The organism is Nitrospira sp. ND1, assembly GCF_900170025.1.
GTDB lineage: Bacteria > Nitrospirota > Nitrospiria > Nitrospirales > Nitrospiraceae > Nitrospira_A.
Window position 1 is genome coordinate 2,402,583 of record NZ_FWEX01000006.1, and the last position, 56,611, is coordinate 2,459,193.

Here is a 56,611-nt window from a genome sequence, read left to right on the forward strand (position 1 = left end):
CATCAAGAAGACGGCAGGGACCGACGGGTACTTTCGTTACTCCCTCTCCGCCCTGGCGACGAATAGTTTTTCGGGCCCCTTGGGCGGTTGCGCCTCCGGCACCACCTGTGGAACGGGTGGAAGGAACGTCAATTTTTACGGCCACGTCACCCAATCGTTCGGCGGGTATGGCATCGTGACCGGCCAACGAATCGGTCTCTTCGGTGCCTACGGGACGGCACCGACGCTGGTCAATCCCACCTGTCCGACTTGCCAGGCCGTGGCGGGCAGCGGGCAACCGTTCAGTCGTCTGGGGGTGGATGTCAGCCTGACGTTGAATGGGGAATGGAACCTGTTCGGTGCCTGGATGTGGGGCAACGACAGCAAGAACATGTTCGTCTCCCAAGGCATTGCCGACGCGCAAAACGCCTCATGGAACGGCGCCTTTGTCGAACTCGACTATGCGCCGGCCCTGTTGCCTTTGTTCGATATGCCGGATTGGTTTTTTGCCTATCGGTACGATCTCATTCGAAACAATCGCCAGGGCGACCCGACCTTTGCGAAGAACTATAACAACGTCGATTCCCATACGCTGTTGGTCCGCTACTTCATTCATCATTCGACTAGGACCGACCTGGCCTTGCATGCCGAGTACAATAGCTACCGCACGACCGGAGTGGGAGCCAACGGCGGCGATCTCCTCGGCCAGACGATGTTGGTCGGGTTCGATTTTGCTTACTGAACGAGCCGGCAGAGGCACACTGGTAACGGAGGAGGGGAACCTTCATGCGATGGGGTAAGGCGGGATGGCTTTGGCTGTGTTTGGTATCGGTCGGTTGCGCGGCTGCGATTCCTCAGGCCGAGCCTCCCTGCTTCTCCTGCGACGACCAGCGGTTGGTGCGAATTGTGCCGCTGGCGAAGCTTCGGTCGAACGATCAGGGGAGGCGATTTCAGCATCCGGTGACTCTGACGCAAGCAGAGTGGGAGACACTCCTACGAGGTCTGATGGTGCGCAGCGTACACAGCCCTTTGCTCGGGCCGTCGTACCAGGGCGCCACGGAACCGTTGTTTCTCGATGAAGAGGTTCGCGCTCTGGGATCCTCGCTCCGGCAGGCGTTTCAACAGGCAACGGAGCAAGAGGCGGTCGTCTTCGCGACGGCGCGGGCGACGGATGAGGGCCCGGCGCAAGTGACGTCAGGAGCCTGGTTTGCCGAGGCCGGCCGAATCCATCTACGGTTGCCCAACTGCCGAATAGCCGTGACCATGCCGTCCATACGGAGGCAGATCTGGATCGATCCGCTATTTGCGCAGGCCGGAACATTCTATGAACTGGCGCCCGGGAAACACCAGGCCTTGGTGAGCAAGCCGTCCGGTGGCGGGGGGCTGTTTCGCCCCGATCCGGTGGAACTGGTGATCGACGATTCCGGACGCAGTGAGGCGGTGGTGCCGGCTGTACCGGAGGGAACGCCCACGGTTCCCTCGGCTTCCTCGTTGGAGGAACGGCTTGCCGTGCTCAAGCGCCTTCACGACCAGGGGTTGATCACGGGAGAGGAGTATCGCCTGAAGAAACAGCAGCTGTTGGATCGGTTGTGAAAGGGACGAGCTATCCCTCCGGGATTCGCGATTGAGCAAGCCGGAGAGAATTCTGATTTCCTCGCACCTCTTCGAGTAAGATGCCGGGGCATGAAGGCTCAGGCGAAGACATGGACCCTCCCCACGCAGGATGACTGGTCGACTCCGTTTGCCGAGGTGTTGCTGGAGCAGCTGGACCTGCGTCCCGGTCTGACGATTCTCGACATCGCTTCGGGGCACGGTATTCCGGCCTTCTATCTGGCGGAGCAGGTCGGAGAGACCGGCACCGTGATCGGTATCGATGCCAGTCGAAGCCAGGTCGCGAGTGCGCGCGCCATTCAGCGGGGCGAGTTGCCCTGGCTGCGATTCGACTGTCAGGACATGCGCGCCATACCTGCATCGTTCCCTACCTTTCAACGTATCACCGGCAATCTCTCCGTCATGTTCCTGCGCCCGAACCGCTTTGAGGCGATGCGCGGATTGATCGACCATCTGGCGCCGGGCGGTCAGGCGGTCCTGACGTTCCCTTCCCTCGGCACGTTCGACTCCATCTGGCGACGGATCGATCAGGAAATGGGCCGATACGGACTTGTCATCGAGCGGGAACGATTGGCAGCCCATGTGGCGGAGCGGCCATCGGCGGCAGAAGCGCGTGGATGGCTGGAGCGGCTTGAACTGGAGCGGATCGCCGTCGTCGAGCAGCCGTTGGAGGTTGTCAGCGGGTCCGGCCAACGGTTCCTCCAGCATCCGCTTCTCCGAGGCGGGTTCCTCGACGATGCCTATGAATGTTTCGACGATCAGCGGCTGGCGGAGGAGGTGATGACGCGCGTCTCACTGGATCTGGAGAGCATGACTCCGTTGATTGCGCAGCGATGCGCCGTCAGTGGTTGGAAGCGCAGCGTATCATAGTGTCGAAAAGCGGGAGGTTGATGTGAAGGTACGGATCAATCGAATGCTGACGGGACTCATGGGTCTTGCGCTGTTGTCGGGATGCAGCTCGTCCTTGCCTGCTCGATACATTCAGCAGGCGGAATCCGACGTCACGCTGACTTCCCTCATGAAGTCGCCGGGAGCCTATCACGGTAAGACAGTCATTCTGGGAGGGGTCGTGGTGGATCAGCAGCAGGACGGCCAGCGTTTGTGGCTCCATGTCAGAAATCGCCCGCTGGACAAGGACTACCGGCCTCATCGCCCGATCGTCAATGAAGGGCCGGAGGCAGGATACTACTGGATTTCGGTGCCGAACGCCGTGACATTGCCGCCCAGATGGAAGCAGTGGGCGCGGGTGACGGTGGTCGGGCGGGTCACGGATCCGAAGACGGCCGCGCCTTCAACCGAACCGGTGCTCAACTTGGTATTCATGCGAGGGTGGACCATGGGGCAGGCTCAGCAAGGCGGCGCGCGGGAGGAATCGGTGGGTGCGAACAATCTGCTTTCTGTGCCGGAGGGCCTTCACGGGGAGTGAGGGATCCCGCAGGCTTCGAGGCGTCGCCTCCACCTGCCGATGCCGGGGCCGATTCACCGTCCCCGGCCGACCGGCAGTGTTATTGCCGCCGCTCTTCCGCATAACGACTGTGGAGTTTGACCGGCGCAGCCCGCTTTCTTCGCATGCGAATGTTGAGCATTTCCACCGTGACGGAGAAGGCCATGGAGAAGTAGATATAGCCCTTCGGCACATGCACGTCGAACCCTTCGACCATCAAGGTCACGCCCACGAGAATCAGAAACGAGAGGGCCAGAATTTTGATCGTGGGGTGTTTATCCACAAAATCCCCGATGGCTTTGGCCGCCATCAACATCACCACCACGGCGAGAATGATTGCGATCGCCATGATCGAGACATGTTCGACCAGGCCGACCGCCGTAATCACCGAATCCAACGAAAAGACGATATCCAGGAGCGCGATCTGAACAAGCACCATCCCCAGGCTGGCAGCGGCGGCCGGGGTCTCGCCGCCCTCGATCCCCTCCAGGCTGTTGTGGATTTCGTGCGTGGCTTTGGCCATGAGGAACAGGCCGCCGCCGACTAGAATCAGATCCCGCCCGGACACGCCGTGGCCCAAGATCGTCACCCAGGGATGGGTGAGTCCCATGACCCAGGAAATGGAAAACAAGAGTCCCAGGCGCGCCATCATGGCCAGGCCCAGGCCCACTTGGCGTGCGACGGCGCGCTGATGCTCGGGGAGTCGTCCGACGAGGACGGAGAGAAAGATAATGTTGTCGATCCCCAGCACGATTTCCAGCGCGGTCAAAGTTCCCAGGGCGATCCATATTTCAGGATTGGCAAGCCAGTCCAACATCAGCGGCTCCATTCGTGAAAGAGAGGGCGAGCGGGTCGATCTGTCATGCGAGGATGTGTAGCATACGATACGTATCGAGGAAGTCTACCGTTCCAAGCGGGTCTACGCAATGAAAACCAGTCGATAGGCGGTGTTGGGTGAGCGAATGGATCGACCGCGGAGGTGGCTATGGGAACGGCCGTTCCTTCAGGAAGAATCGGAGCCGTCGGGGCTAGATCGGCTGTTCGGGACGGGAAGCGCGGTGTTGGAGCGTTTCGAGGAACAGCAGGTTCAGGTCCTGGGTCATCAGATTGACGTGGGTTTTGAGCAGGCCCAGCATCTCGCCGCGATGCCGCAGCTCGTTGATTCGATAGATCCCGCCTCTGCCGAAATACAGCCCGGTCAGACGTTGTTCTTTTTTCGAGCCCGGTTTGCCCAGACGGGTGCGCCAGGTCCCAATGATATTGTCTCGACGGCTCCGTTTGCCGTTCGGGCGGACCGGCCCGTTCAGATACCGCCAGACCGGCTGCGGGAACTGCCGACTGATGGTTCCGCCTTGCCACACGTCTGCCATGAGATTCCGCCCGTGCTTGAACTCATAGGCCTGGTCGCCGCCCAACGCGGCCACGCCGAACCCTAAGGCGGCCACGCTTCCGGATAGGTCGATCAGGCCGGAGAGAATCTCCGACCCCAGCAGCAGGAACGTTCCCGCAAAGACACCGGAAATGGAGTCGGCCAGAATGGCCATGATCGTCCGGCCCTGCTGAATGTCGTTGCGGACTTCCTCCAGCTGCGACGCCAGATCTTCGGTCCGCGCCTTCTCGCATTCCAATTCGGCGGCGATGCTGTTGGCCTCGAAGAGCGCGAGGAGCAGGCGATCGGACAATTCCTGTCGTACCGCGAGGGAGTGCAGTAACGCGCCTTCCATTCCCCCCGCCATCTCATCTTCCAGCAATTGGGATTTCACGAGGAGGTCATGGACGCCGATGATGGAGGCCATTTCCCTTGCCCGTGGTGAGAACCGTGAAGGAGTGACGGGTTCGCTGAGCGAAGATGTTGTGAGGCTGTCGATTCGATAGGTCGCGCCCGTGACCGGCAGGGTCACGACTTGAGTCGGCGGACTGGTCGTGGGGACGCAATGGCTTTCCGTGATGTCGTCATCGTCATCGGCTGTCCGGACATGAAGTCCGCCGGCGCAGCCCTGCATCAGCGTGAGCAGCAGGCAGCAAGCGAGGATGCCGGGATGGGTTCGATATGACTGAGCTGTGTTCGCTGGCACGGTAGCCATTCGCGTTATGAACGATGTCTGCCGAAAGGGATGTCGATCGAGCACGCACGCATGCAATCAGCACTGCGCCTGCTCCGCCCGGGATCCTCTGCGTTCCGGCAAGAGAACATGAGCCCTCGCGCGGATAGGTTCTCTTCCAGCCTGAAGGATGCAGATATCCTGTCATCGACGGTACCGGAGAAAAATGAAGCCAGCATGAAGGGCGGATGAACGGTCGATGAATCCGGCACCGGACCGGACGGCGCAGATCTCGATGGCGGCAGGACCGGGCAGGGCTGAGCGATGACGGAGCACGTCCGCAGATAAGAGCGTTTGGCATAGAGCTCTTAGCGTATGGCCGGAAATCGAGAGTGGGTCTCTACTCGCCGCTATACGCCATCAGCCATACGCTCTGACCCCCGAGGAGGCTGAACGAGAACAGCTTCGCCGGGCGAGAAGACCGGACGCCGGAGCAGGTATTCATGAATGGTCCGGGCTAGGTCGCCATGACCCTGTTAAGTGGTCGATCCCCGCTTCAGAAAGTCCGGGCGATCCCGGATAGCGACCATCTTCACCAGGTCGCGGATCGACAGGACTCCGACGACCTTCTCATGGTCCGTGACAGCCAGGTGGCGGATTCGTTTCGCGGACATCCGTTCACTGGCATCGCGGATGGTGCGATTGATGTCGATGTCGACCAACGGCGAATTCATGAGCGCGCCCACACGCAGGGTCAGCGGATCAAGCTGATAAGCCAGCAGTTTGCGCACCAGGTCGCCTTCGGTGATGATTCCCACGAGCTCCTCGGCTTCCATGACGAACAGCGCCCCGATGTGTTTATCCGCCATGCGTTGCGCCGCCTCGAGGGCCGTTTCGTCGCTGCCGATGGTTTCGATGGCAGTTTTCATCAAGACACTCAACGGCCGGTAGACATTCGTGAGCGCCTGCACCGGCCCGCCGTCTGCATCGACGAAGTGCCTCACCAGATCGCGTATCGAGATGATTCCGAGCACATCCGTGCCTTCGGTCACCACGAGGTGCCGCACGTTTTTACTTTGCATCAAATGACTGGCATCGACCATCGGACGAGTCGGCGCGATCGTGATGAGGGGACTGCTCATGATGTCCGCCATGCTGGTTCGAGAGGGAACGCGGCCCGGCGCCAGTACCTTGGCCACGAGATCGGTTTCGGTGACGATTCCCGCAATCCGACAATCGTTGTGCGGACGATCGAAGCATTCGATCAGCACAGAGCCGACGCTTCGCGTCCGCATTTTGGTGGCGACGGTCACGACGGAGGTATCCTGTGGGACGACCTCCAATTGGCGGTGCATATAGTCGCTGACGTGCTGGCCCGATACGGTCGTCATAGGAGCTCCTTTTCTTCAACATGAATTTCGGTGGCTGGCATCGCGAACGTGCACGATTGTCTCTCATCGGTCTCAATCGATCCAGGCATACGTCACGTCCCCCGACCGGGTTGCAGAGAGAGTCGAGCGCCCATTCGCCCGCGGACGAATTTCTGAAGTTCGTCTGCCAGGAGCAAGCCGATTGCCCCTACGGCCAACGGCCCGAAGATCCAGGCCGGGAGCGAGGCGGTGCCCAAGACCAGATGTCCGACCGGACTGTAGGTCATGATGAGCAGGATGGTCAGTTCGACGGCGACACCCACCAGGATCAAGGGATTGCTGAACCAGCCGAGCCGGAACGCCGCGATGCGATCGGAGCGGCAGGCAAAGACATTGGCGACCTGGGCCGCCACGATACCGGCAAAGGTGACGGTGGTTGCTTCCTTATACAAAGGGGAATTCCAGTCGAGCGCGGCTCCCCAGCTCCAGCCCTGGCTATATAAATAGAGAAAAAACCCTCCCATGGCAATGCCGGCTTCGATCAATCCCAAAAAACCGTAGGCTCTCAGGAGCACATCCCGGCTGAGGAGTCGTTCGGTGCGGGGTCGTGGGGGGTCGTCCATCACCCCGTCCTCCGGCGGTTCCGCGGCCAGTGCCAGTGCCGGCACCATGTCCGTTCCCAAATCGACGGCCAGAATTTGCGGGACCGTGAGAGCGAGCGGCATCGACGAGAGTCCGAATCCCAAATACGGTACGATCTCCGGGACGTTGCTGGCCAACACATAGGTCACGAACTTGCGAATATTGGTATAGACGGCCCGGCCCTCTTCGATGGCATGGACAATGGTGGCGAAATTGTCGTCGAGCAGAATCATGGAGGCCGTCTCTTTGGCCACGTCCGTTCCGGCAACACCCATGGCGATGCCGATGTCCGCGGTTTTCAAGGCCGGCGCGTCATTGACCCCGTCGCCCGTCACGGCGACCACTTCGCGCATTTCTTTGAGCGCCGTGACGATGCGCATTTTATGTCGGGGCGCCATGCGGGCGAAGATCGGATCCAGTTCGTCTGTCGTCGTCGGCGTGAGTAAGCGGCGTAGCTGGTCGTTGTTCATGGTGTCAATGTGGGCGCCTTCGATCACCGGTACAAAGCGGCTAGGCCCTGTCGGCGCCGAGTCGGGCGCAAGGCCGATCTTCTGCGCAATCGCCAGCGCCGTCAGGGGATGGTCTCCCGTAATCATCATGACGCGGACCCCGGCCCGCCGGCATTTTTTGATCGCGTCCGGTACTTCACGGTGTGGCGGGTCCATCATGGCGACGAGTCCGAGAAACGTCAGTCCCTGTTCTACCGTGTCGGCCTCCAATTGCTCCACGCCGCGTTCGACTTCTCGCATGGCCACGGCCAGCACCCGGTACGCCTGCTGAGCGAAGGCCTGACTCTGGGCCAGCACTTTTTTGCGGCAGTCGACGGTGAGCTCGGCGGGTGCCGCCGATCCCTGCTGCCTGGTGCACAACGGCAAGACCGATTCCGGCGCGCCTTTGGTGAAGGCGAGCAGCCGACCTTCGCTCCAGTGCAGCGTCGTCATCCGTTTGCGATCCGCATCGAAGGGGATTTCGCCCATTCGCCGGAGCGGCGGGCGGTGGAGGAGTCCGTGGTCCGCGGCAAACTCCAGCAGCGCCGTCTCAGTGGGATCGCCGGTGGTGCGGCTACGTCCGTCCGGGTGGCGCGTGCGCTTGGCGTTGTTGCAATGAACGATGGCGTCGAACAGGGGCCGCCAGCCTTCCGATTCGGGCGCGGTGATGAGGCGATTCCTGGTGAACAAACAGCCCTCTCGCGATTCGACGACGAGGTCGTCCACGTAGAGCCTGTCGAGCCGCATCCGGTTTTCCGTCAGTGTCCCGGTCTTGTCGGTGCAGATCACGGTGGTGCACCCCAGTGTCTCAACGGACGCGAGGTGTTTGATGAGCGCTTTGCGCGCGGCCATGCGTTGGCTGCCCATGGCGAGGGCCAGGGTGACGGTGGGCAGAAGCCCTTCGGGCACATTGGCGACGATGATGCCGATGCCGAAAATCGTGCTCGCCCAGAATCCCAATCCCATCCCGACGCCGATGGTGAAGAAGATCAGACCCATCAGCAGTGAGAGCCCGGCGACGACATGCGTCACCTTGACGATTTCCTGTTGGAGCGGGCTCAGCCCGGTTTGTACCGTTGTCGTCAGATGCGCGATTTTGCCGAATTCGGTGTTGAGGCCGGTGGCAAAGACCACGCCCTGGCCATGGCCGGAGAGGACCGTGGTTCCGGCGAAGGCCAGATTCGCAATGTCGAGCGGATGGCCGTCGGTGATGGGATCGGCCGACCGTCGTTGCGGTTTCGATTCGCCGGTGAGAGAGGAGTTATCGACGCGCATGCCGACGGCTGCGGTGAGTCTCGCATCGGCAGGAATCTGCTCACCCTCTTCCAGCACGAGCACATCGCCCGGTACCAGTTCGCTGCGGGCAATCTGTTGCTGTTGTCCGTCGCGAAGGACCCAGGCTTGGGCCGGCAGCATGCTGCGTAAAGCCTGAACCGCGCGTTCGGCCTTATACTCTTGCAGGAAGGCGAAAATGGCATTGATGAGAATCACGCCGAGGATGGCCCACCCTAGCGTCGCCATGCCTTCGCCGGAGTGGAGGGCATCGGCAACGAACGCCAGGCCTGCCGCCACCCACAGGAGCAGCGCCAGGAAATGCGTGAACTGACGCGCAAAGCGGCTGATGAGCGGCATCCCGCGCAATGCCTGCAGACTATTCGGCCCGTACCGGAGGGTTCGTCGCCGGACGTCGTCCGACGAGAGGCCCTGCGGGGTGGTGGCGAGCGCGCGATACACCTGGCTCGGAGCCAGGCGGCAGACTTCTAGCGCAGTCAGTTCAGGCACGCCATCCTCGTACGATGAGCACCGAACAGGGGGCATACTTCAGCAGCGTTTCCGAAACGCTGCCCAACTGAAGCCGTTCGGACCCCGTCAAGCCTCGTGAGCCTGCCACGAGCAGATCCACCTTGCCGGAGGTGGCCTGTTGGATGATCGTGTCGGTCACATGATCGACCTTCACCTGCGTCGTGACGGCGCAACCTTCGGCCAGGAACCGATCACGTAAGTTCTCTACGACCTGTTCGGCGGCCTGACGTTTCGGGACCGAGATCTGCTCCACCTGGTCCTTCGACAGGTACTTGGCCGCTAGTTCCGTCATGGCCGGTTCAACGACCGACAACACCGTGACGTGCGCGGATTCCGGAAGAAAGCGCTGGCACAGAAAGCGGCAGGCGCCTTGGGAGTGTTTCGAGGCATCCGCCGCAAAGAGCACGTGAGAGAGGGCTGTGAGCGGCCGTTTTACCACCAACACCGGGCAGGCAGCCAAGGCGCTGACTTTACGGGACACACTGCCCAGGAGGTAATGTTCTGCGTCGCTCAGGCCGCGCGAGCCGAGAACGAGCAGATCGGCTTTTTTCTGCTTGGCCAGCTTCGTGATGGTATCGGCCACGCGGCCATGGGCGAGGATCGTGTCGATGGCTGTGCGAGGCTTCGTGGTCGCCTGCTTCAACGCGATTTTCGCCAGACTTTCGAAGCGCCGCAGAATCTGGTCGCCGGCCTTCGTCATGGCGGCGATGGCCTGTTTCGAGACAGCAGCGTGTTTACGGGCGGCGGATTTCAACGATGCGCTGTCCACGACATGGACCAACGTGACGGAGTCGGGCGGGCGGCTGGCGACCGCTTCCAGCATCTGCACGCTCCACTCGGCAAACTCCGATCCATCCACCGCGATCATCATCTTCATGTGTGGTTCTCCCAGGTTGCAGTACCGCTCCGGGATGGGGTTTGCATCGGGTATGCCTGAATGCGGTCTGATCACGAAGCGGTAATTGCGTGCGATGCCAGGCGGTTGGCAGGTTTGCCGGGCAGTCGTCGTAGGCAGTTGCGGCGTTTTGCAGCAGTGGGCGGGACGATATTGGGGTAATTGGCATCAGTGAGAGGGGAGATCTGAATCGCGACGGTCCGGAGGACATGCACCTGTGTACGTTGGCTGATCGGTCGGCGTTCAGGCATCACGATTGCGTGAGAAGGTCCGAAGGAGGGACGCGCAATGTTTGAGAGCCGAGTCATTGCGGTGATGAGTGGAATGGTGGGACTGAGTCTGTGGCTGGCCGGAGTGGAGCCGGTCGCCGGGGGAGTGACGACACGTGTGGCTCCGGGCGGTGACGCGATCGAACTGGAGATCCCTACCGAGGTCGGAACGCAGAAAGAAACCCTCCCGCTTTACCACAGCGGGAAGATCCACTATTTCAGCGCCGGCATCGGCCAGGTTGAGCGTGAGGCGGCGTACCCTCCGTTTCCCTTGAAGCTGGTGTTTACAGCAGGCGGGAAGCCTTTCGTGACGGGGGTGGAGGTCGTGCTTCGCCAGAGCAAGGGTGCGACGGTGCTGACGGTTCCCCGGGAGCAGGTGACGGGCCCCTGGCTCTTTATCGATGTGCCGGATGGTGCCTACGAGGTGGCGGCCACGCTGGGCGGCCAGATACAACAGGTGAAGGGGATTCACGTCCGGCGAGGACATGTCACCACGCAGCATGTTCGCTGGGCCGAGGACCGGAGTCCTGTCCTGCCTGCGCAGGCAGAGTGATGGGATAGCTGCGGATAGCATGGGTAGACAAGGAGGAAGCGGTATGGTGAAGAAGCGGAAAGCCCCGGCGAGACGATCGGCCGGTGCGGGTCGCAGGCGCGTGGCATTCGAAGACCTCACGGTCGGCGACATTGTGAACAAGCGCGTGCAGGCGGCGCGTCTCGACATGAAAGGCGACCGCGTGGCGAAGTTGCTTCTGAAAGAGGGAAGCAACGTGCCCGTCGTGGATCAGGCGAAACAGCTCACGGGGGTTGTGAGCGAACATGATCTGTTGTCGGCGCTCGATGAGGGGCAGGCCTGGAGTGATCAGACGGCGAAAGATCTCATGACCGAAAATCCCTACTCGGTGCCGCCGGAAACCACGCTGTCTACCCTGATACATGTTCTGACGGAGAGCGATCTCATGTCGGTGCCGGTCGTGAATGCGGGCAATCGGCTCGTGGGAGTGGTGACGCGTCGTGATGTGGTGCGTGCCGCGCTCCGTCCCGGAGTGAAGCGACGGGCGAAAGGCAGGTAGGAATTGACCTATTGCGTGTGTGGAGAGGGGGCGACGTATGCGCCGTATCGACTTGATCACTCAGGCCTGTGACCCGAAAACGCTGACGGTCGGCCAACTGATGCAGGATGCGTTGTTTACCTGTACGGCACAGACGGACGCGCTGACCATCGGTCGGCTGATGACCAAACAGAATTTCGGCGGCTTGCCCGTAGTGGCAGAGGACAGCTCTCTGGTCGGGCTCGTGACCGAATACGATCTCCTGCAAGCCATGATCGAAGGCCGGGATTTGCGCAAAGTGTTCGCTTCAGAAATCATGACGACGCAGCCCCTGGCGGCTCGGGAAAACATGACGTTGGAGGAAGTCGCGAACCTGTTTCAAGACCGGTACGTGACGCGCCTGCCGGTGGTGCGGGGCAAGCAGCTCGTCGGCATCGTTGCCAGGCGGGACTTGTTGCACGGGTATATGAAGGCCTCGGCATATTGGTCCTAGGAGCCTGTCCGACATTGACCGTTCGGCTGCGGCAAACGATCCACGATCATCTGCGTCGTTCTCGGCCCGAAAAAATCCTCAACGTATTTCAGCGAATACGCTTCCGGTTTTTCCAGGCCTGCGGCCTCGCATCTGGTCGCGCCTCCTTGGCCTCGCTACGAAGGCCATGTCGGACAGGCTCCTAGCATGATGCCGGAACAGGCTGTGACCGCTACTGCGCGAGTAGTACAGCGGGTCGTCCTCATGGTTGTGTTGTTCGCTCCCGGCACGTTGCCCGGGGAGGCGGCTATGCCAAGACGGGCGGCCGAAACCCGTTCCCCCTGTGCCGTTCATCACCCGAGCGATGAGCGGGTCGCCTGGCATTGCCGGCGACTACAACGTGGGGAAACACTGGAGACGTTGTTCGGTCGGCGGTGGGTCGATGTCGCGCGATTCAACCGGATCGATCGCCGGCATGCGCAGCCGGGACGGGAGATCAAAATACCGATTCGGCTCGACGACGTGGCGGAGTTTACCCCGTTGCCGGGCCGCTATCCTGCCGGAGAACAGGATCAACAACTCATTGTCGTGGATCTGACGGAACAGTTCATCGGTGCCTATGAATACGGGTTGTTGAGATTGTCCTTTCCGATCGCTTCCGGAGAGCCGGAGAACGAAACTCCTGTCGGAGACTATCGGATTACCGCTGCCCACCGTACTCATCGATCCTGCCTCTATACCATCGAATCGACGCCCGTGCCCTACCCGATGCGATACGCGTTGCGGTTTTACGTGAACGCACAGGGGGTGAGTTATTGGATTCACGGTCGTGACTTGCCGGGATATCCGGCCTCTCACGGATGCATCGGTCTGGCTGATGAGCAGATGCAGCGCCAGTATTACGGTGTGCCGCCTACCCCGGTACTGGAGGATGCCAAGCGATTGTATGAGTGGGTGATCGGAGATCGAGCGGATTCAGGCACTCTCCTTCCCCTGTCGAACGGCCCGCGCGTGGTCATACTCGGTAGTCTCGCGAAGCGAGGGGATGCGGGTGCGTCCATGCCTTAACCGGTGCGCCGGTGTTGTGTCATGGGAGAGGACAGGGTCCCGATGATCGCGAGCACAGAGAAGCACGCGCCCGCGTAGAATGTGAATGCCGCGCCGAGTCGATCCCATAAGAATCCTGCGAGGAGGCTGGCGATGAGCATGGCGAGCCCGCAGGCCAGGTTGAAGCAGCCGTAGGCTGTCCCGCGCAGATCGGTCGGTGCCACGTCTGCGACCATGGTGGCCAGCAGGCCTTGTGTCATCCCCATGTGAATGCCCCACAGCGCCACGCCTGCCGGAATCACGCTCCAATGATCGTTCATGGCCAGGACCAGATCGGCCGCAACCAGCAGCAGCAGACCGAGCGTGAGCAGCGTCCGGTGGTTCATTCTGTCGGAGAGCTTGCCGAACGGATAGGCCGAGGACGCATACACCAGGTTCATGGCGACCATGACGAGGGGAATGAAAGCGATGGGAATCCCGCCTTGTTGGGCGCGCAGGACGAGAAAGGCTTCGCTAAAGCGCGCTAACGTAAAGATGGAGCCGATCCCCACGACCCACCAATAGGCCGAGCCTAAGCGTGCGAAATTGTCCCGGGTGATCGGATTGGCCCTTGTTGTCGTCTGGCGGGACTCAGGCTCCTGTATGCCGAACAGCAGCAGCGCGACGGCCATCATTCCCGGTATGACGGCCACCCAGAAGACCGCCCGGAAATCGTCGGCCCAGAGCAGCATCAATCCGACCGCGAGCAGGGGGCCGAGAAAGGCCCCCACCGTATCGAGCGATTGCCGCAAGCCGAACGCTGCGCCGCGGAGATGCGCAGGCGCAATGTCCGCCACTAATGCATCGCGGGGTGCGCCTCGCACGCCTTTTCCCACTCGATCCAATAAGCGGGCGGTCAACAACGTTCCGATGTCCGGGGCGATCGCGAAGAGCGGTTTGGTCAATGCGCCTAAGGCATAGCCGAATAAGGCCAGCCCCTTCCGTCTACGGAGATAGTCGCTCAATGTCCCGGAAAAGACTTTGACCACGAGTGCCAGGGACTCGGCCAGACCCTCCACAATGCCGACCGCGATCGTGCCGGCGCCGAGTGTCGTGACCATGAAGAGCGGCAGCAGGCTGTGAATCATTTCCGAGGAAATGTCCATCAGCAGGCTGACAACACCCAGCACCCAGATGCCGGTCGGCATCCGGCGGAGCGAATGGGGCGGAGATGTGTCCATCATGGCCGACAAGTCGAGGCGGTGAGACGGCTACCGGGCTTTCTGCTGCCTGACGGATTATAGGGAAGCCACTTAGGGTTGTCATGTCACACTCACCAGGTCTTGGAAGATGTGATCAGTTCCTGCCCCTGTCTCCAGTCGTAACGCACAGCATCGGTGAGCCGGCCCGTTTCGTCGCGGTCGACCCACATCTCCCACTGTCCATCCTGATTGGCGTCATACCAGTAAAACAATGGAAACAAGGCGACATCGGGTTCCTCAGACGCAGGGTCGTCATAGGAAATCCCCAGGATGTGGCGAGCCGTACGGTAGTCCACCTGGCCGTTGCCGCGAAGCGAGTAGTCGCGAAAGAGCAATCCGATGATCGTGTCGGACGATTGTGCGACTAACAACTCTTCACCTGGCTCATTGGGAAGTGACGAATCGGCGTGAGAAGTGTCCGGCCAGGCCGGACACAATGTCAGCACGGCGGACAGGCATATCGTCAGTATCGTCGTGTTCATGGGATCCCTCCCTTCACTCGCATGAGCGGTCGAGACGAGCATGACTCTGCATACTCAATCTTTGCGCTGCTCACGGAAGTAGGCCCCTGGATACCTACCTAGTTAGGGACGGCTTAAACCCTAAGTGTGAAGTAGGCAAGGTAGCTCGTCTGCGCACGGATCAACGATCTATGTAGTTGATATGACAGCGAGCCTCTCCCATCAGACCGGTCGATGTGCAGCCGGTCAGTGGGGAAATGCCTGTTGTCTGGGTGGAGTGGTTGGAATGCGTGAACCGGGATGGTGAACGATGGCTTACATCGGGGGACGAGGCATGTACATGATGACCGCCCTGCCGACGAGGCAGATCACTGCTCCCACGACATCGAATCGATCCGCCTGGTACCGTCCGTACCGCAGCCCCACAGCAACGAGCGTGTGATGAACATTCCGCCAGAGGCTGCGTACGTACGGCCGGGTCGGCGACCCTTACGTTGAGGGTTCGCTGGGTACGCTATTTTCGTAGCCGCGGGCGTGGTTGTGCGCAGGGCTTCGGCCTCTGGAGCTCGGACGGAATCCGGGTCGCCTCATCGAGGCAGGCTGCATCCAGCTGTGCTTGAACCAGCCCCAGCGCGCCGCTCAGGTTCGCGCCTCGTAAGTCGGCCTGGCCAAGATCGGCGTTGTTCAGCAGGGCTCCCGTCAAATCGGACGCACTGAGATTGGCTCCGCGCAGATTGGTTTCCTGGAGATTGGTTTGAACCACGACGGCGTGGCTGATGTCGGCCTGACTCAGGTCGGCGGCCACCAGATTCGCCAATTCCAGATTGGCTTCGCTGAGCCAGGCTTGCTGCAGATGGGCGTTCGGGCCGTAGATTTCGGTGAGGTCGGCTTTCCGGAGATCGGCCCGCGCGAGTTGCGTCCCGATGAGGACGGCATGATGTAGGCTGGCCCCGTGCAGATTGGCGGCCGACAGGTTGGCCTTGTACAGCACGGTCATCGTGAGTGTGGCCGAGTCCAGCCTGGCTTTCACGAGGTTGGCTCCCTCCATGTTCGCATTTTCAAGATTGGCTCGCTGCAGGTTGGCGCCGCCAAGATGCGTAAAGCGAAAATCCGCGCCACGAAGGCTGGCCTCATGGAGGTCCGCATGCGCCAGCGAGGCATCGTCCAAGTAGGCGCTCTCCAGATCTGCTTCGACGAGGGATGCCCCGTCGAGGTTGGCGCTGTCCATCAAGGCACCCTGCAGGTTGGCCCGGCGTAAATTGGCCTGGCGCAAATTGGTCCGGCGGAGGTCGGTTCCGGCGAGGTCGGCGTCGGTGAGATTGGCCTTCGACAGATTCGCGCCATAAAAATAGCCGTCCAGGAGGGTGGCGTTGCTGAGGTCCGCGCCCTGCAGATCCGCATCCTCAAAATGAGCCCGCTCCAGCAGCGCCTCCCGGAAGAGCGCGCCTTGCAGGTTGGCTCCGTAGAACGCGGCTTCGTCGGCGGCGATGCGATTGAGATGGGCCTTCACCAGCAGGGCTTTGCGCAGATCGGCGCCTTCAAGATTGGCATCGTCCAGTACAGCCTGGGAGAGGTCCGCGCCTTTGAGGTGCGCCTGCACCAGACTCGCGGTGCGAAGATTCGAGCCTTTCAGGATCGCCCCTTCAAGATTGATCCGTTCGAGATTGGCTCCTACCAGGCGAAGTTGTCGAAGGTCGGTGCGGCAGAGATTGGCCCGGCGGCCATCGGGGGAGTCTCGGTCTTCCAGCCAGCGGGCATGGGACTGGAGCACCTTGTCCAAAATTTTTGACGCCGGACGGGTCTGCTTGAAGGCGCTCTCGCAGGTATTGCCTGAGGAGGGTTTGGGCGCCGGCTTGGGCGCGGCGTCAGCACCGGTCGGCAGGGAGAGTAAGGCGGCCACCACCCAACCTGCGACGATGGTGCTGGAAACAGAATGCTGGTTCATGAACGGGCCTCCTTCAAGAAGATTCGGTGCTGTGCTGAATGGCATGGTTCCGGGAGCATCATGTGGCTCATGTGTGTAAATCGACCTGTTCCGCCAACTCGGTGAGAGCCGGCGCGATCCGGACGTCGTAAGGATCGGCGCGGTCGATCCGGCGCAACGGGGCCGGCAGTTGTGTCAACGAGAGCCGGGCATATCGTCGAACGTCTTCCAGCGACGGAGGGGATGCGACGCGTTGACCTCCCTGCATCACGTGGCCCAGCAGGGGCTGGCCTTCCCGGCAGTCGCCCTCGACCGTGATGATATCACCGTTCAGGCGTCCGTCGGTTCCGATCCGGCGGTAGACCTGTTTTCGACCCGGCCAGGTGGCTTTGCCTTCGGAACGTTTGCGGCAGGGTCTGCCGGCATATTCCTGGAGTTTGTAGGCACAGTCCAGGTAGGGGGCATCGGCCGATGTGGTCATGGCCGTGCCGATTGCAAAACTGTCGATCGGTGCCTGTCCTGTCACCAGCGTCTGGATGCGTTCCTCGTCAAGATTTCCGCTGGCGAGGATTTGGGTGGCCGTGAGACCTCCGCGATCGAGGATGTGCCGAACTTTGCGCGCATGGTCGGCCAGATCTCCGCTATCGAGTCGGACGCCGTGGATCGAGATACCTCGTGCGTTCAAGCGACTCGCCAGGGAGACGACCTTCTCCGCCGCGGCTTCCGTGTCATAGGTGTCGATGAGGAGCACGACGTTGCGTGGTTGCGCCTCCGCGATGTGGATGAAGGCCTCCGACTCATCGAGATGAGCCTGGACAAACGAATGGGCCATCGTCCCGTAGATGGGGATGCCGAAGCGGGCGCCGGCTGATACGTTCGACGTGCCCGCGAGCCCGGCGAGGTATGCGGCGCGGGCGGCGAGAAGGCCCGCTTCCGCCCCATGCGCGCGGCGCAGGCCGAAATCGATCAGGGGTTTGTCGCCGGCAACCAAGACCGACCGGCAGGCCTTGGAGGCCACCATCGTTTGGAAGTTCAGGAGATTCATGACCCGTGTTTCCACGAGTTGTGCCTGTGGCAGCGGGGCGGTAATGCGGAGAATCGGCTCGTGTGGAAAAAAGAGGCTTCCCTCCGGCATCGCGTGGACTTCGCCGGTAAAGCGCATCGCGCGGAGCGCGTCGAGCGAGGATGCGCTGAATCCGCCGGTCTGATCGAGCCAGGCAATGTCGGCGTCTGAGAACTGAAACTCCTCCAGGTAGTTCAAGACCTGCTCCAGTCCCGCGGCCATGAAGAAGTTGCGTTGCGGCGGCAGTTTCCGGACAAAGAATTCAAAGACGGCGATGTCCGTCATTCCCTGGGCGAGATAGGCCTGCGCCATCGTGAGTTCGTAGAGGTCCGTGAGCAGCGCGCCCGAGGTGATGTTCATGCGGCCAATCGCTCCAGGCAAAGGGGAATGGCGCCGGCCAGCACCATCGCTTCTTCGGCGCGCCGGCCGTCGTCGGGGTGGAGATTGACGGCCTTGATCCCATCCATGAGCACGCACACATCGTAACCAAGCGCCCGCGCATCCTTCACCGTGTTCAGCACACAGTAATCGGTCGCCAACCCCCCGATGAACAGGCGGCGGACCTTCAGGGCGCGTAAATGACGATCGAGTGGCGTGTCCTGCAATGTGGAATAGGCTTCTTTGTCCTGATCGATCGCTTTGTAGATTGTGACCGCCGAGACGGGAGGCTGGAAGTTCGGTGGCGGCAAGGAGCCGGGCGATCCTGCGATACAGTGGACCGGCCAAGGCCCGCCTTGCTCCCGAAACGAACAGTGGTCGGGCGGATGCCAGTCGCGAGTTATGAAAATCGGTAGCCCTCGAGCATGAAATCGTGCCACGTACCTAGTCAGGATCGGGACGATCCTGTCGCCATCTTGTATGCCCAATGCGCCGCCCGGAAGGAAATCCCGTTGCACGTCGACCACCACTAAGGCGTCATGAGGGGTGAGGTAAGTCATTGAGCATGTCCCGTCCATACGGCATCGGCTCGCAGCCGGCGGGGCGCTGCGTCATTTTCCCTGCTGCACGAGCAGGCGGATGTAGGCCAGCACGTCCAGCCTCTCCGTTTCGGTCAGTTGCCCCTGCCAGGAATGCATCGCGCTGAAGACGATGCCGTGCTCGATCGTTCGGAGCAACTCCTCTTCGGACTTGAGGAAGGACTTGAACCGGTGGAAGTTGGCCGGCGGGACCGTCAATGCGGCGGCATCGGGTCCGTCGCCCCATCCGCCACGGCCATGGCAAGCGAGGCAATGACGCTCGTAGACAGCCTTCCCTCTAGTGACATCCGGCGGGAAGTCCTGTGCCGTCGCCGGGCCACAGGCGGCCGCGAGGGTCACGACAAGCGAGACGACGAAGGAATACCGGGTGCCGGTGGTCATGACGATCTGCATGAGTCTCTGTGTCTCCTTCAGCTTTTCTTGGTCGTGTGCGCGATGAACGACGAAAAGTGTTGCTGCAGTTTGGTGCTACCGCAGGCGGGACATTGCACCTCACCTTTTTCATGTTGCTTCAGCGTCACGATGATCAGCGATTCTTTTCCGCAGTCCAGACAGGTATAGTCGTACATGGGCATAGGGTCCTCGTTCTGTTTACCCCGTGATCTTTTCCGGCTCTTCTTCGCCTTCTCCCCAATTCGCGACAATCTGCGCCATCTCCTCCAGCCGCGCGGCGGTTCGACCGTAAATGCTCTCAGGCGGGAAGGTTCCTTCCGGTCCGCGTTCCCCGGCGGGGACGCCGATGAGCAGCTCAAGCGCCTGTTCGACGTGGTCCACGCCATAGACGGCAAACTTTCCCTCTTCCACGGCCGCGACGACTTCCCGGTTCAGTGCCAGGTGTTTCGTGTTTCGAGCGGGGATGATCACCCCTTGCGTGCCTGTCAGGCCGCGCCGCTTGCATGACTCAAAGAACCCTTCGATTTTCTCGTTGACCCCGCCGATGGGTTGGATTTCACCGAGTTGGTTCACCGAGCCGGTGACGGCCAGCGATTGCCGGACGGGAAGGTCGGCGAGGCTTGAGAGGACGGCCGTGAGTTCGGCCACGGCGGCACTGTCTCCCTCGATTTCGGAGTAGGTCTGTTCGAAGGTGAGGGTGGCGCTGAGCGCGAACGGCTGCATCCCCGCGAATTTGCCCGCCAGGAATCCGGCCAGCGTCATGACCCCCTTGCTGTGGATGTTTCCCGCGAGCTCGACCTCGCGTTGAATATCGATCACGCCCTTGGTGCCGACATAGGTGCGGGCGGTGATCCTGGTGGGACGGCCGAAGGCATAGTCGCCCAGCTCATAGACGGACAGCCCGTTGACCTGACCGACGACCTCGCCCTGCAAATCTACCATCAAAGTCCCTTCGCGGATTTCATCCTGGATCCATTGCTCAGGTAGGTCGGCCCGGTGTCTCTGGTGCGCCAGGGCCGATTCGACATCCGCGCGCGTCACGAAGGAGTGCCCGTCTTTCCTGGCCCAATACCCGGCTTCGCGAATGAGGTCGCTGACCAGGCTGAATCGCAAGGACAGCCGATCGTGCCGGTCGGCATAGCGAAACCCCTGGCGGATGACTTCCGCCACGGCGTCGGCGCCGAAATGCGGCAGTCCTTCCTCTTTGCATAATTTGGCGACGAAGCGCGCATATTGCCGCTCCTGCCGTTCATCGTGCGGGACCTCCACATCGAAATCGGCTTTCACCTTGAAGAGTTTCGAGAAATCCTCTTCGTAGGCCTGCAGCAAGTGATAGATGCCCGCTGTGCCGACCAGGATGACTTTGACCGAGACGGGAATCGGTTCGGGCCGCAGGCCCGCGGTGGCGAATCCATAGAACTCGGCCGGGTCCTCGATGGTGACGGCGCCGGTCTTGATGACGCGCTTCAACGCGTCCCAGGAAAACGGCTGGCGGAGGAGATCCAGCGCCTGCAGAATCAAGTAGCCGCCGTTGGCCTGCAACATGGCCCCGGCCCGGATTTCGGTGAAATCGGTATACATCACTCCGAGGTGAGCCCGGCGCTCGATTTTTCCGATGAGGTTGCTGTAGGTCGGGTGGGGTTCATCCACAACCGGTGCTCCGGCGGTGGCTTCCCGCGCCACGATGAGGTTGACGGCGAACCGGGTCATGTCCGGGCGACGGGTTTGTTCCAGCCCGGGGATCGGCAGCACCGGACCGCTGTGAGGCAGGAAGTCTTTGTATTGGTGAATGATGTCGTGATGGACCCGCTGCAGGTACGTCGTCACGGGTCGTAGATCTTGATAGGCCCGCTGCAGCGTTTCATAGGCGCCTTTCATGACGTTAGCGACGATCTGGTGGTCGAGGTGATGCAGCGCCTGCTCGGCCTCCCGTTCGAGGGTGTGCATCCGGACGTGAAACTCCCGCAGGTCGCTCTCGAGCGACTGTCGTTTTTCCGTGAGTTCCTGCTGCACCTGTTCAGAGAGTGCTTCCATTTCCTTTTCTGTCATCGGGCGGTCGTCTTTCAGGGGGACCAGCCCGAAGCCGACCGGCGTTTCTTCGAACCCGAATCCGCGCTGGTGACAGAGCGCGGTGAGGTCGTGGAAGAGGGCCTTCTTTTTTCCTTCCGTCTCCTCGATGATCTTCGCCTCGGCATCGAGGTACTTCTTGCCTTCGAAGGCCGCGGGAATGTCCCGGCGGAGGCCCTCGATGAAGGTGCTCATCTCGCGTTTAAACGACGCGCCTTGCCCGGCCGGAAACGAAAGGCAGGTCGGGCGCGACGCGTCCTGAAAGTTGTGGACGTAACACCAGTCGAATGGAGCCGGTGCCGTTTGGGCCAGCCGCTTCACCATTTGCCTGACGAGTGTGCCCTTGCCAGTCCCGACCGGCCCGGAGACGAACATGTTGAAGCCGGGGCTCTTCATTTGAAGGCCGAAGTCCAAGGCCTCGACCGCCCGCTCTTGCCCGATCGTGTCATCGAGCGGTTCGACCTCGCTCGTATCATCGAATCCCAGGCGGCCGGGGTCCACCTGCGGAGCCAACAGGCTCGCGGGAAGCTTCTGTTTGTCTGACATCGTCCGGACTCCTACACTTCCAGCGCGTGGGGTGGTTGAACGATGGTGGCGTGTAGGCCCTTTTCGCCCGGTTCGCTTTCGAAGAGGACCTCCTGTCCGTCCTCTATGTCGTTGAATGGGATGCCCTTCACGGCATTCTTATGGAAATACACTTCGCCGCCGCCGTCCTTCAGGATGAAGCCGTAGCCGAGGTGAGGGAATACTTTGCTCACCACACCGCGGAGTTGGGGCAGCGGTTCGATGCGCACAACTTTGTCGGCCCGCTTCTCGCGATATTTCCGCAGTTCGATCGCCACGGCGTCGAAGGCGGCCCGGATCGCTTCCTCGAAAGTTTTGTCCTCCTTGCGGGAGGTGATGGTGTGACGGGTCGGCACCGTGACCAGCACAAGCGCTTCTGCCACGTTGTCCAGTTTTTTATGATGGCGATTCTTCGTCAGGGTGACTCGCCCATGGATGATGTCGTCGTGGCCACGCTGCAAGGTGGCCATCCGCTCTTCGATCTCGGTTTTCCAGCGCGGGGTCATGGCGATATTGCGGCTCTCAACTTCCAGGTTCATGCGGCCTCCTCTCGTCTCAGATGAATAGTCTGTGCACCTGCTGTCTCAGCAAAGCACATGCCCTTGCCGCAGGTGGGAACGCGGGGCGGGGATGGAGCTGAACCGGCTGAAAGTGGGGCATTTGCGCGACTTCAGCAGACGGGATGATGGTGGCCTTTCGGGGCACTGGCGCATAATTCCTCACTGCCTCAGGAGGCGCTGAAGCTCAATGCGCCAGTTGCTGGTTCCATTGCAGGCTGAAGCGGGCATATTTTCGGGAACATGTCTTGCGTCGGACAGCGGTATGCCGGTGTTGAAGAAATCTGCCCTGGAGACCTACCTCAAGGTCCGGTTCGGGCCGAGCGCGGAATTGCTCGCCTATGGACCGATCGGCAAGGAGACGAGCGGCGCGCGGTATAAGCAATACGGCTATGGCGCGCCTGTCCGGTTGACTTTCCGCCAGGGAGGCAAGACCCGCCGGGTGGTGTTGGGCACGATGAGTCCCGGTCCATTCGGCCATGAACATCCGGCCGACCGGGCTCAGGCGATGTTGTGGGACTATGACTGCTACGGCCGCCTGCCGGGACATATCGACGCGCTGGATGTGGGGGCTTTCACCGCGCGGGGCGAATTGATGTCCGTGGCTACGGCCAAAGAGTTTTTCTTACTTACCGAATGGTCAGAGGGAGCGACCTATCACAAGGATCTCGAACGCATGGCAGGGGCGACCAAGCCGACTGCGCTCGACCGGAAGCGGACCGCAGCGTTGGCCATATATTTGGCCGACATTCACCGGGTGAAACAGACCGATCCACAACTCTATCGGCGTCGGCTTCGAGAATTGCTCGGCCACGGTGAATGTATCATGGGCCTCACCGATAGTTACCCCGATCGGTTTGCCTTCATCACCGAAGACCTTCTGGCGCGAATCGAGGTGGCCTGCAATGTGTGGCGGTGGCGGCTGCGCGGCCGGCATGCGCGCCTGTCGCAGGTGCACGGGGATTTCCATCCCTGGAATGTGCTGTTTCGCCACGGGACGGATTTTTCCGTCTTGGACCGGTCACGCGGAGAGTGGGGTGAGCCGGCGGACGACGTGACGTCGATGTCGATCAACTATCTGTTCTTCTCACTGTGCCGGCATGGGAGGTTGAAGGGCGCGCTGGAAGTGGCCTTCCATTCATTCTGGGAGACCTACCTCGCCAGGAGCCGCGATCACGAGGTGTTGGAGGCGACGGCGCCGTTTTTCGCGTTTCGCGGGTTGGTGCTGGCGAGTCCGCTCTGGTATCCGAAACTCACGGTGACTGTGCGGCGTAAAATCTTCCGGTTCATCGAGAATGTGCTGGCGACGCCGCGCTTCGACCCGGCGGATGTGAACCGTTATTGCGACTAAGTGATGTGATGACTCCCTTGCCATTTGCCCTCTGGCTGACCGGTCTTCCCGCTTCCGGGAAAAGCTCGATTGTCGCACGGTTGTTACCCAGGCTCGAATCGTGTGGAGTGCCGGTCGAAGTCCTGGAGTCCGATGCCGTCCGGCGTATGTTGACTCCGGAGGCCAGCTATTCCAGCGAAGAACGCGACCTGTTCTATCGCGCCCTGGCGTTCATGGGATCGCGACTGGTTGCGCATGGGGTGAGTGTGATCTTCGACGCGACGGCGAGCCGGCGGGAGTATCGAGAGTGTGCGCGCAGCTTGATTCCCAGCCTGTTGGAAGTCTCCATCGAGTGTCCGCTGAAGGTCTGCATGCAGCGTGATAAAAAGGGGACCTACCGGCGCGGCTTGCAGGGCGAGTCGTCCACCGTGCCCGGGTTACAGACCCCCTACGAGGCACCGGTCTCGCCGGCCCTGGCTATCGACACGATGGTCGTGTCGCCGGATGCCGCAGCGGAACAGATCCTCGATTTGATTAATGCGCGAAATGGTATGGGGTGAAGTGTCAGTGGTGCTGCATCGCTCCGTCCTGTGGCTTTGTATTATCCTCGGTTGGCGCAGCAGGTCCCTCTGTTGGTTCGGAAATCGAGCCAGATTCGGGACATCGCCATTTCGCTCCTTTGAAGCTCCCATCACGAATTTGCAGGAATGCAGTTATAGGAAGAACAATCGTATCCATTGCCAAACTCAGCGGGATGTCCCAAAACAGAATGGCGCCAATCTGACTATTCTGTTTCACAGCGTAAATATCGAGCGAAATTCCACTGTACAGGCGAGGCCAGCTACAAGGTAAATCAGGCGTACGTGCGAACTCTTTGGGCGCGTCCGCATGGAGGGCCATCATGGTGCCGCAACTTGTCAATGCAACGCCTATAGGAAACAGCACAAAGAGATAATGAGAGATTCGTCTACCTGCTGTCCTGACGGCCTGCTTTGAATTGCTCATTTATGCGAAAGATACGAAACTTTTTGGCCGTTCGCAAACGCTTCCCGATTAGCGGCGTATCCATTCTTAGTATTGCTCGCATCAGTAATTCTTGCAGGCAAATCAATGGGTCTCTTGTTCCGTTTGGCATTCTGTTTTAGGATGCGCCTGTCTGAGTCAGATAATTGCCTTATGGGGCACATCCATGCCCGCGTCACTGAACCACATTCATTCCGATACCCCGATGGGGGCCAATCTGATTGCCGGCGGCGCGACGTTCCGTTGCTGGGCTCCGCATGCCAAGTCCGTCCACGTGGTCGGCGATTTCAACCATCAGGCACGGAACGAAGCGAGTTTGCTGACACGGGACGCGCAGGGGCATTGGCGCGGGTTCATCCCTGGGGTGAAGGATCGCCAGCGCTACATGTTCTACGTGGTCGGCGAGGGGAGTGAGGGGCTCAAGCGGGATCCCTATGCCCGCGAGTTGGAATCGCCCTTCCCCAGCCAATGCATCATTCGTCACCCGGACTTTCCCTGGCACGAGTGCGGCTATGTCACGCCGCGTTTTCACGAATACGTCATCTATCAGCTCCATGTGGGGACGTTCTTCACCCCGAATCTCCCGCAAAAAGGCGGCACCTTTCTCGATGTGGCTCGTAAGCTGCCCTATCTCGCTGAGCTTGGCGTGAACGCGCTGCAATTGATGCCCATTCAGGAGTTTCAGACCAGCTTCAGCCTGGGCTACAACGGCACCGACTATTTTTCTCCCGAAATGGATTTCGCCGTGGCGGATGCCGATCTGGCTCCCTATGTGGCGACGGTCAACCGGCTGCTGGACGCGAAGGGGTTGCGCCGATATCAGGTGAAGGAGCTGCGGGGGGAAATGAATCAGCTCAAGGCGCTGATCGATCTCGCCCATATCTATGGTTTGGCGGTGCTGCTCGATGTGGTCTACAACCATGCGGGCGGAGACTTCGGGGATCAGAGCCTGTATTTCTTCGACCGGCAGGATCCGGCCGGCGGTCAGCGTCACTCACTGTACTTCACCGATGTAGGCCATGCCGGCGGTCTTGTGTTCGACTTTGCCAAGCCGGAGGTTCGCGACTTCCTGATTCAGAACGCCAAATTCTTTCTCACTGAATACCGTGTCGATGGATTCCGGTACGACCAGGTGAGCGTGATCGATCACGACGGCGCGCCCGAGGGCTGGCGTTTTTGCCAGGACCTGACGTCGACGGTGCATGCACAGCGGCCGGAGAGGTTGCACCATGCGGAATATTGGGATGTGAATCCGTTCATCGTCGCGCCGCGGCCGGTCGGGGCCGGGTTCGACACCACGTTGACCGACGGCCTGCGGATGGCGATCCGCGATGTCATCGGCAACGCGAGCGCACCCGACGAGCGACCGCTGAATATGACGGCGTTAGCGAGAAGTTTGTGGCCCGAGGGGTTCAACGAGTCCTGGCGGTTTGTGCAGGGGCCGGAGAACCACGACATCGTCTACCGGGGACGGGAACAGCGCATCGCCCGGCTTGGCGATCCGGACCACCCCCGATCCTGGTTTGCGCGCAGCCGTGCGCGGGTCGCGACCGGCCTGAGCCTCACGGCTCCCGGGATTCCCATGCTGTTCATGGGGCAGGAATTTCTGGAGGACAAGCAGTGGGCGGACGACTTCGTGACACACCGCGAGTTGCTTCTCCATTGGGCCGGTCTCGATCAGGGCGACCGGCAGATGATCGACCATCTGCGGTTCACGCGGGAACTGTTGCATGTACGCCGCCGATTGCCGGCGCTGCGTGGACAAGGGTTTCGCGTGGCGCATGTGCACGATCAGAATCGGGTCCTGACGTTTCATCGCTGGGTGGAAGGCGAAGGGCATGACCTGTTAGTGGTGGTGCACCTGGCCGACTTCACCCGCGTCGGGTATCGACTCGGATTCCCAGACGAGGGTGACTGGCGCGAACTGTTCAACAGCGATGCCTATGAAAACTGGATCAATGCCGGCGTGGCCGGCAACAGCGGGCGCGTGACCGCCGGTCTGCAACCCCTGCATGGCTTTGCCTATTCGGCCGCGGTGGTGCTCCCCGCCAATAGTATGCTGATATTTGCGCGTTAGTGTCCCCCGGATTCCCTTCCCCGCATCTCCATGTGGTCTCTTTCTCGAGCCTACGGGCCTGTTCTTAACGAACCCGTCGCCTTTGCGCGCTACAAGAGTTCTTCGTAGAGCGGACGACCGCAGGCTGAGGTCTTATCTCCGCTACAAAATGGCAGCAGGAGCGACAGACTGCCGGTGCGATGGGGCGTAGAGTCTCGATGTGCGCGACACGCCGTTCATGTTCGACCGCATACCTGCAATCGAGAGGAGGTCACGATGAACATGCGTAGTGTAATGTCTATCACGCTGATCTGGATGGGAATGGTCGCCCCGGTTCTCGGATTTCAGACCGCCGCAGAGTTTCCAGTGAGCTGGGTCGAGCACGTGGATCTTCGCAATCACCTACTGACCTTCAAGACCGAGGACGGTCAGGTGCGGATGTTCCGGGTGGCCGATTCGGTGGCGATGCGGCGTGAGTGGCTGAGTAAAGGGGATCTCGTCAGCATCGAAGTCGATCTCGACGACCAGATCGTGAACATCGTGAAAGTGGATCGGAGATCCGAACCCAATCGACAGGTGTCACGTCGAAAATGAGGCGATGCAGCTTCTGCTAGGTTGTCCACCAGGAGGCGACCGGAGGATGGGGCCGGGGGCGCAATGGCCGCGGATGAACCCAACAGCCTTGTGAACGAAGCCCCGCCTGTCGGCAGTATCCGGCAGCGACATCCGCTTCATCTGTGCCTTGATTCACCATGAACAGGGTCCCCCCCGCCGCAAGATTGCGCGCGATGCTGGCAAAGAGCCGTTCCGGAGAAAACACCGTTAACGGGAGCCGCCAGGCTAGAACGGGCGTAGGCGTGACAAACGGAAACCAAGCCGTGATGACATCTACCTGTTCGTCCATCTCGCAGTAGTCGACGGTCACAAACGAGGTCTGCGGAAGATCCGCGACGTATCCGGCGGCAGCGTCGTAGCGGCTGTAGCCGGTTGGATAGAGGCGGTAACCCTCGACATCCACGCCAGTCAGTTTCGCCGGTCGGAAAAACCGGTGCAGCGTCTGCGCATACCAGAAGTTGGCACAGCCCACATCCGTGACAAGACCGCCCGTGGGAACGGGCCGGTCCGCTGCCGCCCAGGCCTGGTCCAGCAGATCGAGGTAGGCGTAGTTCGCCAGGGACGTGTGTCGTCCGTAGCGGGATTCGAAGCAGACACCATAGTGGGCCTGCAGGGATTCGATACAAGCCGACTGCCCGGTCTCCAGATCTGTGAGACGGCCGACCGGCACTTCATGGTAAGGCTTTCTCGACCAGCGTATCCGTTCCGAGAGGCCGAACCACAGTGCATGATAGAGCGACCGGCACCGTTGTCCGAGAGAATAACGATGGTTGGGCGATGAAGGACTGGGGGCAGGAGCCTGAACCGGGCGTGGAGCATGGAAAGTGACTGGAGGAGTGGTCGGCATAGGGAGAATGTTTCATCACCATGTCGGCTTTTCCAATGAAGAACTGAAGGGGGGCGGATGGTAATGGCTAGCCATCATCCCATCGGTCGTTCTGTAAACATTCGCGGTTCGGCACAGCATGCGCTTAATCTGCGTGGTCAGACTGGCCGCCGGTCACGAAGTCATTGAGCAGCCGACAACCGGCAAAAAGCGTGGCCTCGTCATTTCTGATCCAGCGGCTGATGGCTCCCAGGTAGACAAGGCGGTCTGCGACCGCCTTGATATCTTCGGTGCCGGTCTCAGCTCCTGCCTTCGTAGGGTTCACAGGTTTCCCGTACTCGATCAGATAGTTCAATAATCGTCGTTCTGCTCCCTTGCCTACCTCCTCTATCAGCTGTCGAAGGAACGGCTGCCATTGCTGTCGGCCTTCAGCAAGAGCCGTTTCTCCGTAATGCAGGAAGAGTTTGCTCAAGTACGGATGGTTGCCCGTCCACTTCGCGATGGGTGCCGCCATATCATGGCCGACCAACCGGCGGAGTTCTCCATCGAGCAGGACAGAGAGTGGATAGAGGCGAATGGTCAACCCGGGTAACGTTGAAGGGTTGGCCAACAGTGCTCTCAACCGGTGACCGCCGGTGAGAATCATGTTCCGCGGGCGGGCAGTCGAAACTTGCTGGAGCAGCAGGTCGATCGTTTCGCCTGGCAGATGGTCGAGGTTGTCCAGAACGAGCATTGCGCCGGATATCTCATCTCCATTTGGCAGTGATGCTTGGCGGAAATCCACTTCGATCACCCGGTGGTGGGATAGCCCATCCAGCGAGCTTCGTACCAGCGACGTCTTGCCGAGCTTCGGTCAGCCGATCACCGCCACGGATTCGCCGTCCGCTAGGCGTCCGCGCAGGTTTCGGACAAGCCCTTGGCGTCCGATGAACGCATCGCCGGTGGCCGGCTGTGGAAAGAAGGGTGCGACGGACATAGGCCACTTTACCACGCATGACCATGATACGACTCATCGCTCGTGCGATCGGGGCAATCTCGGTCGAGACTCGTTACTGAGGGCGCACAAACCGGAGCAGGCTCTCGCCTGCGGCCAGCCGCACAAATTTCCGCTTCAACTCATTCACTCGATCGAGATAGAGCTTCGCACTGTGATCGCCGCACCGTTGTTGCGGGGCCAGTCGAAAGCCGCGGGCGACATATGCGTGGCCGGCGCCGGGTCCGCAGAGATGAATCAGTGCGGCCAGATCCTGCTTCTGCTGGAACGTGGGGCGAGGCCTTCGATGCGAACCGATGGCGTTCGCCACGGCGCGGTCGAGCAGGGCGGAGGTCAACTCGATGGCATGGCTCGGCAGGACGCGGCTATAGAAGGAATTGAACCAGCAGGAGTGAGGATCGTTCCAGGAGCCCTCCTGGACGACACGGTGGTCATGAATACAGTACCGCTTTCCTTCCTGAAACGTCGCATCGGTGATCTGGAACATGCCGACGGCGCTCGACGCCGGACGATACAGTTCCAGCGGATTCCAGGTCAGTCGCCAGCGCCAGTAGGTGCGCGCGACCGGATTGCCTGCGCTTTCGACCTGCGCCAGCGCGGCCAGTAGATCCGGCGTCATGATGGCAGTGGAATGTGTGCGGAAGAGCGGACCGTACTCTTTCCATGTTTCATACGGATGTTTATCGAGCGCGTCGTCGAGCGCAAAGAACATTTCCGTCGGCTTGTGGATCGTGTGGTAGACCCAGTTCACGCCCGCGCCAAGCAAGAGTAGGATAGCCAGGCTCACCACAAGCCTGGCCGTGAAGGGCAAGCGCCGCAGGGCGGTGAGCAGGGCTCGATATCTGTGTCGCCAGACGCGCCCGCGCCGACGAACGGCTACAATCGTGCTCCTGCGACCGCGCTTCCTGCGACGGATCACAGCCTGCGGATGCGAGCGGGAAGGCATGGGCTCACTATAACCCAAAAAGGGGAGTCGGAGGCCTGGTGATCCTCTTGCTGGCGAGGTGCGCAGCAGCGCACTCGCTTGGCCCTGGTTCTTCCTTACAAGTCAGCCGACTTCCCGAGCCCGTTGTGTGCGACAGCAGTACGGCTCGAAATCTATCATCTGGTGACAGCGAAGTATCTCGTCGGATACAGGCGCTGTTTCTTCTAAAACGGTTTCGACTTAATGAGCACCGATGATCTAATCGCTTTCATGCATGTCGGAGTAATGCCAACTTCGCATTCAGAAAGGCCGGACTAATTTATCCGACTGCGATGGATCAGACCACTTTCGAAATCCAGTCGTGGAGGTAGTCACAGGAAGTATCGGCTTGCTGCGGGCACCTAATTAAAGTCACAAACCAATTCTGTCCTGCCGAGCGATATGTTGGATATCACCTGGTCCGCCGTGAAGGCAGGCCTGGATCGCCTCTCCCCACTGTCCTCGTGCCACCAAATTACATCGGTTTTTTCGAATGACGGACGCCGTATTATCGATTTGTAAGAAGAAGCCATGTGCCTATACAGTTTTTAGTAGGGCAGGTTGCACCGCAAAAGAGGCACACGATGCCGAAAGTTCTGATCGTCGATGATGACGCCGATGTCCGTGCGTGCCTCCAGGACGCCCTAGAAGCACGCGGCTTATCCTGCTGGGCCGTTGAAAACGGCCGGCACGCACTCGAATGTTTGCGGGCTGCTGAGGTGGATCTCATCGTGACCGACTATCGGATGCCCGCCATGGATGGATTGGAACTGTTGCGGCGTTTGACCGGTTCCGCCCTGGAAACGATCCCGGTCATTCTCCTGTCAGCGGATTCGGCAGCCAATCTGCGGCAGGAGGCCTTGCGCCTTGAGGCCTATGCCGTGGTTCACAAACCGTTTAACACGCATGATCTCGTCGAGGTCATGTTTCGCGCGCTTCACCGAAACAGCAGCGATCCCGAGCAGGCGGCTGCCGCCACCCAACCCAATCAAGGAGGGAACTATGAAACAGAGGCAACCAAATACAAGCGCCATGGAGAAGGCGAACGGAACGGCTCCATCGGGCGTTGAGGAGTCGCTTCGCAAAAGAATCGCCATTCGCGCATATGAGCTGTTTCGCGACCGCGGCAGCGAGCACGGGCATGCCGAGGACGACTGGCTCGAAGCGGAACGGCAGATCAAAACCGAGATGCAACAAAGCTGAAGCGCGTGGGTTGAGGCTGATCCTTATGACGGCCTGTCTGGCCATTGCTACATGATAAGGGAGGAGACGCGATGATCATGAGCCGGTTCAACGCAGGTGAGAGATGGCTGGCGCTGCTCACGGCTGTCAGCATCATGTGGGCACCAGGAGTGCTCTTGGCCGGGGCGGTCGGCGACCGCCGAGACGAGGAACAAGTGGTGCAAGTATATCGGGACGTGGTACCGGCCACTGTCTTTCTCAGTTCTTCGTATGCTACGGGCAGCGGCCGCAATTCGTCGATTGGCTCCGGCTTCATCGTGGATGAGGCCGGGACGGTCCTGACGAACGCGCACGTGGTCGAGGGCGCACACACGGTGATGGCGAAATTGTACGACGGGCAGCGGGTGCGTGCGGAGGTGCTCGGCGTCGATTCTTACAGCGATGTGGCCGTGCTCCGTCTGACCGGAGTCAATGGGAAAGTTCCCTTCGTGCAGCTCGGCACCTCCGACGCGCTCCGCATCGGTCAGAGAGCGTTGGTAATCGGCAACCCCTTCGGCCTGGGCTTCGGGCTCTCCACCGGCATCCTCAGCGGATTAAATCGCCTTCCTCCCGGCGTCGCATTCAGCGAACCGAGGGTTCCGCTGATTCAGACCACCGCCCCTATCAATCCGGGCGACAGCGGCGGCCCGTTAATGAACTCCGACGGCCGGGTCATCGGAATTACGACCGCCATGGCGTTGGGCACTCAGAATATCGGCTTTGCCGTGCCGATCGATCTCGCCAAAGAGGTCCTTGGAGAATTGAAGGCGAAGGGCAAAGTCAGTCGGCCCTGGCTAGGCGTCGGCGGCAAGTTCGTGACGGACGAGATCCGGGAATTATTCGTCCTGCCCCTCGCCGATGGGCTGCTGGTCGGTGAGGTCTTTCCCGGCAGTCCTGCAGCGGATGGGGGACTGCGAGCGGGGACCGTCGACGTGACGGTGGCCAGCGAGCCCTGGATGATGGGCGGAGACCTGATCGTCTCTCTGCAGGGCCGGTCGCTCCGGACGATGGAGGATTTCGTTTCGGCCTTCAAGAGCTTGAAGATCGGCGAGACGGTCTCGGTCGAATTCATCCGCGACCGGATGAGACGCAGGGCCTCCCTGGTCGTCGCCGAACGGCCCCAAGGCCTGTCGCACCCGACCTCCATGTCCATCGGCAAGGCGGCTCGGTGATTGGACGCAGAAGGCGTCGCCGGCGACTTCGGGCCGAACGCCATGACAGGTCGGCGAACAGTATGAGGCAACATATTTCACCAGATAGAAGGAAGGAACTGCGATGACGAACCTGATAAACGGTGCCCCGACGCGAATCCGTCACATTTTTCATCCGACAGATTTTTCGGCCGCCAGTATGGCGGCTTTCGGGCATGCATTGAAGCTCACTCACCGCCTTCAGAGCGATCTGACGATCATGCATGTCGATCCGGCGCGGGCCGATCCCGATTTCGAGGATTTTCCGAGAGTACGGGAGACGCTCAGCCGATGGGGAATTCTCAAAGAGAGGGCCACTAAAGACGACCTTCTGGCGCTCGGTATCGGCGTGCGCAAAATTCGCGGGATGGCGGACCAACCAGTGACGTCGATTCTGCAATTGCTCAGCTGGAAACCGGCCGACTTGATGGTCTTGGCAACCTATCCCAAAGACGCCCTAAGTCAATGGTTGTCCGAGGAGTCCGGAGAGACGCTGGCCCGCAAGTCCCGCACGATGACTCTGTTCGTGCCAGGCGAGAGTCCAGGATTCGTCTCATTGCATAACGGAGTGGTGGCGCTGCAGCGGTTTCTCATCCCGATGGACCACCGCCCGGACGCGCAGGCTGCGGTGGACGCCGCCTGCGCGATTGCGTCGAGCCTGGGGATCGATACGGCGATCTTCGAGCTGTTGTATGTAGGGGAACCGGCAGACGTGCCGCGCCCGCGGCTCCAACGTCGTGACGGCTGGATTTGGAAGCAAAGCGTCAGCACGGGCATCGTGGTAGAGGAAATTCTTGAGGCGGCCGAGCGCCAGCAGCCGGATCTGATCGTCATGGCGACCGAATGGAGAACGGGCTTTCTCGACGCCTTGCGCGGTAGTACCACCGAACGAATTCTGCGCCGGACGATCTGTGCGCTGCTCGCGGTCCCTGTCTATGAGCCGCTCGCATGATCGCTATGTAGTCATCTTGGGGAGAAGGGAGATCATGGATATCATGCGCGTTGTACCGATCGTCTTCTTGATCATGGGGCTTTCCGCTTGTCAGGTTAGAACGCAGATGCCATGGCAGCAAGTGGGAAAAACGGCCGACGAAACGAAAGCGGACGAAGCCGAGTGCTTGCGGCAGGAGGGAGAGCGTTCAGCAGTCGCGGCGTTTAAGAGGGCGGCGGATTGCATGGAATCCAAAGGATATCAGCGCGACCAGTGGAATCGGTTTGCTTGCTGCCGGCGGTTGCTGGGCAGTTGAGGCGGTGCACGCACTCCCGTGAATGGAGGGGTTTCTCACATGAGCTGGATGTTCAGCCGCACAGTGTTCGGATGGTTTTTCGCCGTGATGGTCGGCGCCTTCGTGGGGCTCGGCCTGTTTACCTTTTGGTATGCGCGCGGGGCGTCCTACCTCACGGATGACCCGCGGGCCTGCATCAATTGCCACGTCATGAGGACGCAATATGACGGCTGGGTGAAGTCGAGCCATCGAATGGGGGCCGTCTGCAACGATTGCCACACGCCGGAAGGACTTATCCCGAAGTACGCGTCCAAGGCGTTCAATGGCTTCCTCCACGCGGCGGCCTTTACCACCGGAGATTTTCCGGAGGTGATTCAGATCAAGCCGCATATGCGGGCGATCACGGAACGGGCCTGCCTGAAATGTCACGCGGACATTGTTCAGGCCATCAATGTGTCGGACGACCCCGCGGGGCGCCTGTCCTGTGTCGGCTGTCATCGCGATGTCGGACATCGATAAGGGAGGTCATCATGAATCGAACGGGTCGCGGGTCGGTAAAACTGGTGGTCCTGGCGGTGCTGGCCGCCGGGGCGGCGCTGGCGATCACCGCGCTGCTGGTTAATATCTTCGAGCGCCACCAGGAGGCCAAGAACGTATTCTTCCGGGTGGTTGAGTTAACCGACCAGACCGAAGACCCCGCTGAATGGGGGAAAAACTTTCCCTTTCAGTTCGACGCGTACCGGCGCACCGTGGATCAGGTCCGCACGCGCTTCGGCGGCAGCGAAGCGGTGCCGCGCGAGCCCACCTCGGCCGATCCCCGTTCAGTGGTCGCCCAGTCGAGGATCGAAGAAGACCCGCGACTCAAAACGATCTGGGCCGGGTATGCCTTCGCGCACGACTTTCGTGAGGAACGCGGCCATGCCTTCATGTTGGAGGATCAAATCTATACGGGACGGCAAACGGTCGTGAAGCAGCCCGGCACCTGCCTCCAGTGCCATTCGTCGGCCTACACGGCGATGATGAAGCTCGGCGAAGGGGATCTCCCAAAAGGGTTTGAGAGCATGAACCGGCTGCCTTACGCGGAGGCCAGAAAACTGGTGAAGCACCCGGTCACCTGCTTGGATTGCCATGTGCCGGACACGATGCAGCTTCGCATCACGAGACCTGCCTTTCTCGAAGGCATCCGTGCCGTGAAGGAACGCGAGGGCATTCGCAATTTCGATCCCAATACGATGGCCACCAGGCAGGAGATGCGCTCGTTTGTCTGCGGGCAGTGCCACGTCGAGTACTACTTCAAAGGGCCGGAGAAGCGGCTGACGTTTCCATGGGCCAACGGGTTGCGCGCCGATGAGATCCTTGCCTATTACGAGCAGACCGGATTCAAGGATTGGACCCACGCGGATACCGGCGCGTCGACGCTCAAAGCGCAGCATCCAGAGTTCGAGTTGTGGAGCCAAGGCGTGCATGCCCGCTCCGGCGTTTCCTGCGCCGACTGCCATATGCCTTACAAACGCGAAGGCGCGATGAAGATCAGCGATCACCACGTGAGGAGCCCGCTGCTCAACATTAACCGCGCCTGCCAGACCTGCCATCGCTGGCCGGAAGCCGAATTGAAGGAGCGCGTCGAAACGATCCAGCACCGGACATTCGAACTGCGCAACCGTGCGATGGATGCCGTCGTGGCGTTAATCGGTGATTTAAAAAGAGCGCGGGCACGCGGCCAGAACGCTGCCCTGTCAGAGGCGCAAACGTTGCAGCGTCAAGCGCAGTTCTTGCTGGATTTCGTCGAGGCGGAAAATTCCACCGGTTTCCACGCGCCCCAGGAAGCGGCGCGCGTCCTGGGCCAATCCATCGATTTGGCACGGCGCGGGCAACTGGCTCTTCGTGACCGGGCAGGGCCTTAGTGAGGGGGCATTCATCATGACCGACTTGCAAGCTGCTCGCACGCTGATCGCGGGGTCGCTCGGTTTCCACATTCTGTTCGCCGTGATCGGGATCGGTCTGCCGCTCATGATGGTGCTCGCCGAATGGCGTTGGTACAGAACCGGCGATGCGGTATCGTTGGCGCTCGCCCGGCGATGGGCCAAGGGCACGGCGATGCTTTTCGCCATCGGGGCGGTCTCCGGCACCATCCTGTCGTTTCAGCTCGGGCTGCTATGGCCGGAATTCATGCGGTGGGCAGGACCGATCGTCGGCTTGGCCTTTTCACTCGAAGGCGCGGCGTTCTTCACGGAAGCGGTCTTTCTCGGCCTCTATCTCTACGGCTGGGGCCTGCTGAGCCCGGCCGCGCATCTGGCCTCCGGCCTGGCCGTCGCCGTCAGCGGCGTCACCTCGGGCATCTTCATCGTACTGGCCAACGGGTGGATGAATACGCCGCGAGGGTTCCGTCTGCTGCAGGGGCAACCGACCGACATCGATCCGGTCGCGGCCCTGTTCAGCCCATCCGGTCTGGCGCAAGTGCCCCATATGATCCTGGGCGCCTACGCTGCGACCGGATTCGCCGTCGCTGGGATTCACGCCTGGCAGCTCCTTTGGCACCCGGACGATCCCTTCCATCGGCGAGCCTTGACGATTGCGCTGTGGTTAGGCGGGATTAGCGCCCTGCTGCAACCGCTCAGCGGCGACCTGCTTGCCAAGGTGGTGGCCGTCCATCAACCCGCCAAGCTGGCGGCGTTCGAAGGACAGTTCGCCACGGAAGCGGGCGCGCCGTTCCGCTTGGGTGGCATTGTGGACCTTGATCGTAGGCGGCTCGACTACGCGATCGAAATCCCATATGCGCTCAGCCTGATGCTGTACCTCGATCCGACGGCGACCGTCACGGGGCTGGACAGCGTGCCTCGGGATCAGTGGCCGCCGGTGGCCATCGCGCGCGGCGCGTTCCAAGTGATGATCCTCTGCGGTGGGGCTATGACCTTCGTGACATTGTGGGCAGGGTGGCAGGGGTGGCGTTACAGGGCGGTTGCGCGGTCCCGTCTTTTTCTCAAGGCCGTGGTCCTGGCCGGTCCGCTGGGTTTTGTCGCCACGGAAGCCGGATGGATTGCCGCCGAGGTGGGCCGACAGCCGTGGATTATTACGGGCGTCATGCGGACGGCGGCCGCGGTCACGCCTATGCCGGGCCTGCTGGTTCCGCTCGTCTTTTTCGGCGCGCTTTACCTCATGCTGGCCGCCATCGTCTTATGGATACTCCACCACCATATCGCTGCCGGGTCTCCTGTCGACTCTACGGTCCTCAAGCCGCCTGTCGAAAGGACGGTTTATGAGTCTTGAGCTGATCATCGCCGGTGTTCTCATGACGACCCTGACGGGCTATGTCCTCACGGGCGTGGCCGACTTTGGAGCCGGCGCTTGGTACCTTGCGGCCCGCGGCGGGCGCGCGCCGGCACAGCGGGCGTTCATCGACCGTGCGTTGGCGCCGATCTGGGAGGCTAACCACGTCTGGCTGATCGTCGTGCTCGTGCTGCTCTTCGCGGGCTTTCCGTCGGCCTTCACAGTGATCATGACGAGCCTTCATATTCCGCTCACCTTGCTGCTGATCGGCATCGTGCTGCGCGGCGCTTCCTTCGCGTTTCAGCATTCTGACGTCCCGTTCGACGAGCGCCTCCCTTGGGGAAGTCTGTTCGCGGTGGGGAGCCTGGTGGCCCCGTTCTGGCTCGGCGTCGTGCTGGGAAGCGTGGCTGCAGGCCTGCCGCCCTCTTCGGGAAGTTTCCTCACCCGCTATGTCGAGCCCTGGCTCGCGCCGTTTCCCCTCGCCGTCGGGGTCTTCACGACCGTCCTCGCCCTGTACTTGGCCGCCGCCTATTTGACGGTGGAGGCTCAGGATGGCGAGCTGCAAGTCGAGTTTCGTCTGCGCGCGATCGCTGCCGGGATCGTCGCGGCAGGCTTGGAAGAGACGCTGTTGCTGCTTTCACGAGAAGCCGCTCCGCTCGTGTGGGGCGGCCTGACCGGCACGGTCTGGGGCGTGCTGGCCCAGTTCACGACCGCAGTTGCCGGTCTCACGGGCATTGCATGCCTCTGGTTGAAGCGGTTTCGTTGGGCGCGGATCTGCATCGCCGGACAGGTCACGATGACGCTTTGGGCGTGGGTCCTCGCGCAGTGGCCCTATCTCGTGCCGCCACACCTCACGATCTACAATGCCGCCGCGCCGGCGCCGGCGCTCCGGGCGGTCCTCTATGCTCTCGGAGGCGGAGCGGTCCTGGTGTTTCCCGCTCTGTGGTATCTCTTCCGTGTTTTCAAACAGCAGGCTGTGCTGGGCGGCGATGCGCCGAAGGGTTGAAAGGAGTACGTCTATGACACGTGACTATGAGTATGATCTGCTCTGCATCGGCAGCGGCCCGGCGGGGCAACGGGCGGCGGTACAGGCCGCGAAGCTTGGGAAGCGCGCCGCCGTAATCGAACGGGGCCATCGCCTGGGCGGCGTTTGCGTCGATACGGGAACGATCCCCAGCAAGACGTTTCGGGAAGCGGTGCTGTCACTGAACGGCCATGCCTGTCCCGCGTGCAGTAAGGTGCGCCCTGGCGCGTCCGCTCGTCCTCCGGCGCAGGCCCTGCTGGCCCGCGTGGAGGCGGTGGAACAACGCCAAGCGGACGTCATCGGCGGGCAGCTTCGGCGCAACGACGTGGCCGTGCTTTCGGGGGAAGCGCGCTTTCACGATTCTCATACAGTGCTTATCGAGTCATCCGACCGCATGATTACCGTTACCGCCGCCAATATATTGATTGCGGTGGGCACCGTACCCGCTGCGCCACCGGGGGCCGCAGTGGAGCCGAACCTGGTGGTGACCAGCGACGAATTACTGGGGCTGACGACGTTGCCGCGCAAGCTCGCGGTCGTCGGCGCGGGGGTCATCGGGATCGAGTATGCATCCATGTTCGCCGCGCTGGGGATCGAGGTGACTGTCATTGATCAGCGCGAGCACCCCCTGGAGTTCCTCGATCGTGAGATCGTGGACGCGCTGTTCCATCAATTGCGGAACGTGGACGTGACGTTCAGGCTCGGCGAAACCGTAGAACGGTTGGAAATTCTCAATGGGCCCCCGCGGCGGGTCGCACTGTTGCTGGAATCAGGTAAGCGATTGGTGTCCGAGCTGGTCCTCTATTGCGCCGGCCGGCAGGGTGCGACGGGGCGGTTGAATCTCGCCGCCGCCGGTCTGAAGGCGGACGACCGCGGGCGTCTCGCGGTCGATCGGGACTACCGCACGGAGGTGCCGCATATTTTTGCCGCCGGGGACGTGATCGGGTTTCCCAGCCTGGCGACCACGTCGGCCGAGCAAGGGCGGCTCGCCGCTTGCGCCGCCTTCGGCGTGGAAGCCGACCCGATGACCGCGCATTTTCCCATCGGCATTTATTCCATTCCGGAGATTTCGATGGTCGGCGCGCCGGAACAGGAGCTGACACGGCGCAAGGTGCCCTATGAAGCCGGCACGGCCCGCTACCGGGAGATCGCACGGGGACAGATTCTCGGAGACGACAGCGGCCTGCTCAAAATGCTGGTGCATCGGGAAGACCGGCGGCTGCTGGGAGTTCACATCGTCGGAACGGGCGCGACCGAATTGATTCACATCGGACAGGCCGTCTTGGGGCTTCAGGGCGGTCTGGACTACTTTTTGACGACGGCGATGAACTATCCGACGCTGGCGGAATGTTACAAAGTGGCGGCGCTGGATGCCTTCAACAAGCTGTCGGCCTAGCCGACGCGACCAAGTCGGAAGGAGATGGGATGTACGACCGAGTGACCGATTCAGTGAGACAAGTCTTCGCGTGGATGGAACGTTTGGATCGCTGGGGCTATATTACAGTTGGGTTCAGCCTGCTGGTCATCAGCGTCCTGCTGTTCGTCCATAGCTGGGCGCAGTTCGCTACGGCCTATCGCACGGAGCCCTTCCTCCTTATCAGCTTGACCCTCGTCAATCAGCTTCTACTCGTCATCATTCTTCTGGAGCTGTTCCGCACCATCGTGCGGTTCCTGGAAACCGATACCTTGCGGGTGGAGCCGTACCTGGCGGTCGGCATCATCGCGTGCATACGGCGCATGCTCACGGCCAGCGCGGAGTTGGGAGACCTCAGGCACGTACCGGAGGATTTTTTCGAGCGGTATCTGAAAGACATGCTGATGAACGCCGGATTGGTGATGGTGCTGATCGGCAGCATCTTCGTGGTGCGGGCTCGTCCGGTACGGTCAGATCAGTACGACGGGATGGCTTCAGATGATCCCCTGCCCGACCTAGCCTCATCCGCTGGTCGCTCCGACTTCCCCACCCGTTAGGCGATACCCCGCTCGCCGAAGGCTCAGGCGCCGTCAGGACAAAATTTCCTGACGCGCCGCTTCTACGATGGCGAGCACCGCAGGGTGCTTGAGCCGACGCTCGACCGTGATGGCGTAGAATCGCTGTTTCACGGAATCCAACCGTCCCACCACCTGGACGCGATACTGGCGGCAGATTTCTTTTTCCATGACGCTGGAGCCGGGAAAGAGGCCATAGCCAGTCTGGCCGAATGCCTTCAACGTCGCGCTGTCTTCGAATTCTCCCATGACAGTCGGATGGATGCCTCGTCGAACCAGCCACTCGTCCACTAAGCGGCGCAGCATGGCATTCGGCGTGGGCAGCAGCACCGGGGCACCGCTGAGGGATTTCGGGAAGGCGCGCCGATATTTTGCCGCCTGATTCGCCGTCGAGAAGAACGTCACCCCCGATTCCCCCATGACGTGATTGTAGGTCTGCACCTTGATGCTGGGCGGCGCCGGCGTATCGGAAATCACAAGATCGAGGCCATGAATCGCCAGCTCGGCCAGCAAATGGTCCAGCTTGTTCTCCCAGCAGAGGATACGCGTCGGATGGGCCGTCTTCAACGCCGACTTCAACAGCTGCGAGGTTAGGAGCTTCGGCACTGCGTCGGCGATGCCGACGACCAGCCGTAGGGGCCGCCCGCTGCCGTGTCCTTTCACCGTGCTGATCAGATCCCGCCCGAGCGAGAAAATGTCCTCCGCATAACGAAACACGACGCGGCCCATTTCGGTCATGACCAGGTGGCGGCCCGAGCGGGCGAACAGTTTCTCTCCGAGTACGCCTTCCAACGCTCGAATTTGACCGCTAATGGTCGGCTGCGCCAGGCGAAGTTCTTCGCAGGCTCGGCTCACGCTGCCGTTCTTGGCGACCGCCCAGAAGTACAACAGGTGATGATAGTTCAGCCATTCCATGCGGCGGAAGTATACATCGGGTTATTCGATGGATGCATCTCAATTTATCTATTTTTCAGGCCGCCCCATCATTGCTATGGTTGCGCATGACGAACGCGTTAACCTCAAAGCCGTCCAGGAGGTGCACGATGATGCAGCGAGTTCAACGGGCGATCGGGACATTTTTCTTCTTGACTACCTGCTTCCTGGCTCCGGCGGAGGCGATGGAGTCGGAGTATCGTCCCTACGAGCCGGTCGTACGCGTTCATCCTCCTCCCCGGTACGTGCCGATGGGCCGCACGACGCCGCAGGTGGTGCCGCCGGAAGCAATGCGCAACGCCGCCGGGCCGGTCTATCGAACCGGGGACGGTTCACACCCGCCTTTCGCCCCTCATGTTCAGGCAGATCACAGACCGGGCGAGATTCAAAAACCCCATACCGGAGGAGCCGGGCTTCCGATCTGGCAGTGGTAAGCATGACTGAGCGTCCACCTCACATACCCGCTAGGAGCTCCACTACAGACTACGACCAATCGGCAGGTTTGTTCAGCCGGGCCCTGTGGGCAATAGCTCTTTCACCATCTTCCGGTGCGGGATGCCGGCGTCGATGAAGGGTTCGTCGACTACGTGGAACCCGGCCCGTTCATAAAATCCAAGCGCATGGATCTGTGCGGACAGGGTAACGCGCGGGAGCCCTTGCCTAACCGCCAGATCCAGCAGTGTCTGGAGAAGGTCCCGTCCGACGCCGCGCCCGCGCCAGTACTTGAGCACCGCCATTCTGCCGATGGTGCCATTCCGTTGCATGCGCGCCGTGCCGATGGCCTCTCCTCGGTCATTCCATGCCAGCACATGGGCGCAAGATGAATCGAGCCCGTCCCACTCCAGTTCTACCGGCACTCCCTGCTCGTGGATAAACACCGTTTCGCGAATCGCCCTGATGGCCGACTCTGTGGTGGCCCAGTCGGTAAGTTCTACCCGTCCTGTGTTGTGATGTTGCGGCATGATTTCCTGGCCTCATTCATTTGGTCGGTCTTCTGTATCCGACTCTGATCGACGGCGCGTCTCAAATGTAATTCTCTTTTGGAGGATCGGCAACCACATGGTACCGTTCATCATGATGGTCTGCTTGTGAAACGACGCAGGCGGACGCCGAGTGGCTCCGGTTCACCGATGGGAGGTCATCCGTGAAAACTCAACGTCGAACCTATGATGTCGTGGCAGGGCGTAGGATCCGGTCCGGATTGTGGCATTCCTGGTGTCAGGCCGGTGAAAGGGCTGAAGCCACGCGGGTGTTCGGCTGGTCATTTCTGCGCTCGGTGTGGTCGTTGCTTCGCAAGGTGACCTGGGGCCGGATTGGTCGTGAGCAGGAGAGTCGCTCCCCCTGGGGACACAAATCGATCGGTTGCTCCGCGCCGCGATCCACGGCCATCTATGGTCGCATGAACTGACCGGCGGTATTCCGTTCGGTTGATTGCCATTTCGCCGCTCGTTGTTCTGCCTTCTGTGTCTCCGTCCTTTCTTCGGTTCTTCGCTCAAACCAATAGGCATCTGGTCCCGACCGTAACCTTCCTGTGACTTTCCACAGGGGGAAGAAGGGCTTGCTGTATTTCTGCGGAAAGAAGGTATTGACCCGCTGATCCGTTGAGGCGAAGATGCGGCAGCGTTGGCACGGAGCCTGCTACTCAAGTCTGTAACGGATTGAACGATGAGGGGCGACCTATGAAAGTCTTGATTGCGACCGATGGATCGAAATACGGGAAGTGGGCGACGGAATGGGTGGCGCGGATGCCGTTCGCCGAGAAGCCGGATGTGAGCGTCCTGCACGTGACGGATGTCGAGGCCCTGCGCGCGCCGTTCATGTTTCAGCCGGTGGTGATCGGCAATGAGCCGTTTATTCAGGAAGAAATCAAGCGGATTGAAGCCCGTGGAAAGACGGCCATGGCAGAGGCCAAGGCTCAGATGGCGTCGCTCAAGTTAAAAGGCAAGCTGGTGTCTGAGCGCGGGTCAGCCGGCTCGACCATTCTCGATCGTGCGCCGCAGCGTGATGGACTGGTGGCGATCGGGAGCCGGGGGTTGGATGCGCTCGACCGGTTCATGCTCGGGAGTGTCTCGACCCAGGTGACGTTGCATGCGCCCTGCTCGGTTCTCATTGTGAAGGAAGAACCGCGCCCGCTGAGCCGGATTCTCTTCGCAGCCGACGGGTCCAAAGCCTCGGAGAAGGCGTTGCGGTTCCTGCTGACCAAACTGCACCCGGAAGAGCGGGAAGGCCTGGAGCCGATCGATGTGGTGGTGATGCACGCCATGCCGTTCCTGAAGTTTCCGGAACTCAAAGAGGCCGGCGCCCGCCTGGTCGAGCAATGCGCGAACAAGCTGCTGAAGGCCGGGTATGTGGTTGATGAAGTGGTCCAGCTTGGGAAACCGGCCGATGAGATCTTGAAAGTGGCGACGAAGAAGAAAGTCGATCTGATCGTGACCGGGGCCAAAGGCATGGGGGCTGTCGCCAGGTTCCTGCTGGGCAGTGTTTCGACCAAGGTTGTGCAGCACAGTACGTGCTCGGTGCTCGTGGTTCGTTAGGCAGGCTGTTGACAAAGGCTGCCAGCGGCGTTCTCTCGGCGTTCAACAGCCTGCGGCAGATTCTGGGAACGTCCGTGGCTCTGCTGGTTCCTCCCGGGGCAACTAACCCGCATTATTCATGACGGTTCGTCGTGAAATCGCCGAGTCACGTGGCGAGACCGGCGCGCGGAGCCGGGAGGACCCGAGGCGTACTCGTGCAGTACGTTGAGGGTCCGAGGGGTGAGCCCGCCGGCCGAAGGCCCGTCGCAGCAGTGAATCGGCGATTGCAGCAGAAGTGCTCATGAATAATGCGGGCTAAGACCGCTGTGGCATTTCACCCCGCTCTCAGGGCCGGTAGCGTAGCAAAACGCTGCTACCGGCATCCCATTCCTCTCGAAATCCGGACTCTCTCACGGCATGGTCCCTGCTGTTCTCAGGAACAGCAGGGCGCCCAAGGCAGATGATCGACGCATGACAGAGACAGCGGGGGTATTCAGGCGGAATTCAGAGGGACAGCATCGGCGAGCCGGTGACTGGCGTTCTCTTGCGGGACGATGCCTGGTGATCGGGCTGGTACTGATATCGGCAGTAGCCTGTGATCGGGATGCGCCCGTGGCGCCGCCGGCCGGTAAGCCGGTGAGCAGAGCCGCCGACGGGATGGTGCATCTGACCGATCCTGAAATTGCCAGGGCCGGCATCGAGGTGATGACGGTCAAGAAAGAGCCGTTTACCTTCCATCGCGAATTTCCCGCGACCGTGCAAGCCAACGAGAATGAACTGGCAGAAGTCACGACTCTCATTCGAGGGAGAGTCGTCGAGGTGCTGGTCGATGTGGGGAAGGATGTGAAGAAGGGTGAGCGGCTGGCGTTGCTCGACAGTACCGATCTCGGGATGGCCGAAGGAGCGTACCTCAAGTCGGCGGCAAGGCAACACGAAGCGCAGCTGGCCTTTGAGCGGGCGGAAAATCTCCATGAGCATCGTGCGATCAGTCTGGCCGAACTGCAACGCCGGGAAGCGGAAATGAAAACCGCGCGCGCCGATGCGCGGGAGGCATCGCATCGGCTGGCGCTCCTTGGCCTGCCGGCTCAGGAAATCAAACGGCTTGAACGCGAGCAGACGATCCGGTCCGATGTGGCGATTCGAGCGCCCTTTGCAGGTCGCGTGATCATGCGTAATATCACGCGCGGGGAGGTGGTGGAGACCTCGCGGAACTGTTTCACCATCGCCGACCTGTCCGATGTCTGGGTGGTGGCCAACGTGCCGGAAAAGGACGTGCGCTTTATTCGTCCGAAGGACCGGGTTCACGTGATGGTTCCGGCCTATCCGCATGGGCTGTTCTCCGGCACCGTGACCTACATCAGCGATGTCCTCGACCCATCGACCAGGACGATGCGTGTCCGTGTCACCGTGCTCAATCCCGATCGGACCTTGAAACCGGAGATGTTCGCCATGGTCCGTGTCTTTGCGTCCCCTCAACCCGAGGCGCTGGCGGTGCCGCTCACGGCTGTGCAACAGGACGGCACGGGCAAATTACTGTTCGTGCGGCAAGCGGACAATCGATTCGAATCGCGCCGGGTTCTCCTGGGAGACGAGCTGGACGGCAAGACCATCGTCCTGGAGGGGCTGCACGAGGGTGAAGACGTGGTGGTCAAAGGGTCCTTCGCAATCAAGTCGGAGTTCGATATCCACAAAATCGAGCCCACGCCATGATTGCCTCACTGTTGGAGTTCTCGCTCCGCCAATCGATCCTCGTCATCGGACTGGCCTGCATGTTTTCCGTGGCCGGCCTGTTCGCCTTTCAATCTATCCCCATCGATGCCTACCCCGACGTGACCAATGTGCAGGTGCAGGTGTTGACGGAAGCGCCTGGCCTCTCTCCCGTTGAAGTGGAACGCTTCATCACCTATCCGATCGAACTGCAGATGAACGGGCTGCCGGGCCTGACGGAAATCCGCTCGTTGTCCAAGTTCGCGCTCTCTCAGCTGACGGTGGTGTTCGAGGATGATGTGGATGTGTACTTTGCCCGCCAGTTGGTGTTGGAGCGGATCATGGCGGTCAAGGAGCGGTTGCCGGCGGGTATCGATCCGGTCCTGGCGCCGGTCACGACTGGACTGGGAGAGATCTACCAATACTATCTCGAAGGCCCGCAAGCCCATGCGACCGATACGGCGCTCGTAGAGGCCGAGTTGACGAATCAGCGGACGGTGCAGGATTGGGTACTCCGCCCCTTGCTGAAGAGTGTGCCGGGCGTGATCGATGTGAACGGCCTGGGCGGATTCGTGAAGCAGTTCCAAGTGCTGGTGGATCCCGACAAGTTGCGCAAATACAGCCTGACGCTGCACGACATCTATGAGGCGGTGCAGAAGAACAATGCCAATTCCGGCGGCAATGTGCTGGAACGGCATGCGGAACGCGCCATTGTGCGGGGACTGGGACTCATCAAAACCCTGCCCGACATCGAGCGTATCGTCGTGAAGGAAGCGGGCGGCACACCCGTGTTCGTCCGTGATGTGGCAGAGGTTCGTATCGGTCATGCGGTGCGCCATGGCGCGGCCGTGTTGAACGGCGAGCGGGAGGTGGTGGCGGGCACGGTGTTGATGTTGCGCGGAGGCAATGCACGTGAAGTCGTCCAAGCCGTGAAACGCCGGGTCGACACGATTCAGCAGGACGGGTTGTTGTCGGAAGGCCTCAAGATCATCCCGTTTTATGACCGGATCGAGCTCGTGACAGCGGCCATCAATACCGTGCGCGATGCCTTGATCGAGGGCATCGTCCTGGTGACCATCGTATTTTTCCTATTTCTGGGCCATGTGCGGAGCGCGATCGTCGTCACTGTGTCTCTGTTGGTCACGCCACTGATGACGTTCCTGGTGATGCAACGCGTGGGGCTTTCCGCCAACCTCATGACCCTGGGTGGCCTGGCGATCGGTATCGGTGAAATTGCCGACGGATCGTTGGTCGTGGTGGAGAATGTCTATCGCCATCTCTCCGAAAATCATCTGCATCAGCGGTCCCGGCTTGAGGTGATTTTCCGGGCCACCAGCGAGGTAGGGCGGCCGATCGTGTTCGGCATCCTGATCATCAGCGTCGTCTTCCTTCCCCTCATGACTCTGCACGGGATGGAAGGGAAAATGTTTGCCCCCCTGGCCTATACGCTGGTGATTTCGCTGCTGATGTCGGTGGTCGTCACCTTGACCCTCTCGCCGGTTCTGGCGTCCCTGATCCTGCGCGGCGACCATCCGGAAGAGACCCGGCTCACCCGGTGGATGAAGGCCCGCTATCAGCCGGTGCTCCGTTGGACGCTCGACCATCGGGTGCCGGTGTTGCTGGGATCGACGGCGGTGGTGCTGGCGAGTCTGACCCTGCTGCCGTTCGTGGGACGGGAATTCATTCCGATTCTGGAGGAGGGCGCATTGACGCCGCAAATCGTGCGGCTGCCGAGTGTCTCGTTGCCGGAGTCGATCGCGATTGAGAAGCAGACGCAGAAAGTCATGCTGGAGTTTCCGGAAGTGCAGATGTCGGTGAGCAAGATCGGACGCCCCGATATCGCCGTCGGTCCGGAGGAGCCGAATGAGAGCGATCCGATCGTGACGCTGCGTCCGCGCAACGGTTGGACCACGGCACAGACCCAATCGGGATTGGTCGATGCGATCCGGAAGCGTCTTGCGGAGATTCCCGGTATCTCTGTCCTGATGAGTCAGCCGATCCAGGAGCGGGTCGATGAGTTGATCTCCGGCATCCGGACTGAATGCGCCATCAAGTTGTTCGGGGACGATCTCGACCTGCTGTATCAGAACGCCGAAATCATTGCGGACCTGATGCGGACCGTGGAAGGCGTGAAAGACGTCAAGGTCGAACAGGTTGCCGGGCAGCCCTATCTGACGATCGACATCGATCGGGAGAAAATCGCCCGTTACGGGATCAACGTGTCGGATGTGCACGACATCGTTACGACGGCGGTGGGCGGCAAACCGGCCACGCAGGTGTATGAGGGGGAGCGTCGATTTCAGCTGACCCTGCGTTTCCCGGAGCCCTATCGCAACAGTATCGGGGCCATCGGAGATATCCGGGTACGATCCGCATCCGGCGCGCCGATTCCCTTGAGCGAGCTCGCGACCATCGAGATGCGCGAAGGCCCGGCGCGTATCAGCCGTGAGCAGGCGAAGCGGCGGATCTACATCGGGTTCAATGTGGTGGGGCGCGACATCGGCAGTGTCGTGGATGAAGGCCGGAAGTTATTGGCCGAGCGGATCCGGTTGCCGCAGGGGTATACGGTGGCGTGGGGCGGGGCGTTCGAGAATATGGAGCGCGCGAATGCGCGGTTGCTGCTGGTGGTGCCGATCACGCTCGGGTTGGTCTTCTTTTTGCTCTTCTGGGCGTTTCACTCGCTGCGGTATGCCGCCTTGATCATTCTGAATCTGCCGTTCGCCTTGATCGGCGGCGTCGTATCGTTGTGGCTTAGCGATCAGTATCTGAGTGTGCCTGCCTCAATCGGGTTTATCGAACTGTTCGGGTTGGCGGTGGGAAACGGCATCGTGCTCGTCTCCTACATCAATCAGTTGCGGAATGAGGGGCAGCAGACGGAGGCGGCGATCATGACGGGCTGTGTCTTACGGCTTCGCCCGGTCGTGATGACGATGATGACGACGTTGCTCGGCCTCCTGCCGCTGGTCCTGGCCCAGGGGATCGGCGCCGAAGTGCAGCGGCCGTTGGCCACCGTGGTTGTCGGCGGCCTGTTCACCTCGACCGCATTGACCTTGCTGGTCCTCCCGGCCCTGTACCGGACCTTTGCCGAACAGGAGGCCGCGAAGGAACATGCCCCGGAGTGGGTGTGAAGGGAGTTCACGAGACCATGGAGAATAGACGACCCTTTTGGGCCTGTTCTCCGGATGAGGTGCTTCGCGACTTGCGTGCCGTACCGGAGGGGTTGAGCACCGTCGAGGCCGAACAGCGGCAGGTCGTCTCCGCGTCCGCCCGGCTCACGCCCCAGCGAGATAGTCAGCCGTTCCGGCTCTTGCTGGCCCAGTTCCGAAGTCCCATCATCCTCATCCTGCTCTTCGCTTCCGGAGTGTCGTTTTTTCTCGCAGAACATAGCGATGCGCTCATCATCCTGGCCATCATTCTGGTCAGCGCCCTGTTGAGTTTCTGGCAGGAATACAGCGCGGCCCGCGCCGTGGCCGGCCTGTTGGCGCTCGTGCAGATCACGGCTCAAACATGGCGGGACGGCCGGTTGCGCGAGGTGCCTGCCGACGACATCGTGCCGGGCGATATCGTGGAGCTTTCGGCTGGGTCGAGTTTACCCGGAGACGCGCGGCTGCTCGATGCCAAGGATCTGTTCGTCGATGAAGCGACCTTGACGGGGGAGACCTATCCGGCAGAGAAATCGACAGGAACACTCACGGACGCGGTCCCCTCGCAGAAGCGGACGAACAGCCTGTTTCTGGGCACCCATGTGGTGAGCGGGCAGGCGCGGGCCGTGATCGTGGCGGTGGGCAAGGACACGGAATTCGGCCGCATTGCCCATCGGATGCAGGTGCGGGCGCCGGAAACGGAATTTGAGCGGGGCGTGCGCCGATTCGGATATCTATTGCTGGAAGTCACGCTGCTGCTGGTGTTCTCGATATTCGCGGTGAACGTGTATTTGGCGCGCCCGGTCCTTGAGTCCTTTCTGTTTTCCATGGCGTTGGCCGTCGGCCTGACGCCGCAACTGTTGCCGGCCATCATCAGCGTCAATCTCTCCCACGGCGCTAAGCGAATGGCGCAGCAGAAGGTGGTCGTCAAACGCCTGACCTCGATTGAAAATTTCGGCAGTATGAACGTGTTGTGCTCCGACAAAACCGGCACCCTGACCATGGGGTCCATGCGGCTGCACGCGGCACTGGATCTTCAGGGCCGGCCGAGCGAGAAGGTGTTATTCCTCGCCCAGCTGAACGCGATGTTCGAAACGGGATTCTCGAATCCGCTGGATGAAGCGTTGCGCCGACACCGGTCGGTCGATCTCACCGGTTATCGCAAGCTGGAGGAAGAACCGTACGACTTCGTCCGCAAACGGCTCTCGATCCTCGTGGCGACCCCGCAGACGCACGTGTTGATCACGAAAGGGGCCGTGGACAGCATGCTGACGGCCTGTCTCGATGCTGAACAGTCGGACGGCACCGTGGTGTCGATCGATGAGGTCCGGGATTCCATTCGACAGCAGGTTCGCGAACTGAGTGCGCAAGGATTTCGCACGCTGGGGCTGGCCTGCCGTAACATGGGCGCCGTTGATCGTGTCTCCAAGGAACATGAAACGGCGATGACCTTTCTGGGTCTGGTGGCCTTTGCCGATCCTCCGAAACCCGGCATGGCCGAGACCATTGCGACGCTCAAAGGCCTCGGGGTCTCGTTGAAAATGGTGACCGGGGATCAGGCGCTGGTGGCGGCGTATGTCGGGCGGGCGGTTGGGCTGGAGAATCCGCACCTGCTTACGGGAACTGATCTGCGCGGCATGAGCGACGACGCGCTACGCACGCGCGCAAACAGCATCGATATCTTCGCGGAAATCGAACCCAATCAAAAGGAACGCATCATCCGTGCGCTGCGCGCTTCCGGCAATGTGGTTGGATATCTCGGCGACGGCATCAACGATGCCCCGGCTCTCCACGCGGCGGATGTCGGCATTTCAGTCGATAGCGCCGTCGATGTCGCCAAAGAAGCGGCCGATCTCGTCCTGTTGGAGCATGATTTGGGCGTGCTGGTGCAAGGCGTTCGCGAGGGCCGCATGACCTTCGCCAATACGTTGAAATATGTGTTTATGGCCACCAGCGCGAATTTCGGCAACATGTTCAGCATGGCCGGGGCCTCGCTGTTCCTGCCGTTTCTCCCGCTGCTGCCGAAGCAGATCCTGCTGACGAATGTCTTGACCGATCTTCCAGAAATGACCATTGCCACCGACCGGGTCGATCACGAACTGATCGAGCGGCCCCGCCGATGGGATATTCCGTTCATCCGGCGATTCATGCTCACCTTCGGTCTGGTGAGTTCCCTGTTCGACTACCTCACGTTCGGAGTCCTCTTGCTGCTGTTACACTCAACGGCCGGCCAATTTCGCACCGGTTGGTTTGTCGAGTCCGTGCTGTCGGCCTCGTTGATCGTGCTCGTCATTCGCACCCGCCGGCCCTGTTATACCAGCCGGCCCTCTTCCGCGTTGTTGATCACGACGCTCCTGACGGGACTGGGGACCATGTTGCTGCCGGTGACACCGGTGGGAGCGTTCCTGGGATTCGAACCGCTGCCACCGATCTTCTGGGCGGCGATGCTCGGAATTCTGTTGGCCTATGTGGTGGTGGCGGAGTTCGCGAAGCAGTTGTTTTACCGGCAGGTTCAGAATGGGAGTTAGGGTGGCGAGGCCGTCGGAAGGGAGGGAGGTGAGAAGTACCGTCACGTTGCGGCTCCCTGTAATCGATCATCTCCTTGACTGTGCATGGTGATGTAGTACAACCAAAGGAAGAAGTTCAGACCCTGTGTACTCCCCGCTGCCGATTCTCGTGAGGACGTCATGGCCGTTTCCACGCCGCACTCCAATACTCCGTCGTATGATCCGCAGGTGCTGCTCGATTCACAGCCGGTGACCGTGAATGTGATCGACCCTGCCGACCATTCCGTGCAATTCCAAAATCGAACCTCGCTGGAAATATTCAGTGACATGGCCGGCTCCAGATGTCATGCGAAAATCGCGGGGAAGGCGGCTCCCTGTGAGTTTTGCCGCATGCCTGAGGCGTTGGCGCGCGGAGGCGTGGTGTCCGAGGAGGTGGACATGCCCGATGGCCGCCGTCTCCTGATCCATTGGGCCAAGGCCCCGACGACGGACGGACGGGTCCATGTGATTGAAACGATCGTGGATGTGACGAAACGCAAGCAGGACGAGCAGAGCCTGCGGCAGTCGCAGAAGATGGAGGCACTCGGGCGGCTGGCGGCCGGCATCGCGCACGATTTTAACAATCTGCTCATGGTGGTGATCGGCCATGCGCAACGGGTGGCACAGCAGCTCGGCTCGCATCCTTGCCATCATGAAGTGGAGATGATCGGGCAGGCGGGGAGCAGGGCGGCCGCCTTGACGAAGAAGCTGTTGACGTTCAGCCGACGCCAGGTGCTGGAGCAACGGGATGTGCCGCTCAATACGTTGATTCGCGACATGGAAGATATTCTACGCCGTTTAATCGGCGAGCAGATTCAGACGGTGATTGTGCTCGATCCCAGAGCCGGGCATGTGTTGGGCGATCCCGTGCAGATCGAGCAGGTGTTGCTCAATCTGGCCCTCAATGCGCGCGATTCCATGGCGGAAGGCGGGATTCTCACGATCGAGACGGGCAATGCCGATCTGGATGAGGCGTACGTGCGTGTTCACCCGGGCGCGGTTCCTGGTCCCTACGTCAAACTCGTGGTGGAGGATACCGGATGCGGGATCGACGCCGAGACGCTCGCCCATATCTTTGAACCGTTCTTCAGCACGAAGGAGTTCGGCAAAGGCACCGGCTTGGGGTTAGCCACCGTCTATGGCATTGTGAAGGAGAGCCGCGGTTATATCGATGTGACCAGCCAGCCGGGACGCGGCTCGAGGTTTACGGTGATGTGGCCTCGGGTGCTGACGCAAACAGGAGAAGCCGAGCCGGTGGCGGCGTCTCGCGCGGTTCCGGCCGCTTGCGCGACTATCCTGCTTGTGGAAGACGATGAGGGCATTCGGCGTCTCGTCTCAGCCGTGCTCCGGGACCAGGGGTATGAGGTGTTGGCGGCCACCGACGGCGTCGAGGCCCTGCAAATGTTGCAGTTGCGAAAAGGGGGCTGCGACCTCCTGATCACGGATGTGATCCTGCCGAGAATGAAGGCGGCCGTGCTGGCACAGGGGGCGAGGACGATGTTTCCGAACATCAAAGTGCTCTATATTTCCGGTTATTCCGGCGACATGCTGGTGTCCCATGGGGTGGATGCGCAAGCGGCCTACCTGCAAAAGCCGTTTTTGCCTCAGGCCATTATCGAAAAGGTGGCCGAACTCCTGCCCGCGCGCCCGCAGTAGCGCGGGCCGACGTACGATGTGCCTGATTGGATCAATCCTGCCTGTATGCAGCCCGCTTCCCGATGGCCGCCGGTGGTTCCGTTACGATCCTGCCTGTAGGCATAAGGGTTGGGTAACCGACTGGTCAAATCGACGCGGATGACTGCTTGACGCCGGAGCGGAGGAGTCGGCACACTCCCGACCATTGCGGATCTCGGTCCTTAGACCTGAGAAGCGTGGTAAGGAGAGGCGATTGCTCGCGTCATGGACCATCCTCGTGCTGAGCGGAGCCATGATCGTCATGGCGGGGACGAAACTCTCGCGCTGCGGCGACCAGATAGCGGCGTTGACAGGCCTTGGGCGACTGTGGGTCGGCGTCGTGTTGATGGCGGCTGCGACGTCGCTGCCCGAGGTATTCACGACCGTCAGCGCCGGTTTGCTCGATGCGCCGGACCTGGCCGCCGGAGATCTCTTCGGCGCGGTGCTTGCCAACATGTTCACCCTTGGCCTCATCGACCTTATCCATCGCGACAAGCGCGTCTGGGAGCAGGCGGCTTTCGAGCATACGCTCGTGGCTGCGCTGGCGATGCTCCTCACTGGATTAGCCGCGTTTCTGGTATTGTTTCGGAGTGGGACGGGTGCTTCGGCAATCGAAGGGGGAAGCGCTCTTCTCTTTCTGGCCTATGTTTTCGGCATGCGGATGGTGTTTCGGCAGGAAGACGTCAAGCGGCGCCAGCGGGCACAGCAACTCCTTGCCGAGGCGGAGGCTGACGACGACCACACGCGAGAGTCAGTCCGGCGTGACGGACTGCGCCGCGCCGCCATCGGATTCGTCGCCGCTACGGTGGTCCTGATCATCGCCGCCCCACTGCTTGCCAAGTCAGCCAAGGATATCGCGGATCAATCGGGAGTCAGCACGACCTTCGTCGGGACGTCGCTCGTTGCGGTGGTGACGACATTGCCTGAGTTGGTCACGTCTCTGGCCGCCGTCCGGCTCGGGGCCTTCGATCTTGCAGTGGGCAATCTCTTCGGCAGCAATGCCTTCAATATGGCGGCCTTCTTGTTTACCGACCTGGCATACGCCGGTGGGCCATTACTCGGTGCGATCGACTCCACTCATGCGCTGACCGCCCTTTGGGGCATTCTGATGATGAATGTAGGGCTGATGGGGATTGTGTATCGAGTGGAGAAGCGGTATTGGCTCATTGAACCGGATAGCCTGGTGATGATCCTCGGGTATCTGCTCGGCCTCTGGCTATTGTTCCGATGATGCCTGCCGTGTCCCGAGCAGGATGCGGAAAAAGTCCGCCAGCGGCGTTCTCGCGGGACACTGCCGCCTCACTATCTCGGCGACGTTCACAAGCGTGACGCGCGTTATTCAGCGCGTCGTGAACCTCAGAGGCTCACCGTACGGCTACGGGACAAGAGCCTGTCTTGGCAGGATCGGGGTGGGTGGGTGAGTGAGAATGAACGATTCGCCTCTTCGCTCGCTACGGCCTTGTTGGACGGCCTTTTTGCGCATCCTGCAAGGATGTGTCCAGTCACGTCACGGGCGGCTATGTCCAGGAGACGGAGGGGAGGGAGATGACTCGTTCGCTCTCTGCGCTTGACTGTGCCTCCAGGAGCAGATCGTACACAATTTTCACACGAGCCCGTATGTCCTGAGAGAGCGACAGGAATTCGACCCCGAATGACTCCTTGCCGGTCCAGGTGACAACGGCGGGTTTGATTTCGATGGGTTCCCGGCGATCGGGCAGTGAGATGCGCAGCGTCAATCGCATTCCGCAATGCACCTTGGCGTCAGGCTGTTCGATCCGGCACCCGCCCGGAGAGAAGTCCCGCACGACGCCCTGGCTGGTCCCGCGAGGCCCCTGAAGCTCAATGGGCCGGTTCATCTCCACTCGTGTGTTCTTCCGTTTCGACATCGATCGCCCTTTCCGCGTTGCGCCTCTGCGTGACAGGATCAAGCCCGTGCTGTTCGGAAACAACCCTGCAACAGGAACGGCGTGTGAGACATGCACCGACCCCGTCTGATGCGGGCTTCAGTCTGTTGGAGCTCCAGACCTCCGTTCAAATAGCGGGCTGCATGAGGGACTCCGCTAAATCCCTAAATGTCGGATCCAGCATGAATCGCCTGAATGAAACATCCTGTCGGGGATCCGGTATGCGGTCATCCGTCTCTCGCTGACGATCGTTGTGGAAGGCCGCGTGGAGGGATTGCATGGCCTTCTCCCGGTCGTTCATCCCCGCATAGGTGCGGGCGAGGTAGTAATGAAACAGTGAGTTGGCAGGATCTCGTGAGAGACCGTAGTCCAACGTAGTCTTGGCGCGTGCCAGGTCACCGGTCATGCCGTAAGCCACCCCCAGGTTATGAACGAGCAGGCGCCAGACGGCCTTGCCGAGGGTCGAGTGTGCTCGTTCCAACGCGATCGCCTGTTCATAGTGCGGGATGGCTTGCCTGAATTGCCCTTGAAGGTAGGGCGCGCTGCCTGCTCGAAAGTGATCGAGGCTGCCGGCCAGGGGTGCGGGGACGATGTCGAGGCTTTGCAGCACCGCTCGCAATCGTGAATCATCTCCGGTCGTGAAACCGGTTTTGGCAACATGAATGTCTGCGTAGACGTTGTCTTTACGGACGCAGGCAAACAGGTGGAGTTGATCTACCGCGGTTCCTTTGGTCTCTGGCAGCAGATACTCGAGGACAGGCACCTGCCTGATTTCGTATCGCGTGATGTCCTGCTGGGGTTGTTCCGGTGATGTCCGCGCGATGCGTTCCAGATGGGCAAGACAGCCTTGTTCCGTAGCCTGACCGGACACCGCTTCTAACGTGACCGAGAGATGCATCGATGCGGCGCTGTTGGTGGCGAAGACATATCGCCGTCCATCCGGTTTGATCCCGTCGATCTGCACACGGTAACCGGTCATGTCGAGGCTCACGGCCCAGGGCTGTTCCACGAGGGCGATGGGTGCGGGCTGCGGTGGCTCCGTTGCCATGGCGGTCCCGAATGCGAACAGGGTCTGGCCGAGCACGCCGATTAGAACTGACTGTGTGAATAATGGCATGGGATCTCCTGGCCCCCTTTCGTTCGGGTGTCGGTCGTGAGGTGACTATAGTCTAACGTTTACGCCCCGCCTGCCAAAGAAAAAGTGCGAAACCAGCGTCACGGCGCCCTGCTGTTCGGCACGTTCGCGGAGAGTTGGTCGGACAGTCTGTGGCGTCCTGCAACAGTGTGGAGGGGAGTCTGAGGTATTTGCCTTCAGCGGGGGACGGCGTAGTGTCGGCTGGTCGGAGGATCTGCCCCACTCATGCATGTCGCGCGGGCGTGATTGGCGAATCGGGCCTGTCCCCCTCAACGGCTGTTGGGTATCGGCTTTGCATTGTGTGAGGCAAGGATGTATCTGTATCGTGGGCCGGTCATGCCGGCCGCAGAACGGAAGGAGCAAGAATGCAGCAGCGAACCACGGGGCTACTGGGGTTTCGGCGACGGTGGCGAGTCGCCTGCTTATTGGCGGCAAGTCTCATGCTGGCGGGGCCGTCGGCGCATGCCACCGTACAGGTGTTGCCTGAGATGACGCTGAAGCGTGAGGGGCGGACCATTACCGGAGCCAAGGCGATTCGCGCCGATCAGACGATGCAGGACATTCTGACGGCCTTCGATCGTGCGGAGCACGCGCTGGAACGGCAGGATCTCAGCGCGCTGATGCAGTTTTATGCGTCCGGCTACAACTACCACGGCTTACATGTGGCGGACGTGGAGCGCATCTGGGGCGAGGTCTTCGAGCACTATCGCGCGTTATCCTCGACGCACCTGTTTTCCGAGATGAAGGTGGTGCAGACCGAAGAAGGGACCCGGGTGGAGTTGACGTGCACCGGCGGTCTTTATGGTACAGAGGCGCAGTCAGGCGCCCGCATCACGCTGGATAGTTGGTTCCAGGAGGTTCACTATCTGGTGCGGGACAAGAACGGATGGCGGTTTCTCGGGAATCGAGGGGATGCGCCGCGTTCGGCGCCCTTCTCCTCGTCCCCGCACCACCCTCTGTTCTGAGCGGGAGT

56 protein-coding genes (1 of these 56 running past the window's edge) are annotated in these 56,611 nt (G+C 60.9%); 32 read left to right on the top strand and 24 right to left on the bottom strand.

Annotated elements, in window-relative coordinates; all coding sequences use genetic code 11:
• From NSND_RS16215 to NSND_RS16230, 4 genes are all read left to right on the top strand, one after another.
• A protein-coding gene (locus NSND_RS16215) for a hypothetical protein (RefSeq protein WP_080879984.1) crosses the window boundary here: on the top strand, positions 1-721 show its end. The gene continues 746 nt to the left of window position 1, outside the view; the window shows 721 of its 1,467 coding nt (coding positions 747-1,467); its start codon lies off the left edge, out of view; the stop codon is at positions 719-721.
• A 44-nt stretch (positions 722-765) separates the two neighbouring features.
• A complete protein-coding gene (locus NSND_RS16220) occupies positions 766-1,572 on the top strand; it encodes an SHOCT domain-containing protein (protein WP_080879985.1) in 807 nt (268 codons plus the stop codon).
• A gap of 90 nt (positions 1,573-1,662) precedes the next feature.
• A complete protein-coding gene (locus NSND_RS16225) occupies positions 1,663-2,460 on the top strand; it encodes an SAM-dependent methyltransferase (RefSeq protein ID WP_080879986.1) in 798 nt (265 codons plus the stop codon).
• Between the two features lie 22 nt (positions 2,461-2,482).
• Positions 2,483-3,016, top strand: a complete 534-nt coding sequence (locus NSND_RS16230) for a Slp family lipoprotein (RefSeq protein ID WP_143833589.1) — start codon at positions 2,483-2,485, stop codon at positions 3,014-3,016.
• A gap of 79 nt (positions 3,017-3,095) precedes the next feature.
• Here the strand turns inward: NSND_RS16230 and NSND_RS16235 are convergent, their stop codons facing one another.
• The 5 genes from NSND_RS16235 to NSND_RS16255 form a co-directional block, all read right to left on the bottom strand.
• Entirely contained in the window at positions 3,096-3,851 is a 756-nt protein-coding gene (locus tag NSND_RS16235; protein WP_080879988.1) for a TerC family protein, read from the bottom strand.
• Positions 3,852-4,062: 211 nt separating this feature from the next.
• Positions 4,063-5,109 (bottom strand): hypothetical protein, encoded by a 1,047-nt coding sequence (locus tag NSND_RS16240; protein ID WP_143833590.1) that lies wholly within the window; start codon positions 5,107-5,109, stop codon positions 4,063-4,065.
• Positions 5,110-5,612: 503 nt separating this feature from the next.
• The gene (locus tag NSND_RS16245; RefSeq protein WP_080879990.1) at positions 5,613-6,467 is read right to left on the bottom strand and encodes a CBS domain-containing protein; all 855 of its coding nucleotides are present in this window, start codon (positions 6,465-6,467) and stop codon (positions 5,613-5,615) included.
• Positions 6,468-6,559: 92 nt separating this feature from the next.
• The gene (locus NSND_RS16250; RefSeq protein ID WP_080879991.1) at positions 6,560-9,358 is read right to left on the bottom strand and encodes a cation-translocating P-type ATPase; all 2,799 of its coding nucleotides are present in this window, start codon (positions 9,356-9,358) and stop codon (positions 6,560-6,562) included.
• Complete coding sequence (locus NSND_RS16255; protein WP_080879992.1) at positions 9,351-10,256, bottom strand: universal stress protein; 906 nt, start codon at positions 10,254-10,256, stop codon at positions 9,351-9,353. Before NSND_RS16255 ends, NSND_RS16250 begins: the two co-directional genes overlap by 8 nt.
• A 306-nt stretch (positions 10,257-10,562) precedes the next feature.
• Here NSND_RS16255 and NSND_RS16260 point away from each other — a divergent pair, with 306 nt between their 5' ends.
• The 4 genes from NSND_RS16260 to NSND_RS16275 all read left to right on the top strand — a co-directional run bounded on the left by NSND_RS16260 (position 10,563) and on the right by NSND_RS16275 (position 13,132).
• Positions 10,563-11,096: a hypothetical protein gene (locus NSND_RS16260; RefSeq protein WP_080879993.1), complete on the top strand. Its 534-nt coding sequence runs from the start codon at positions 10,563-10,565 to the stop codon at positions 11,094-11,096.
• Between the two features lie 43 nt (positions 11,097-11,139).
• Positions 11,140-11,613: a CBS domain-containing protein gene (locus NSND_RS16265; RefSeq protein WP_159450834.1), complete on the top strand. Its 474-nt coding sequence runs from the start codon at positions 11,140-11,142 to the stop codon at positions 11,611-11,613.
• A gap of 37 nt (positions 11,614-11,650) precedes the next feature.
• Positions 11,651-12,085: a CBS domain-containing protein gene (locus NSND_RS16270; protein ID WP_080879995.1), complete on the top strand. Its 435-nt coding sequence runs from the start codon at positions 11,651-11,653 to the stop codon at positions 12,083-12,085.
• Positions 12,086-12,271: 186 nt separating this feature from the next.
• Positions 12,272-13,132 (top strand): L,D-transpeptidase, encoded by an 861-nt coding sequence (locus tag NSND_RS16275; RefSeq protein ID WP_200810546.1) that lies wholly within the window; start codon positions 12,272-12,274, stop codon positions 13,130-13,132.
• Here NSND_RS16275 and NSND_RS16280 read toward each other — a convergent pair.
• The 10 genes from NSND_RS16280 to NSND_RS16325 all read right to left on the bottom strand — a co-directional run bounded on the left by NSND_RS16280 (position 13,129) and on the right by NSND_RS16325 (position 22,340).
• The gene (locus NSND_RS16280; protein ID WP_080879996.1) at positions 13,129-14,334 is read right to left on the bottom strand and encodes an MFS transporter; all 1,206 of its coding nucleotides are present in this window, start codon (positions 14,332-14,334) and stop codon (positions 13,129-13,131) included. The genes NSND_RS16275 and NSND_RS16280 overlap by 4 nt on opposite strands.
• 89 nt (positions 14,335-14,423) lie before the next feature.
• Entirely contained in the window at positions 14,424-14,834 is a 411-nt protein-coding gene (locus NSND_RS16285) for a hypothetical protein (RefSeq protein WP_080879997.1), read from the bottom strand.
• Positions 14,835-15,128: 294 nt separating this feature from the next.
• A complete protein-coding gene (locus NSND_RS22195) occupies positions 15,129-15,239 on the bottom strand; it encodes a YnfA family protein (protein ID WP_369974239.1) in 111 nt (36 codons plus the stop codon).
• Positions 15,240-15,327: 88 nt separating this feature from the next.
• Positions 15,328-16,758 (bottom strand): pentapeptide repeat-containing protein, encoded by a 1,431-nt coding sequence (locus NSND_RS16295; RefSeq protein ID WP_159450835.1) that lies wholly within the window; start codon positions 16,756-16,758, stop codon positions 15,328-15,330.
• A 67-nt stretch (positions 16,759-16,825) separates the two neighbouring features.
• On the bottom strand, positions 16,826-18,160 hold the full coding sequence (locus tag NSND_RS16300) for a nicotinate phosphoribosyltransferase (RefSeq protein WP_080879999.1): 1,335 nt from the start codon (positions 18,158-18,160) through the stop codon (positions 16,826-16,828).
• Positions 18,157-18,738 carry an isochorismatase family protein gene (locus tag NSND_RS16305; RefSeq protein WP_143833591.1) on the bottom strand — a complete coding sequence of 194 codons (582 nt, stop codon included), beginning with the start codon at positions 18,736-18,738 and terminating at the stop codon, positions 18,157-18,159. The genes NSND_RS16300 and NSND_RS16305 overlap by 4 nt, the downstream gene beginning before the upstream one ends.
• 51 nt (positions 18,739-18,789) lie before the next feature.
• Positions 18,790-19,170 carry a c-type cytochrome gene (locus NSND_RS16310; RefSeq protein WP_080880001.1) on the bottom strand — a complete coding sequence of 127 codons (381 nt, stop codon included), beginning with the start codon at positions 19,168-19,170 and terminating at the stop codon, positions 18,790-18,792.
• Between the two features lie 17 nt (positions 19,171-19,187).
• Positions 19,188-19,352: an FmdB family zinc ribbon protein gene (locus tag NSND_RS21350; protein ID WP_013250270.1), complete on the bottom strand. Its 165-nt coding sequence runs from the start codon at positions 19,350-19,352 to the stop codon at positions 19,188-19,190.
• 16 nt (positions 19,353-19,368) lie between these two features.
• Positions 19,369-21,783, bottom strand: coding sequence for a Lon protease family protein (locus NSND_RS16320; RefSeq protein WP_080880003.1), 2,415 nt, complete (start codon positions 21,781-21,783; stop codon positions 19,369-19,371).
• Between the two features lie 11 nt (positions 21,784-21,794).
• Positions 21,795-22,340 (bottom strand): HPF/RaiA family ribosome-associated protein, encoded by a 546-nt coding sequence (locus tag NSND_RS16325; RefSeq protein ID WP_080880004.1) that lies wholly within the window; start codon positions 22,338-22,340, stop codon positions 21,795-21,797.
• 208 nt (positions 22,341-22,548) lie between these two features.
• Between NSND_RS16325 and NSND_RS16330 the strand changes: the two genes are divergently transcribed.
• Positions 22,549-23,709 carry a phosphotransferase family protein gene (locus tag NSND_RS16330; RefSeq protein WP_200810548.1) on the top strand — a complete coding sequence of 387 codons (1,161 nt, stop codon included), beginning with the start codon at positions 22,549-22,551 and terminating at the stop codon, positions 23,707-23,709.
• 8 nt (positions 23,710-23,717) lie between these two features.
• Positions 23,718-24,248 carry an adenylyl-sulfate kinase gene (locus NSND_RS16335; RefSeq protein ID WP_080880005.1) on the top strand — a complete coding sequence of 177 codons (531 nt, stop codon included), beginning with the start codon at positions 23,718-23,720 and terminating at the stop codon, positions 24,246-24,248.
• Between the two features lie 4 nt (positions 24,249-24,252).
• Here the strand turns inward: NSND_RS16335 and NSND_RS16340 are convergent, their stop codons facing one another.
• Entirely contained in the window at positions 24,253-24,693 is a 441-nt protein-coding gene (locus NSND_RS16340; protein WP_080880006.1) for a YceK/YidQ family lipoprotein, read from the bottom strand.
• 184 nt (positions 24,694-24,877) lie between these two features.
• Here NSND_RS16340 and NSND_RS16345 point away from each other — a divergent pair, with 184 nt between their 5' ends.
• Entirely contained in the window at positions 24,878-26,788 is a 1,911-nt protein-coding gene (locus tag NSND_RS16345) for an alpha amylase C-terminal domain-containing protein (protein WP_080880007.1), read from the top strand.
• Positions 26,789-27,043: 255 nt separating this feature from the next.
• Positions 27,044-27,361 carry a hypothetical protein gene (locus NSND_RS16350; protein WP_143833592.1) on the top strand — a complete coding sequence of 106 codons (318 nt, stop codon included), beginning with the start codon at positions 27,044-27,046 and terminating at the stop codon, positions 27,359-27,361.
• Positions 27,362-27,377: 16 nt separating this feature from the next.
• Here NSND_RS16350 and NSND_RS16355 read toward each other — a convergent pair whose 3' ends face one another.
• From NSND_RS16355 to NSND_RS16365, 4 genes are all read right to left on the bottom strand, one after another.
• Positions 27,378-28,229 (bottom strand): class I SAM-dependent methyltransferase, encoded by an 852-nt coding sequence (locus tag NSND_RS16355; RefSeq protein ID WP_143833593.1) that lies wholly within the window; start codon positions 28,227-28,229, stop codon positions 27,378-27,380.
• Between the two features lie 124 nt (positions 28,230-28,353).
• The gene (locus tag NSND_RS16360) at positions 28,354-29,001 is read right to left on the bottom strand and encodes a hypothetical protein (protein ID WP_143833594.1); all 648 of its coding nucleotides are present in this window, start codon (positions 28,999-29,001) and stop codon (positions 28,354-28,356) included.
• Positions 29,002-29,061: 60 nt separating this feature from the next.
• Entirely contained in the window at positions 29,062-29,184 is a 123-nt protein-coding gene (locus NSND_RS21855) for a hypothetical protein (RefSeq protein ID WP_255373887.1), read from the bottom strand.
• A 73-nt stretch (positions 29,185-29,257) separates the two neighbouring features.
• Positions 29,258-30,022 (bottom strand): transglycosylase SLT domain-containing protein, encoded by a 765-nt coding sequence (locus tag NSND_RS16365; protein ID WP_080880907.1) that lies wholly within the window; start codon positions 30,020-30,022, stop codon positions 29,258-29,260.
• A gap of 728 nt (positions 30,023-30,750) precedes the next feature.
• Between NSND_RS16365 and NSND_RS16370 the strand changes: the two genes are divergently transcribed.
• The 11 genes from NSND_RS16370 to NSND_RS16420 all read left to right on the top strand — a co-directional run bounded on the left by NSND_RS16370 (position 30,751) and on the right by NSND_RS16420 (position 40,065).
• Complete coding sequence (locus tag NSND_RS16370) at positions 30,751-31,236, top strand: response regulator (protein ID WP_080880011.1); 486 nt, start codon at positions 30,751-30,753, stop codon at positions 31,234-31,236.
• On the top strand, positions 31,199-31,369 hold the full coding sequence (locus tag NSND_RS22200; RefSeq protein WP_159450836.1) for a DUF2934 domain-containing protein: 171 nt from the start codon (positions 31,199-31,201) through the stop codon (positions 31,367-31,369). The genes NSND_RS16370 and NSND_RS22200 overlap by 38 nt, the downstream gene beginning before the upstream one ends.
• A 77-nt stretch (positions 31,370-31,446) precedes the next feature.
• The gene (locus tag NSND_RS16380) at positions 31,447-32,559 is read left to right on the top strand and encodes a S1C family serine protease (protein WP_159450837.1); all 1,113 of its coding nucleotides are present in this window, start codon (positions 31,447-31,449) and stop codon (positions 32,557-32,559) included.
• Positions 32,560-32,662: 103 nt separating this feature from the next.
• Positions 32,663-33,529: a universal stress protein gene (locus NSND_RS16385; RefSeq protein WP_080880014.1), complete on the top strand. Its 867-nt coding sequence runs from the start codon at positions 32,663-32,665 to the stop codon at positions 33,527-33,529.
• A gap of 43 nt (positions 33,530-33,572) precedes the next feature.
• Positions 33,573-33,824 carry a hypothetical protein gene (locus tag NSND_RS16390; protein ID WP_143833595.1) on the top strand — a complete coding sequence of 84 codons (252 nt, stop codon included), beginning with the start codon at positions 33,573-33,575 and terminating at the stop codon, positions 33,822-33,824.
• A 39-nt stretch (positions 33,825-33,863) separates the two neighbouring features.
• Positions 33,864-34,322: a cytochrome c nitrite reductase small subunit gene (gene nrfH, locus NSND_RS16395; protein WP_200810549.1), complete on the top strand. Its 459-nt coding sequence runs from the start codon at positions 33,864-33,866 to the stop codon at positions 34,320-34,322.
• 11 nt (positions 34,323-34,333) lie between these two features.
• Positions 34,334-35,707, top strand: a complete 1,374-nt coding sequence (locus NSND_RS16400; RefSeq protein ID WP_080880016.1) for an ammonia-forming cytochrome c nitrite reductase subunit c552 — start codon at positions 34,334-34,336, stop codon at positions 35,705-35,707.
• A gap of 16 nt (positions 35,708-35,723) precedes the next feature.
• Positions 35,724-37,070 carry a cytochrome ubiquinol oxidase subunit I gene (locus NSND_RS16405; RefSeq protein WP_080880017.1) on the top strand — a complete coding sequence of 449 codons (1,347 nt, stop codon included), beginning with the start codon at positions 35,724-35,726 and terminating at the stop codon, positions 37,068-37,070.
• Positions 37,060-38,076, top strand: a complete 1,017-nt coding sequence (locus NSND_RS16410; protein WP_080880018.1) for a cytochrome d ubiquinol oxidase subunit II — start codon at positions 37,060-37,062, stop codon at positions 38,074-38,076. The genes NSND_RS16405 and NSND_RS16410 overlap by 11 nt, the downstream gene beginning before the upstream one ends.
• 13 nt (positions 38,077-38,089) lie before the next feature.
• On the top strand, positions 38,090-39,490 hold the full coding sequence (sthA, locus tag NSND_RS16415; RefSeq protein WP_143833596.1) for a Si-specific NAD(P)(+) transhydrogenase: 1,401 nt from the start codon (positions 38,090-38,092) through the stop codon (positions 39,488-39,490).
• Positions 39,491-39,519: 29 nt separating this feature from the next.
• Positions 39,520-40,065, top strand: coding sequence for a phosphate-starvation-inducible PsiE family protein (locus NSND_RS16420; RefSeq protein ID WP_159450839.1), 546 nt, complete (start codon positions 39,520-39,522; stop codon positions 40,063-40,065).
• Between the two features lie 33 nt (positions 40,066-40,098).
• Here the strand turns inward: NSND_RS16420 and nhaR are convergent, their stop codons facing one another.
• Positions 40,099-40,998: a transcriptional activator NhaR gene (gene nhaR / locus NSND_RS16425; protein WP_080880021.1), complete on the bottom strand. Its 900-nt coding sequence runs from the start codon at positions 40,996-40,998 to the stop codon at positions 40,099-40,101.
• A 128-nt stretch (positions 40,999-41,126) separates the two neighbouring features.
• Between nhaR and NSND_RS16430 the strand changes: the two genes are divergently transcribed.
• Positions 41,127-41,450, top strand: coding sequence for a hypothetical protein (locus NSND_RS16430; protein ID WP_080880022.1), 324 nt, complete (start codon positions 41,127-41,129; stop codon positions 41,448-41,450).
• A gap of 72 nt (positions 41,451-41,522) precedes the next feature.
• Here NSND_RS16430 and NSND_RS16435 read toward each other — a convergent pair whose 3' ends face one another.
• Entirely contained in the window at positions 41,523-41,978 is a 456-nt protein-coding gene (locus NSND_RS16435) for a GNAT family N-acetyltransferase (RefSeq protein WP_080880023.1), read from the bottom strand.
• 182 nt (positions 41,979-42,160) lie between these two features.
• On the opposite strand from NSND_RS16435, the gene NSND_RS16440 reads away from it, so the two are divergent.
• The 7 genes from NSND_RS16440 to NSND_RS16470 all read left to right on the top strand — a co-directional run bounded on the left by NSND_RS16440 (position 42,161) and on the right by NSND_RS16470 (position 53,830).
• Entirely contained in the window at positions 42,161-42,424 is a 264-nt protein-coding gene (locus tag NSND_RS16440; protein ID WP_080880024.1) for a hypothetical protein, read from the top strand.
• Positions 42,425-42,695: 271 nt separating this feature from the next.
• Positions 42,696-43,550: a universal stress protein gene (locus tag NSND_RS16445; RefSeq protein ID WP_080880025.1), complete on the top strand. Its 855-nt coding sequence runs from the start codon at positions 42,696-42,698 to the stop codon at positions 43,548-43,550.
• Positions 43,551-44,000: 450 nt separating this feature from the next.
• Positions 44,001-45,239, top strand: coding sequence for an efflux RND transporter periplasmic adaptor subunit (locus NSND_RS16450; RefSeq protein WP_159450840.1), 1,239 nt, complete (start codon positions 44,001-44,003; stop codon positions 45,237-45,239).
• The gene (locus tag NSND_RS16455; RefSeq protein ID WP_080880027.1) at positions 45,236-48,364 is read left to right on the top strand and encodes an efflux RND transporter permease subunit; all 3,129 of its coding nucleotides are present in this window, start codon (positions 45,236-45,238) and stop codon (positions 48,362-48,364) included. Before NSND_RS16450 ends, NSND_RS16455 begins: the two co-directional genes overlap by 4 nt.
• A 17-nt stretch (positions 48,365-48,381) precedes the next feature.
• Positions 48,382-50,907, top strand: coding sequence for a magnesium-translocating P-type ATPase (gene mgtA, locus NSND_RS16460; RefSeq protein WP_080880909.1), 2,526 nt, complete (start codon positions 48,382-48,384; stop codon positions 50,905-50,907).
• A gap of 159 nt (positions 50,908-51,066) precedes the next feature.
• Positions 51,067-52,581 (top strand): ATP-binding protein, encoded by a 1,515-nt coding sequence (locus NSND_RS16465; RefSeq protein WP_080880028.1) that lies wholly within the window; start codon positions 51,067-51,069, stop codon positions 52,579-52,581.
• A 232-nt stretch (positions 52,582-52,813) separates the two neighbouring features.
• Positions 52,814-53,830, top strand: coding sequence for a sodium:calcium antiporter (locus tag NSND_RS16470; RefSeq protein WP_080880029.1), 1,017 nt, complete (start codon positions 52,814-52,816; stop codon positions 53,828-53,830).
• Between the two features lie 286 nt (positions 53,831-54,116).
• On the opposite strand, the gene NSND_RS16475 is transcribed toward NSND_RS16470, so the two are convergent.
• Positions 54,117-54,485, bottom strand: a complete 369-nt coding sequence (locus NSND_RS16475) for a PilZ domain-containing protein (RefSeq protein WP_080880030.1) — start codon at positions 54,483-54,485, stop codon at positions 54,117-54,119.
• A 145-nt stretch (positions 54,486-54,630) separates the two neighbouring features.
• Entirely contained in the window at positions 54,631-55,620 is a 990-nt protein-coding gene (locus NSND_RS16480) for a tetratricopeptide repeat protein (RefSeq protein WP_080880031.1), read from the bottom strand.
• A gap of 383 nt (positions 55,621-56,003) precedes the next feature.
• On the opposite strand from NSND_RS16480, the gene NSND_RS16485 reads away from it, so the two are divergent.
• Complete coding sequence (locus tag NSND_RS16485) at positions 56,004-56,603, top strand: hypothetical protein (RefSeq protein WP_080880032.1); 600 nt, start codon at positions 56,004-56,006, stop codon at positions 56,601-56,603.
• Positions 56,604-56,611 lie beyond the last annotated feature (8 nt).

Excerpts from the sequence above, each read along its gene's own strand:
- NSND_RS16220 (WP_080879985.1), top strand. The coding sequence starts at position 766 with ATGCGATGGGGTAAGGCGGGATGGCTTTGGCTGTGTTTGGTATCGGTC.
- NSND_RS16225 (WP_080879986.1), top strand. The coding sequence starts at position 1,663 with ATGAAGGCTCAGGCGAAGACATGGACCCTCCCCACGCAGGATGACTGG.
- NSND_RS16235 (WP_080879988.1), bottom strand. The coding sequence starts at position 3,851 with ATGTTGGACTGGCTTGCCAATCCTGAAATATGGATCGCCCTGGGAACT.
- NSND_RS16245 (WP_080879990.1), bottom strand. The coding sequence starts at position 6,467 with ATGACGACCGTATCGGGCCAGCACGTCAGCGACTATATGCACCGCCAA.
- NSND_RS16255 (WP_080879992.1), bottom strand. The coding sequence starts at position 10,256 with ATGAAGATGATGATCGCGGTGGATGGATCGGAGTTTGCCGAGTGGAGC.
- NSND_RS16260 (WP_080879993.1), top strand. The coding sequence starts at position 10,563 with ATGTTTGAGAGCCGAGTCATTGCGGTGATGAGTGGAATGGTGGGACTG.
- NSND_RS16265 (WP_159450834.1), top strand. The coding sequence starts at position 11,140 with ATGGTGAAGAAGCGGAAAGCCCCGGCGAGACGATCGGCCGGTGCGGGT.
- NSND_RS16270 (WP_080879995.1), top strand. The coding sequence starts at position 11,651 with ATGCGCCGTATCGACTTGATCACTCAGGCCTGTGACCCGAAAACGCTG.
- NSND_RS16275 (WP_200810546.1), top strand. The coding sequence starts at position 12,272 with ATGATGCCGGAACAGGCTGTGACCGCTACTGCGCGAGTAGTACAGCGG.
- NSND_RS16280 (WP_080879996.1), bottom strand. The coding sequence starts at position 14,334 with ATGATGGACACATCTCCGCCCCATTCGCTCCGCCGGATGCCGACCGGC.
- NSND_RS16285 (WP_080879997.1), bottom strand. The coding sequence starts at position 14,834 with ATGAACACGACGATACTGACGATATGCCTGTCCGCCGTGCTGACATTG.
- NSND_RS16295 (WP_159450835.1), bottom strand. The coding sequence starts at position 16,758 with ATGAACCAGCATTCTGTTTCCAGCACCATCGTCGCAGGTTGGGTGGTG.
- NSND_RS16300 (WP_080879999.1), bottom strand. The coding sequence starts at position 18,160 with ATGAACATCACCTCGGGCGCGCTGCTCACGGACCTCTACGAACTCACG.
- NSND_RS16305 (WP_143833591.1), bottom strand. The coding sequence starts at position 18,738 with ATGACTTACCTCACCCCTCATGACGCCTTAGTGGTGGTCGACGTGCAA.
- NSND_RS16310 (WP_080880001.1), bottom strand. The coding sequence starts at position 19,170 with ATGCAGATCGTCATGACCACCGGCACCCGGTATTCCTTCGTCGTCTCG.
- NSND_RS21350 (WP_013250270.1), bottom strand. The coding sequence starts at position 19,352 with ATGCCCATGTACGACTATACCTGTCTGGACTGCGGAAAAGAATCGCTG.
- NSND_RS16320 (WP_080880003.1), bottom strand. The coding sequence starts at position 21,783 with ATGTCAGACAAACAGAAGCTTCCCGCGAGCCTGTTGGCTCCGCAGGTG.
- NSND_RS16325 (WP_080880004.1), bottom strand. The coding sequence starts at position 22,340 with ATGAACCTGGAAGTTGAGAGCCGCAATATCGCCATGACCCCGCGCTGG.
- NSND_RS16330 (WP_200810548.1), top strand. The coding sequence starts at position 22,549 with ATGCGCCAGTTGCTGGTTCCATTGCAGGCTGAAGCGGGCATATTTTCG.
- NSND_RS16335 (WP_080880005.1), top strand. The coding sequence starts at position 23,718 with ATGACTCCCTTGCCATTTGCCCTCTGGCTGACCGGTCTTCCCGCTTCC.
- NSND_RS16340 (WP_080880006.1), bottom strand. The coding sequence starts at position 24,693 with ATGAGCAATTCAAAGCAGGCCGTCAGGACAGCAGGTAGACGAATCTCT.
- NSND_RS16345 (WP_080880007.1), top strand. The coding sequence starts at position 24,878 with ATGCCCGCGTCACTGAACCACATTCATTCCGATACCCCGATGGGGGCC.
- NSND_RS16350 (WP_143833592.1), top strand. The coding sequence starts at position 27,044 with ATGAACATGCGTAGTGTAATGTCTATCACGCTGATCTGGATGGGAATG.
- NSND_RS16355 (WP_143833593.1), bottom strand. The coding sequence starts at position 28,229 with ATGCCGACCACTCCTCCAGTCACTTTCCATGCTCCACGCCCGGTTCAG.
- NSND_RS21855 (WP_255373887.1), bottom strand. The coding sequence starts at position 29,184 with ATGTCCGTCGCACCCTTCTTTCCACAGCCGGCCACCGGCGATGCGTTC.
- NSND_RS16370 (WP_080880011.1), top strand. The coding sequence starts at position 30,751 with ATGCCGAAAGTTCTGATCGTCGATGATGACGCCGATGTCCGTGCGTGC.
- NSND_RS22200 (WP_159450836.1), top strand. The coding sequence starts at position 31,199 with ATGGAGAAGGCGAACGGAACGGCTCCATCGGGCGTTGAGGAGTCGCTT.
- NSND_RS16380 (WP_159450837.1), top strand. The coding sequence starts at position 31,447 with ATGAGCCGGTTCAACGCAGGTGAGAGATGGCTGGCGCTGCTCACGGCT.
- NSND_RS16385 (WP_080880014.1), top strand. The coding sequence starts at position 32,663 with ATGACGAACCTGATAAACGGTGCCCCGACGCGAATCCGTCACATTTTT.
- NSND_RS16390 (WP_143833595.1), top strand. The coding sequence starts at position 33,573 with ATGCGCGTTGTACCGATCGTCTTCTTGATCATGGGGCTTTCCGCTTGT.
- nrfH (WP_200810549.1), top strand. The coding sequence starts at position 33,864 with ATGAGCTGGATGTTCAGCCGCACAGTGTTCGGATGGTTTTTCGCCGTG.
- NSND_RS16400 (WP_080880016.1), top strand. The coding sequence starts at position 34,334 with ATGAATCGAACGGGTCGCGGGTCGGTAAAACTGGTGGTCCTGGCGGTG.
- NSND_RS16405 (WP_080880017.1), top strand. The coding sequence starts at position 35,724 with ATGACCGACTTGCAAGCTGCTCGCACGCTGATCGCGGGGTCGCTCGGT.
- NSND_RS16410 (WP_080880018.1), top strand. The coding sequence starts at position 37,060 with ATGAGTCTTGAGCTGATCATCGCCGGTGTTCTCATGACGACCCTGACG.
- sthA (WP_143833596.1), top strand. The coding sequence starts at position 38,090 with ATGACACGTGACTATGAGTATGATCTGCTCTGCATCGGCAGCGGCCCG.
- NSND_RS16420 (WP_159450839.1), top strand. The coding sequence starts at position 39,520 with ATGTACGACCGAGTGACCGATTCAGTGAGACAAGTCTTCGCGTGGATG.
- nhaR (WP_080880021.1), bottom strand. The coding sequence starts at position 40,998 with ATGGAATGGCTGAACTATCATCACCTGTTGTACTTCTGGGCGGTCGCC.
- NSND_RS16430 (WP_080880022.1), top strand. The coding sequence starts at position 41,127 with ATGATGCAGCGAGTTCAACGGGCGATCGGGACATTTTTCTTCTTGACT.
- NSND_RS16435 (WP_080880023.1), bottom strand. The coding sequence starts at position 41,978 with ATGCCGCAACATCACAACACAGGACGGGTAGAACTTACCGACTGGGCC.
- NSND_RS16445 (WP_080880025.1), top strand. The coding sequence starts at position 42,696 with ATGAAAGTCTTGATTGCGACCGATGGATCGAAATACGGGAAGTGGGCG.
- NSND_RS16450 (WP_159450840.1), top strand. The coding sequence starts at position 44,001 with ATGACAGAGACAGCGGGGGTATTCAGGCGGAATTCAGAGGGACAGCAT.
- NSND_RS16455 (WP_080880027.1), top strand. The coding sequence starts at position 45,236 with ATGATTGCCTCACTGTTGGAGTTCTCGCTCCGCCAATCGATCCTCGTC.
- mgtA (WP_080880909.1), top strand. The coding sequence starts at position 48,382 with ATGGAGAATAGACGACCCTTTTGGGCCTGTTCTCCGGATGAGGTGCTT.
- NSND_RS16465 (WP_080880028.1), top strand. The coding sequence starts at position 51,067 with ATGGCCGTTTCCACGCCGCACTCCAATACTCCGTCGTATGATCCGCAG.
- NSND_RS16475 (WP_080880030.1), bottom strand. The coding sequence starts at position 54,485 with ATGTCGAAACGGAAGAACACACGAGTGGAGATGAACCGGCCCATTGAG.
- NSND_RS16480 (WP_080880031.1), bottom strand. The coding sequence starts at position 55,620 with ATGCCATTATTCACACAGTCAGTTCTAATCGGCGTGCTCGGCCAGACC.
- NSND_RS16485 (WP_080880032.1), top strand. The coding sequence starts at position 56,004 with ATGCAGCAGCGAACCACGGGGCTACTGGGGTTTCGGCGACGGTGGCGA.